Consider the following 57,132-nt stretch of genomic DNA (forward strand, 5'->3'; position numbering starts at 1 on the left):
GCCACCGTTTCATCGCGGTCGGTAAAACTGCGGATGTGCAGCGTGCCGTTCGGCGCCAGCGCCGCAAATTTCTTACTCAGCGCCGGCAGCGCGATATGCAGCGGATACTCCGTCAGCCCCAGGGTAAAGCTGAGCGTTTGCGCCGCCGGATCGAATGCCTCGGCGGGGTGCATAATACCGCGGATGCGCGCCAGCGCTTCGGCAACCGGCGGGGCGATGGCCTGCGCCTTGGCGGTCGGTTGCAGGCCTTCCGCACTGCGGATAAACAGCGGATCGTCGAACGCGCGCCGCAGACGCGCCAACGCCGCGCTCATCGCCGGCTGGCTGACGCCCGCCATCGCCGCCGCTTTGGTGACATTGCGTTCCGCCATCAGCGCGTCAAACGCCGCAAGGAGATTAAGATCGAACCCCTCAAAATTCATATTTTATATATTACTCTATACATGAAATTTGTTGGATTGATGATGGCACGGCGGTGAATACTGCGCAAGGCGGTGAGCTGCACCGCCGATAGCAAAAGGCTTCCAGGCATGACCGATACTGACGATCTGACCCAACGTTTACAAACCGAGCGCGCCGCCGTCGAGACGCTGTACCGCGCGTTTAATGATAAAGACCCGGAGCTGGTGCACCTGGCGGTTACCCGCGACTGGCAGGATATTCCGCTGGCGCCGGGACAGGGGCCGGGGCCTGACGGCTTCAAGCCGCTGCTGGCCGGATTTATCGCCGCGTTTCCCGATATCCGCATCACCATTCACGAGATGCTGCAGGAGCCGGGCAAAGCCGCCGTTCGCGCCGAAATTACCGGCACCCATCTGGGCGAATTTATGGGCATTGCGCCGAGCGGGCGCAGCATCAGCGTCAGGCTGCACGAGTTTCATACCCTGAACGGCGAGCGTGTAACCGCCACCTGGCACATGGAAGACTGGCTGGCGCTGTATCAGCAGCTCGGCCACGTGCCGCCGCTATAATTACTACTCGTGCCGGCGGCGCGGCCGTGCGCTGCTGATGACCAACCAACCCGGCGACCGTGCCGGACAGGAGAACACGTATGTCGGTGGAGAACAAAAGCGCCATTGTGACCGGCGCCAGTAAAGGCATAGGGCGCGATATCGCGCTCACGTTGGCCCGGGACGGTTTTGATATCGTGCTGGGTTTTGGCAGGGATCGCGCAGCGGCGCAGGCGGTGGCGGATAAGATCGCCGCGCTGGGCAGAAAAGCCGTCCTGGTGGCGGGAGACGTCGCCGAGCCGGACGTGGTAGCCAGCCTGTTCAGCGCCGCGCAGGCCACCTTTGGCCGGCTTGATACGGTGGTTATCAATGCCGGCATTATGCGCATGGCGCCGATTGCCAGCGCCAGTCTTGCGGACTTTGACGCCATGATGAACGTCAACGCCCGCAGCGCTTTTCTGATGATGGCGGCGGCCGGCGAGCAGTTGTCGGCGGGCGGCAGCATTATCGCGCTGTCTACCAGCGTGATTGCCAAATCGATGCCCGGCTATGGCCCTTATATCGCCTCGAAGCTTGCCGTGGAAGGGCTGGTCAGAGTGATGGCGAATGAGCTGCGCGGGCGGGATATTACCGTCAATGCGGTCGCGCCCGGGCCGACCGCCACCGAACTGTTTATGCACGGTAAGAGTCAGCAGCAAATTGACGCGCTGGCGCAGGCCGCGCCGCTGGAAAGACTGGGCGTGCCGCAGGACATCAGCGAGGTGGTGGCGTTTCTGGCCGGCGGACAGGGGCGCTGGATTAACGCGCAGGTGCTCAGGGTCAATGGCGGTTTCGCCTGATCGCCTGCGCGACAGGATCCGGGCGGGGCGTTAGTAGATCTGGGTCACCGCGCTGCGGGGGATATCGCCGTCCAGGTAGAACGCCTCGGACTCCCCATCACTTTGTAAATGCTCCAGCGCATTTCTGACCGTGCTCGGCGAGACTTTCTTCGCCGCCATCAGGCGGTCCGCATCGTCCAGCAGGATCTGCGCGGTGGTTTTAAAGCGACCGGAAAAGGCGCTGGCGTCGATTTGCACCACGGTGCGGCCGGTGGCAAAACGGCGCGCGGTCTGCAGCGAGCCGGACAGCGACAGCACGCCGCCGCTGCTGCCGCCGGTGCGCGAGGTGTGCTTGATAATATCCGCCAGATAGTCGTCGCCGCTCTTTTTATCCGATGCGTCGGAACGTTCCAGGCCGTAGGCGTCAATCTCGTCGCGATCGCCGAAGTGGGCGCGATACAGCGTGTTAGGCAGCGGGTTGTTGCGGGCAAAATCCCGCAGCTCATGAATCGAGTTAAAGCCGGTTGGCTCCACGCTTCTGTCGTTCTGGTTGGCGCCGCGTTGCAGTAAATCCGCCACGGTGACGGGACGGGCGGTTTCTTGTTGCGGCGGCGGATTGACCCGGTTGCTGCTGAAGACGTTTTTGATCTGTGGCATTTTCACCTTGATGACTCCTGACTGAATACATAGCCATTGAGTGGCGGCAAAGCGGCATGAGTTTCAATTTTTTTGTAACGCCCGGGGATGAACGTATGATAATTCTGACATCCATCCATACCGTTTCGGAGAACAGAATCCCATGGCGTCAACGCATAATGCGCCGCGCAGCGAAGACTGGCTTACCCTGCGGCGTGATGACGACACTGGTATCGAAAGCGTTCACGCTCATTTTCGCGGGCACGCTTACGATCCCCACGATCATGACGAGATGCTGGTCGGCGTTACCCAGCAGGGATTACAGCGCTTCAACTGTCACCGTTCGCTGCATACCAGCCGCCCCGGGCGCGCGATCCTGATAGAACCGGGTGCGGTGCACGATGGCCACGCGCCGCAGGATGAGGGCTTTACCTACGGCATGCTGTATCTGCCGCAGAGCTGGGTATCCGGCGTGATGCGGCGGCGCGGGCTGGGCGATGTGTCGACGTTGGAAGGGGCGTTCCGCCACACGCTGACCGACGATGCCCGGTTGAGTGCGGCGATCCAGCAGGCGTTCTGCGCCGTGCACCACAACGAAGGCCGGCTGGCGCGCGACCAGAGTCTGGACCGGCTGATCGATCTGCTGGCCCGCCATATCCAGGTGAGGCCCTCGTCGCTGAGAGATGAGTCGCAGGTGTTGATCCATCGCCTCAGGGAATACTTGCACGCACATATGGCCGACAATATCGGGCTGGACGAACTGGCCCGGCAGAGCGGCATCGATCGCTTTCGCCTGACTCGCCAGTTTAAAAAAGCTTTTGGCCTGTCGCCCCACGCCTATCTGGTGCGGCTGCGTCTGCGCGCCGCGCGTATGCGGCTGGCGCGGGGCGAGCCGCCGGCGCAGGTGGCGATGCAGGTGGGGTTTGCCGACCAGAGCCACCTGGGCCGCTGGTTCCAGCGCGCCTACCGGCTGTCGCCGCAGGCCTATCAGCGCCAGTGCACAAACGTTCTATACTGACGGACGGCCGATCTCCGATGATGCGTTTTTTAGCAACCAACGGAGTACCGGCAGTGATGTTTGATAGCAAAATCGCCTTTATCGTGCGTGACGATCTGGCCGCCTGGCAGCGGCTGAATGTGGTGGCTTTTCTGGCGACGGGGATTGCCGCAGCCGCACCGGAGATACTGGGCGAGCGCTACGTGGACGCGCACGGCCGCCATTACGGCGCGATTTCCGGCCAGCCGATGCTGATTTTTGAGGCGGACATTGCCGGGCTGCAGACCAGCCACCGAAAAGGGCTGGAGCGTGAACTCACCCTGATCCCCTACGTGCACGCCATGTTTACCACCGGGCACGATGAAGCCAACCGTCAGGCGTTTTTGGCGGAGGATGCTGATAATCTGAATCTGGTCGGTCTGGCGCTGCTCGGGCCGAAGAAGGCGGTGGATAAGGCGATCAAGGGGTTGGCGCTGCACGGTGCCTGATTTTCAATACGCCGTGGTTTTTCCCGGTGAAGATCCGGGCAGAGGGCAAAGACGGCGGTATGGCCGCCGTCTTTTAGCTGGCCGAGGATGTCAATTACCAGCCTTTAATCGCGTCGCCTTTATACACTTCCATCGCCTTGTCGGCGACGGCCTGGGACTGGAAGGCGTCTTTCAGTTCCTGAATCTTCTTGCTGTCCTTATTATCTTCGCGCGCCACAATCGCGTTGACGTACGGCGAGTCTTTCTCTTCCATGAACAAGCCGTCGCGCACCGCAGACAGCCCGGCCTGGGCGGAGAAGTTGGTGTTGATAATCGAGATCGCCACGTTCGGATCGTCCAGCGTGCGCGCCAGCTGCGGCGTATCCACCTCAACAATCTTCAGGTTTTTCGGGTTGGCGGTGATATCCATTTTGCTCGGCAGGTAACCCACGCCGTCTTTCAGCGTAATCAGCCCCTGCGCCTGCAGCAGCAGCAGGCTGCGGCCCAGCGTGGTGACCTCGTTGGAGATGGTGATGGTGGCGCCGTCTTTTAACTCGCTGATATTTTTTATCTTGTGCGAGTAGGCGGCGATCGGGAACACAAAGGTTTTGCCGACGATGGCAAACTTATAGCCGCGCTCCTTCGACTGATCCTCCAGGTAAGGCAGCGTCTGGAAGGCGTTGGCGTCGACATCTTTATTGTTTAACGCTTCGTTAGGCAGCACGTAATCGTTAAAGGAGATAACGTCGACATCCAGATTATATTTGTCTTTTGCCACCTGCTGGACGACTTTCCAGATGGCTTCATCCGGGCCGGTATTGATCGCCACTTTAACGTTATGATCGTTATCCGGTGAACAGGCGGATAACAACACGGCGGACGTGGCGATTAACGCCGAAAACAGCAGTTTTTTCATCAACAATACTCTCCGGTATCAATTAGTTAACCGATACTATGATATTCATTATCCGGTGTATAGTTGTTTGCTGAAATCATTCTTCCTCCCGGCGCTAACGCGCGGGGCCACGCCGCCGGTGGCTTATTGCGCGCGTTGCGGCGCGGCGTGACGGGCGGCAAACGCCGCCAGTTGACGGTTGAAGCGCGGCGCCTCCTCAATAAACGGCGCGTGGCCGGAGTCGTCATAGATCTGGCTCTCAATGCGCGGGTTGACGCTTCGCGCTCTGGCCAGTGATGCCTGCGGATTGACCAGCGCATCATGCCGGCCATAGATAAACAGCAGCGGCGCACGGACGTTTTTCAGCCCCTGCTCAAGCGGGATGGTCATCGTCGGTACCGCACGCTGCATCGGCCAGGCGGCAAGCGCCGCATTGGCCAGCAGCCGTTCGAACGTTACCCGATCCGGCTGCTGATAAAAGCACAGGCGCAGAAAGGCGCGCTCGCCGTCCAGGTGGGTGCCGAGCCGCTCGGCGGTCATCGCGCTATAAACCTGCGGATGGGCGGGGATCAGGTCAGGGGTTAATTCCACCACGCCGTCGACATAGACGGCGCCGCTGATGTTGCTGTCGCCGTAGGCCGCCAGGTAGTTGGTGATCACCGCGCCGCCCAGCGACCAGCCGACCAGCAGCGGTCGCCGGGCCTGCGCGTTGTTGATGACGGCAGCCAGATCGTCTGCCCAGCGTTTGCCGTCGCGGTACGCCGCTTCCTGCTGCGGTTTGCCGGACAGACCGTGGCCGCGCAGATCAAAGGTGATGAGCCGGTAGCGCTGCAGCTGCGGGGCCTGTTGCTGCTGCGTCCAGTTCAGATGGCTCCCCAGCAGGCCGTGGATAAAGATAATCGGCGGGCCGGCGGGGTTGCCCGATTCCTGCACGGCGATCTGCACACCGTCGGGCGCGCTGACGGTGTAGTGTTTCTCTGCGGCGGGCAGGGTGGCGGAAACCAGCGCCAGCATCAGCGCCAGAATAAGGTGACGAAGGGATAACGGCATAAAAAGCTCCTGTCTCAATAACGATTCCCGGCTATGCTAAACCCTGACATTAATGTCAGGGTCAAGCGGTGATTCAGGGGGGAGCGATGCAGTTATCAATCGGGGAGCTGGCGCAAAAAACCGGCGTCAGCGTACGGGCGATCCGCCATTACGACGCGCAGGGGCTGGTAACCTCAACGCGCGCCGAGAATGGTTACCGTTATTTTTCCCAACGGGCGGTCACTCAGGTACGCCAGATTCGGCGGCTGATTGGCATCGGGTTCAGCATTGCGGAGATCCGTGCGTTTCCGGACTGCATGCTGTTGGTAGAAGGCGCCGCGTTTTGTCCGGAAACGCAGGCGGTGCAGTATCAACGCCTGGCGGATATCGAACGGCAGATTGACGAACTGGAGCAGCGGCGGGCACGGCTGATGGCGACGCTGGCCAGCGCGCTGCCGGGGAATAACGCTTAATTCGCGCCGTTAGCCAGAGCGGCGAAAATTTTTGCGTAAATCTGCCGCACGGTCTCCTGCTTGTTGCGGTTGTAATCGGTCATGGTGTTTACGCCTTGCTTTGCGCGCCGTTTACTGGCGGCGTACAGCTGCCGATCTTCAGGATGCGCGATCAGCCAGTCGCGGAACAGCCGGTGACGCAAATGCTCGGGGCTGCCGGCGGCAAAAACGTGCAGATTGATCTGCGGCGCGTCCAGCCGCAGCATCCGGTGCTGATACCATGACGGCTCGCGCACGGTATGAGTATAGCCTAATGCGGTCAACGGCGGTATGTAGCCCGCTTCATACGCCGGGTCGGCCACCAGCAGATCGATATCGATAATCGGCTTGGCCGCCAGCGCCGGCACCGCGGTGGATCCCACATGCTCAATATGCAGCGCGTATGACCCCAACGTGCGCTCAAGCCGCACCTTTTCCTGTGCGAAGCGCTGCGGCCAAGACGGGTCATAGTCGACGACGTCGATCTCCTCCACCCGTGGTTTGCCGGCAACCCAGGGGTTTTCATCAGGATCGCCGTCGGCGAAGATCATCACGGCGGCGCGTTCGGCGGGAGTGAGGGGAAATGGCGCTGACATAATGACTCCGTTATCGAAAGAGACAAAAAAACACCGCCGTCGGCGGTGTCGTCAGTATAGCCTTGAACCTTGCGCAAAGGGACTTATAAGCCGCGTTTTTCCATCAGCAGCGCCAGATCGATCAGGCGGTTGGAGAAGCCCCATTCGTTATCATACCAGGCGAGAATTTTCACCATCTTGCCGCCAATCACCAGCGTCGACAGCCCGTCAATAATTGAAGAACGCGGATCGCCGCGGTAGTCGCTCGATACCAGCGGCTCATCGCTGTAGCCCAGAATGCCCTGCAGCGGGCCGGATGCGGCGGCGCTGCGGAACGCGGCATTAATTTCTTCAGCCGTCGCCTCGCGCTGCAGGTTGACCGTTAAATCGACGATGGACACTACCGGTACCGGAACACGCAGCGAATAGCCGGTCATCCGGCCGTCCAGTTCGGGGATCACTTTGCCGATCGCCTTGGCGGCGCCGCTGGAGTACGGCACGATGGAAACGGCGGCGGCCCGTGCGCCGCGCAGATCTTTTTCCGGCTGGTCGTGCAGCGCCTGGCTGTTGGTATAGGCGTGGGTGGTGTTCATCAGGCCATGTTCAATGCCGAATGCCTGATGCAGCACCTGGGCGGCAGGCGCCAGACCATTGGTGGTGCAACTGCCGTTGCTGACCACCTGATGCCGCGCCGGATCGTACTGCGCGTCATTGACGCCCATCACGATGGTGATGTCGTCATCCTTGCCCGGGGCGGAAATAATCACGCGTTTGGCGCCGCCGTGGGTGATATGCGCCATCGCTTTGGCTTTCTCGGTGAATAAGCCGGTGGCTTCGATAACCACGTCCACCCCGGCGCTGCGCCAGGGGATCGCCGCCGGATCCCGTTCTGAAAACACGCGGATCGTCCGGCCATCAACCTTCAGCTGGCCTTCACCGGCCTCGACCTCCGCCGCGAATGTGCCGGCCAGTGAATCATATTTCAGCAGATGGGCCAGGGTGCGGCTGTCGGTGAGATCGTTAACCGCCACGACCTGAAAATCTGTCCGTCCAAGCGCGGCGCGCAACACGTTACGTCCAATCCTGCCGAAGCCGTTGATGCCTACGTTGACCATGATGAACTCCTTCGTTATCGGTGTCTGTCGTCAATGTAGTGCGGTGCAGTTTTGTCGTAAATGACAATAAACAATCAATTCAGGACGGATGTCGTGCGCAAAAGCGCTGCCGGTACTCCGTCGGCGTCAGCTGCAGGTTTCTCTCGAACACCCGGCGCAGATTGAGGCCGCTGCCGAAACCGGTGTCCACGGCGATCTGCTCAATGCCCTGCGTCGTTTGCTCCAGCCGCTGTCTGGCGGCGTTCAGGCGTACTTCTTCCACGTATCTGGCCGGCGTGACGCCGGTGGCGCGGGTAAACACCCGGGTGAAATTGCGTGGGCTCATGGCGACGCGCTCCGCAAGCTGGGTGACGGAGAGCGGTTGCGTGAGGTTCTCCGCCAGCCAGGTCTGCAGCTGACAGATAGGGCCGTCACCGGCCTGATGCAGCAGGTAACTGCTGAACTGCGCCTGTCCGCCGGGACGCCGCAGGAACATCACCAAATCCTGCGCCACATCCCGCGCCAGGCTGAAACCGTGATCTTCTTCAACCAGCGCCAGGGTCAGGTCGAAGCCGGAACTGACGCCGGCCGAGGTCCAGATATTGCCGTCCTGCACATAGATCGGCCCTCTGTCGACCGTTACCTGCGGAAACTCCGCCTGCAGACGTTCCAACAGCCGCCAGTGGGTCGTGGCGTGACGGCCGTTCAGCAAGCCGGCCTGCGCCAGCAGCAGCGCACCGCCGCAGATTGAGGCGATCCGGCGGGCGTGGTGCACCGCCTGCTGCAGCCAGTGCACCACGCCCAGGTTCTCGGCGTCGGACTGGCCCTTATTGGCGACCATCACGGTGTCGTAAGGATGCGTAGGGTCAAGATCGCACAGCCGCCGATCGGCCAGCAGATTCAGGCCTGAGACGCCGTGCACCACCCGGTGCGACTGGGTGGTGGCCACCGTTACCCGATAGGGGGCGCCGGGGGCATTCTGCGGCAGCAGGCGGTTGGCCTGCGTCAGAATATCGGCGACGCCCGCCGCCTCAAACAGCATGCCCCCGTCGGGGACGATAATCAGAAAATCATGCATGGCGGATAAAGTCTCATTGATATGAATAGAGACAAGTTTAAGGCCTGCGCGGGGGGCGTGCCAGTCCTGATGTAACCGGCAGGGTCATCCCCGCTTGTGATGCTGAGCAGAGCTTCTGCCCGCCACACGGTATTGATTAAAAATGGCGCATTGATCAATCAAAACGATAGAAAATAGCGTCGTGATGAATGTCCGTACCACCACTATCCTTAAACAGAGCCGCTGCCGGCATAACCGTGCAATCGGCGAAGTGAGTTCACACCATAAACCTGAGGGAGAAATGCAATGGGATTTGTCACAACGAAAGACGGCGTCGAGATTTTCTACAAAGACTGGGGCCCGAAGGATGCACAGGTTATCTTTTTCCACCACGGCTGGCCGTTGAGTTCAGATGACTGGGATGCGCAGATGCTGTTTTTCCTGGCGCACGGCTACCGCGTCGTTGCTCACGATCGCCGTGGGCACGGGCGTTCCAGCCAGGTTTGGGACGGACACGATATGGACCACTATGCCGATGACGTGGCGGCGGTGGTTGATCACCTCGGTATTCAAAAAGCGGTGCACGTCGGCCACTCAACCGGCGGCGGCGAGGTGGCGCACTATATTGCCCGCCACGGTGACAGCCGCGTCGCCAAGGCGGTGCTGATCAGCGCGGTGCCGCCGCTGATGGTGAAAACTGACGCCAATCCCGGCGGCCTGCCCAAATCGGTGTTCGATGATATGCAGGCGCAGCTGGCCGCCAACCGGGCGCAATTTTATCATGACGTGCCGGCGGGGCCGTTCTACGGCTACAACCGTCCCGGCGCGCAGCCTTCCGAAGGCATCATCAGAAACTGGTGGCGTCAGGGCATGATGGGCAGCGCCAAGGCGCACTATGACGGCATTGTCGCCTTTTCACAGACCGACTTCAGCGACGATCTGCGTAGCATCACCATTCCGGTGCTGGTGATGCACGGCGACGACGATCAGATTGTGCCTTATGACAATTCCGGCCCGCTGTCGGCCAAGCTGTTGCCCAACGGCACGCTGAAAACCTATCACGGTTTCCCGCATGGCATGCCGACCACCGAGGCAGAGACGATCAACGCCGATCTGCTGGCATTTATCCAGAACGGTTAATCCGCTTGCCTGAGCCGGGGGAAACCCCGGCTTTTTATATTACCCTGCAGAATCGCGAAGCAATGCCTTTTGCTTACTGAAATCTCCCTACCGCCAGTTCCTACCTCAACGAGGCAATAAACCGCTCGTTGTCGTTCTCCGTGGCCGACCTCGCAATCCCCGGGTAAAGTCATGGCGCCATGGCTGTTTTTCGCGTAACGTCTTCTGATAATTTCTTATCATTTATCTCATGTTGGAAGAGCGATGGCGGCAAAAAAAGTGACGCTGGCGGAGATCGCCAGGCAGGCGCAGGTGGGGATCGCCACGGTTGACCGGGTGTTGAACAACCGGGCGCCGGTGAGGCCGGGTACGGAACGTAAGGTGCTGGAGACCGCCCGGCGGCTGGGCTTTAATCTGGAGCAATCCCATTACCGACTGGTGGCCGGCAAGTCAGCGGTCAGCCTGAAAATGGGTTTTATTCTGCTGCGCGAATCGCACTCTTTTTATCACCTGCTGAGCGAGGCGCTGCAGCAGCATGCGGCACCTTACCATCACTCACAACAGGCGCCGATATTTATCCATCACGATATTAACGCCATTGAACATACCGTGGCGGCCATTGAGCAGCTCAGCGAACAGGTGGATGTCATCGGCCTGGTCGCGTTGGATAACCCGCTGATTCGCCATGCCGTGGAGCAGGCGGTCGCCAGAGGGGTACAGGTTTTCACGCTGTTTTCGGATCTGTCCGCACCAGGGCGGACGGGCTATATCGGCATGGACAACCAAAAAATGGGGCGTACCGCCGCCTGGGCCATTGACCGTATGAGCCGGCCCGACGGCGACATCGGGATTATCATTGGCGATAACCGGTTTATGTGTCAGGAGACCTGTGAGATCAGCTTTCGCTCCTATCTGCGGGAGCAGGGTAAAGGGCGAAGGGTACTGGAGCCGGTGCTGGGCCATGAGCAACAGCAGCAGGCGTTTGCCGTCACGGAACGCCTGCTGCAGCAGTACCCCGCGCTGACGGCTCTCTATGCGCCGTGCGGCGGCGTGGAAGGCATCATCGACGCACTGCGCCAATACGGCAGGCAGCAGGAGGTGATGCTGGTCTGCCATGGCCCGGTTCAGGGCGGCGAACTGGCGCTGATCGACGGCAGCGTGGATGTGATGCTGTCGCAGCGGCTGGACGGGTTGGCGACGGCGGTGATACGCACCTTCGTCAATGCCGCGCTGCAGACGCCGGGCGGCTTTATCAGCGCTCTCCAGCCGTTTGATATCATCACCAAAGAAAACCTCTGATTCCGTAAAAAACCTTCACCTTGTCATCGCTCCACGCTTCATGCGTGGAGTGGCGCTGGTTTGTCGCTATTTTTGATAAAAAACCATCATCTAGACTATCAAAATAAATATGACTCTCGTCAAAAAATGAAAATTTCATCGTTGCTGACAATGAAATTTTCATTCAATACTGAGGGCATTTCCTCGACAGGGTGAACGGCATGAAGGCTTCAGGCACAAAACATAATATCCGCTACGTGATGGCCATTTGCTGTGTGGCGGCGCTGGGCGGGCTGCTGTTTGGCTATGATTCCTCGGTGATTTCCGGCGCGATTGAACCGCTGAGTCGTCATTATCAGCTTACGCCGGCGGAAACCGGCTGGGCGGTGGCTAATGTCATTATCGGCTGCGTGGTCGGCTGTCTGGTCGCGGGGGGCTTGGCCGATCGTTTTGGCAGAAAAACGATCCTGATTCTGACCGCCGTACTGTTTATCATTTCCGTGCTGGGCACCGCACTGGCGCAAAATTTCACGATGTTCGTGCTGTTCCGCATTCTCGGCGGGGTGGGTATCGGCATCGCCTCGGTGGTTTCTCCGGTTTATATTGCCGAAGTAGCGCCGAAGGATTACCGCGGCCGGGCCATGACCATGCATATGATCTGCTGCGTCGGCGGACAGGTATTGGTGTTGCTGAGCAACTATCTGATCGCCAGGGATGCGTCACCGGCGTGGCTGGCCGATAGCGGCTGGCGCTGGATGTTGGGCTCGGCGTTCCTGCCGTGCTTGCTGTTCTTTATCTTCGTCGGGTTTATCCCGGAATCCCCGCGCTGGAACATGATGGCGGGGCGTGAGCCGCAGGCGCTGCAGACGCTGACGCGCATTTCCAACGCCGAACACGCCGCGCGGGTGCTCGGTGAAATTCGGCAATCACTGCAGGGGCAACCTGCGCCTACGGAAAAACTCAACGTTAACCGCCGTAACCTGATCTTTCTGGTGCTCGGCATCGGGTTGGCGGTATTTAATCAGCTGACCGGCATTAACGTGATCCAGTACTTCGGCCCGTCGCTGCTGATGAATGTCACCGGTGATATGCAGCAGGCAATGTTTATGACCATCTGGCTGGCGGTGCTGCAATTTGCCGGTGTGCTGTGCGGCATGCTGTTGATCGACAAAATTGGCCGCAAGCTGCTGTTGCTGGTGGGATCGCTGGGTTCTGCCGTCTGTCTGTTGCTGACTTTTGCCACGTTCTATTACGACGTGAAAGGGTTTGCATCGGTGTTCGGTCTGTTCGGCTTTATGTTCCTGTTCGGCGCCACCTGGGCGCAGGTGGTATGGACGGTGATCGGCGAGATCTTTCCCAACCGTCTGCGCGCCGCCGGCATGGGCGTGTCCATCGGTGCCATGTGGGCCGCCAACTTTCTGGTCAGCCAGTCTTTCCCGATGATGAATATGAACCCGTACCTCCGCGAAACCTTCCACGGGGGCTTCCCGCTGCTGCTGTTCGCTGCTTGCTCACTGCTGTCGTGGTGGTTTGTGAAAGCGCTGTTGCCCGAAACCAAAGGCGTGGCGCTGGAAAAGATGGAGCAATTGGTGCTGGAACGCTTTGAGAAAACGCCGAAGGCAGCCAAAACGCTGGCCCGGTAACCCGTAGATAAGGACCCGATGATGACCATACATATTGCCAATGCGCCGTGCAGCTGGGGCGTAGACGATCCCGATAACCCGCACCTGCCGCCGTGGAGCCAGGTATTGCGTGAGGCCGCCGCCGCCGGTTACGCCAGCATCGAGCTGGGGCCGTGGCGCTATCTGCCCACGCAAGCCGATGAACTGTGCGCCGCGCTGCGGCAACATGGCCTGTCGCTGGTTGCCGGCACCATCTTTGATGACCTGGTCAGCGAAACCAACTTTGCCCGGATTGTCGAACTGACGCACAACATCTGCCGCAACCTGTCGCATGTGCCGAGCGCCCGGAAAATTGCCGGCAGTCGCTACCCGGCGCCGTATCTGGTGATTATCGACTTTGGCAATCCGCAGCGGGCGAAGTTTGCCGGACACTCCCAGCGCGCGCCGCGCCTGAGCGATGCCGACTGGCAACGGATGATAGGCCATATCAATACCATCAGCGATATCGCCTGGCGGCAATATGGCGTGCGTCCGGTGATCCATCCGCACGCCGGCGGCAGCATCGAGTTCGCCGATGAAATCGCCAGGCTGGCCGCGCAGATCCCACACCAGACCGCCGGGCTGTGTCTGGATACCGGCCATCTCTACTATTCCGGCATGGATCCGCTAACCTGGCTGGATAAATACTTCGACCGTATTGATTACCTGCACTTCAAAGACGTCGATGCGGCGGTATTCCGGCGCGTGCTGGCCAGCGGCGTGGACTTTTTTAGCGCCTGTGCCGAAGGCGTGATGTGCCCGCTGGGCCAGGGCGCTATCGACTATCCGGCGCTGCAGGCTTTTCTGCGCGAGCGCGGCTATCAGGGTTGGATCACCATTGAACAGGAGCGTGACCCGCGTAATGCGCAGGGCAGCCTGCGCGACGTTAGCGAAAGTTTGCGTTACTTACAGTCCGTCGGTTTTAAACAGGAGACAGCAGTATGATTAATGGCGTTAAACCACTGGAGAGATCGCTGCGCTGGGGCATGGTGGGCGGCGGCGGCACCAGTCAGATTGGCTATATTCACCGTTCCGCCGCGCTGCGCGACGGCACGTTTACGCTGCTGGCCGGCGCTTTCGATATTGATGCGCAGCGCGGACGCGCATTTGGCGTAAGCCTGGGGGTGCCGGTGGAGCGCTGCTATGCGGATTTTCAGACGATGTTTCAGGCGGAGGCGGCGCGGGAAGACGGCATTGAGGCAGTTTCCATCGCGACCCCCAATAACACGCACTATGCCATTTGCCGTGCGGCGCTGGAGGCCGGTCTGCATGTGGTCTGTGAGAAGCCGCTGTGCTTCAGCAGCCAGGAAGCTGAGGAACTGGCCGCGCTGAGCCGCCGGCAGAATAAAATTATCGGCGTGACCTACGGCTATGCCGGCCATCAGCTGATTTTGCAGGCGCGGCAGATGATTGCCGACGGACAGCTCGGCGAGATCCGCATCGTTAATATGCAATTCTGTCATGGTTTCCACGCCCAGCCGGTTGAGCAGGACAACCCCAGCACCCGCTGGCGCGTTGATCCGCGCTTTGTCGGCCCCAGCTATGTGTTGGGTGATTTGGCGACCCATACTTTATTCCTCGCGGAGACCATGGCGCCGATGCTGAAGATTCAGCGCCTGATGTGTTCGCGCCAGAGTTTTGTCAAAAGCCGAGCGCCGCTGGAAGATAATGCCCATGTCCTGATGGAATTTGATAACGGCGCCATCGGTTCACTGTGGTGTTCGGCGGTCAACAGCGGTTCGATGCACGGGCAGAAAATCCGCATCGTCGGTGAAAAGGCCAGCCTGGAGTGGTGGGATGAACAGCCCAACCAGCTGCGGTTTGAAGTGCAGGGCGAGCCGGTGCGCATTCTGGAGCGCGGCATGGGCTATCTGGACGCGCTGGCGCTGCAGGACGATCGCATCGGCGGCGGCCATGCGGAAGGGCTGTTCGAAGCCTGGTCGAATCTGTATCGCCGCTTTGCCGTCGCCATGGACGCCAGCGATCGTCACGATGAAGCGCTGCTGAAAGACTTCTGGTATCCCGATGTGAACGCCGGCGTAATGGGGGTGCGCTGGGTGGAAAACTGCGTCCGCTCGGCAGACAACGGCGCCAGCTGGGTGGCGTTTAGTTAGTCGGACAAACGCAGCCGGCGAGGTGGCGCTGCGCGAAACGGCCAGAGCGGCGATAGGGAAATTACCGTTCTGGTGCTGAGTAACGGATACTGCCTACTTAATCACAATGCCCTTAAAGAAACATTGCGTTAATGTCCCCGGTACGTGCAGGCCATGTGTCCATTGGGTTACCGTGCGTTTTTCTTTTGCTTCCACCATCCCGCCCCAGACATCAATAAATTTATTGTCGTTAAAGAAAAACACGCCGGGATCGGAGATCTCCGTGGATGCAAAAACGGCCAGCCATTTATCTTCGGCCAGCACCTCGGTGATGTCGATGGTTGCCAACTTTACTTTTTCGGTTAACGCGCTTTGGACCAATTCCTGATAAACATGCCTGTTGTCTGCATTAATCGTGGTTTTCAGCGGTGCGCAACCGTCAGCGGCGCTGGCCAGGTCGGTAAATAAGAAGAGCGGGAGGGTAAACGCCAGTGCTGTTGTTCTCATTTGCGGGTCTCGCGTTGTTTGGTGGCCTGGAGTATAAAAAATGGAGTCAGGCATAGCGAAAAACACCTCCGCCACCTGCTGAAAACGCGCTGCCCACAGGGTTGGCTGGCAGCGCCTGAAGGGCTATTTTTTCTTTCTCGCCTCCCGGTCCAAGGCGCGCTGTTCATCGGCATCTTCGAGTTCATCCTGCCGCATCAGGCAATTGGCGTACGCCTCGGTTCCCCGGGTAAAACCATAGCCGTCACAGACTTTTTGGTGATTTTCCAGCGTGATCGCATCAAGTTCGTCACTGAGCCCGCATCCGGATAAAAGTACTACTGCCGCCGTAAACAATACCGTTCGCATGTGATTCCCCGCGTTTAAAAGACAACCTGCCCTTGAGACGTTTGCGTTTAATCATAGGTAAGGCTTTACCGTTGCGCCAACCCTGGTCGCGATTGCGCATACGGGCGAGCGCTGCGCGGGGAATCAGAGCGCCGTGTCAACCGTCAGTCGAGCAACTGGCCGCTTCCCAGGTATCGATCTCGGTGATCATCCGCCGCAGCTTGTCCCTGACCAGCGTCACGGCATCACTCCCCAACAGCAGCGACGTCGGGGGCGCGGGGCTGTCAAGTAACTGCAGAATGGCACTGGCCGCTTTAACCGGGTCGCCGGGCTGATGGCCGCTGCGCTTCATGCGCGTCTCACGGATGGGATCGAAGCTGCGGTCGTAATCGCTGATGCTGCGTGCCGCACGCACCATGGAACGCCCGGCCCAATCGGTGCGGAAAGATCCCGGTTGAACGGCCGTCACGGCAATATTAAATGGCTTCAGCTCCTGCGTTAACGTTTCTGAAATGCCCTGCAGAGCGAACTTGCTGCCGCAGTAGTAACTGATGCCGGGCATGGTGATAAATCCGCCCATTGAGGTGATGTTAAGAATATGGCCCGCACGTCGTGCGCGGAAATAGGGCAGAAACGCTTTAATCAGCGCGACGGCGCCAAAGACGTTGACGTTAAACTGCTTGATCATATCATCCATGGGTGACTCTTCCATCACGCCTTCATGGCCGTAACCGGCGTTATTGACCAGCACATCGACGGCGCCAATGTCCTGCTCTACGGCGTCAACCAGCGGCGGAATGGCGCTGAAGTCCGTAACGTCCAGGATCCTGCCGAAACACCGGCCGGGCGACAGCGCCTCGAACGCTTCTTTAGCCTGTTCATTTCTTAACGTGCCGACGACCCGGTGCCCGGCCTGCAGCGCCTGTTCCGCCAGCGCGCGGCCAAACCCGCTGCTGACGCCGGTGATAAACAATAACTTTGCTGATGTCATCAGGTATTCCCTCCGTTATGTGGAGCCGCCAGCATACGGCGGGGGAAGCGTTGCGCGTAGCCCGGATCCTCTCGGTGTTTTGCCTATTCCTATGAGCGGGCTGGACGTGTCAGAACCGCAGTGGCACACTGGAAATCCCTCCCACGGTTAGCACAGGCGCTATGACACACACATCCCGACAGATCCGCCGCCAGATGGTTACGCTGCTGGATCGTCTGACGCCGCATGAAGGCTATAATCTCACCGCGTTGCCCGATGTCCGTTTTTTACGTTCCAACCGGCCGCTGCTGCGCACGCCGGTGCTGTATGAGCCGGGGATCGTGATTGTGGTGCAGGGAAGCAAGCGCGGTTTTCTGGGAAATGATGTCTATTTGTATGATGCGCAGCATTACCTGATGGTCTCGGTGCCGGTGCCGTTCACCATGGAAACGGACGCCAGCGCGGCGGAACCGATGCTGGCGATTTACATCCGGCTGGATTTTAACTTGGCCGCCGACCTGATGCTGGCGCTGGATGGCCGCGGTGTTGCCGATACCGACGCCCCGCGCAGTATGATGTCGAGCCGCATGGATGCGCCGCTCAGCCGTTCCGTACTGCGTTTTCTGCAGATTATGGCGTCGCCGCTGGATGCGGAGATGTTAGGGCCGTCGATGCTGCGGGAACTTTACTACCGGGTGCTGAGCGGCGAACAGGGGCCGGTGATGAGAAGCGCGCTCACGATGCAGGGCCAGTTTGGCAAGGTGGCGAAAGCCTTGCGCAAGCTGCACGCCGAGTACGCTTCACATCTGGATGTGACGGCGCTGGCGCAGGAAGCCGGCATGAGCGTGCCGACCTTCCACAGCCATTTCAAAACTGTGACCAATACTTCGCCGATACAATACCTGAAATCGACGCGGCTGCATCAGGCTCGCCTGCTGATGCTGCGCAATAACTTTACGGTGTCGGCCGCCGGCGTCCGGGTGGGTTATGAGAGCGTTTCGCAGTTCAGCCGTGAATTCAAGCGCCTGTTCGGGCTGACGCCGCTGCAAGAGGTTGAGCGAATGAAACGCACCTTCGCCATACCCGCGTCGATGACGCCTTCAGCGTTTGTCTCTTCGCATTGAGCGGGGGAATGGCGCATGGCCGTATTATCCCTGGCCGTGCCAGCGGTTCCAGGCCAGAATCAGCAGCCAGGCGGCGACCAGCCAGCACACCACCGCGGCAGTCAGCGCCGTCGGCAGTCTGACATAGCCCAGCAGCACATAGAGCGAAACCAGGTAGGCCATGTAGGGGAACACCGCCCACATGCCAAACAGGATGGTGGTGCGTAAATCTTCCAGAGAACGCTCAGTGCCGACAATATAGTGGGCGATCAGGGCGAAGGTAGGAAAAAGGGGAACCAGACCGGCAATATAGTAGTTGCGTGATTTGGATAATACGCCGATCAGAATGACCACCAGCGCACCGATTAACGCCTTGATTCCCAGCCCCATATCGTACCCTTGTAAGCTTTAAGCCACTGATTTGGCTATGTTGGCACGTCTGTTGTTTTTTTGCACGTGCAAAGTGGGGCGGGTTTGGCGATGTAGCGAAACAACACATTGAAAACCCCGTCATCATTGGTTATGTTGCGAGCATGCTGAGTTGAGGGAATAGGTATGGATACCGTTGAAGAGCAGTTAGGCGTTCAAGATGTTTTAGGCGTTGCGGCTTTAATTCTGGGTGATAATTCGATACCCGTCCCCGGTAAACCAAGCACCGCGACACCGGGCACGTCACACGCATCGTTATTCTTCCGTAAGCACCTAAACGTGCGCTTCAAACGCGCAATTTTGCCGACGGTAACAAAGGGATCAGTCCTAAAGTTCAAGGTCAGAATGGTTAACAACCTCGGGGTGTTTGTTGGCCGTGCCGTGCCTGTTCTTGGCTGGGTGATTTTGGCCAATGACATCGCCCAAATCACGGTAAAAGCTACCACGCGCTACAACAAAATTGCCCGTGGAGAGGATAAGTTATGGTAAGTGATGAGGAGGTGCTGGCGTTCTTTCGGGAGGAACTATCGGTTCTTGCGACGTTCACGTTTAAGACTATCCCGTTAGAACTGGATGACCCGCTGCAGGAATACGCCGAGGACGATGAGGTGAAATTTGCCATCGGAAAATACGATGAAGTGTTTGGTGTGGATGTCTCGGCGCTAGAGTGGGACAAATACTATCCGTGGCGGCATGAATGGTTCTTCAGGAAATGGTTCACCAATAAACCGTTGGTGCAAAACAAAGCGCCACTGACCGTACGCATGTTTGCAGAATCCGCCAGGGCAGGCCGATGGTTGTACTGACAATGTCATCACTTGAGCAAACCGTTTCTGTCCATTGTTGTTAACAAGGATTGGTAAATTCTTATCAAACTGTCTATTCAGGATCCTCTTTAATCCGGTTTAAATGGACGTTTAACGCCTATTTACGGTCTTCCATTTCCAGTCTGCTGGATGACTACCACCGGTAACGGTCTTTAACGTCAGCGCCCGTTTATCGCAGCAGCGCACGATCATCCATTGATATTATTTGCTGATGGCGGGAGAATTCGCTTACTTTATCTAGTGCACTAGAATATCAACCAACAGATTTTGGCGATGACGATGAATAAAAGAGAGCCGCGGGGGATTGGCACAGAGCTTTCTTTCGCGTTGTACGGCGCGGCAAACCGGATGCACCGGATGCACAAACCTTTTCTCGACCCGCTGGGGCTGACTTTCCCGCAGTATCTGGTGATGCTGGAACTGTTCAGCGGGACGCCGCGTTCTGTCGGGGAACTGGGTAACAGTCTGGGGATGGATACCGGGACGATAACGCCTTTACTAAAGCGGCTGGAGGCTTCGGGCAGGGTATTGCGCCGGCGCGATCCGAGCGATGAACGCCGGGTGCTGATCACGCTGACCGCCGGTGGCGAAGCGCTGCGTGAGGAACTCTGGTCCGTCACCGACAAAATCCGCTCGGCGTGCCAGCTGACGGAGGAAGGATTGGTTCAGCTGCGCGATACGCTCAACGACTTTGCGCATCCGGCAGCGGAATAAGTCATAAACGATTCAGGATACTGAGGAGACCTACAATGAATATCAGCATTATTGGCGCAGGCAGCATCGGCGCGACACTGGCGAGTAAACTTTCTGCCTGCGGCCATCACGTGAAGCTGGCAAACTCCAGGGGGCCGGCGACGATCGTTGATATCGCCCGCCAGGCCAACGCCGTGGCGGTGAGCCGGGAAGAGGCCGTCAGTGACGCCGAGGTGATTATCCTGGCCATCCCGTTTGCTAACCACACCGACGTCGCGACCTGGCTGAGTAACGCGCCAGCCGGCGTGACGATTATTGATACCTCAAATTATTATCCGTTCCGCGATGGCGCTATCGCCGAGATTGAGCAGGGCAAGCCGGAGGGCGTTTGGGCCAGCGAGCAGCTCGGACGGCCTCTGATCAAAGCGTGGAATGCGGTGCTTGCCGCCACGCTGGCGGATAAAGGCTTGCCGGACGGCGCCGCTGAACGCATCGCGATTCCCGTGGCCGGAGATGATGAAAACGCCAAATCCATTGCCATGGCATTGGTCAGTGACACGGGATTCGAGCCTGTCGATGCGGGCCAACTGGCAGAATCCTGGCGTCAGCAACCCGGCACGCCTGCCTATTGTACGGAATTGTCTCCTGCCGAGCTAAAGGCGGCTCTGCAGCATGCGGATAAAGCCCGCGCAGCGAAAAACAGGGATGTGCTGCTGGATGAGTTTATGTCTGCGGGCGAAACGCTGACCCACGATCGCATCGTGGCCCGCAACCGGGCGGTAACCGCTCCACGGTAGAGGGGCGTTTGGCGACGGACAATTCCCCCTGCCGGTCACAACGTAACAGCACGCCACAGGAATAATAGGGAAGCCCTGGGTCGAACACATTCGTGTAACCTTATCGCAAACTGGTCACTTGTTGTCGCTCAGGGCGCATTACGCTAAGCTGGATAAATGACTAAACATATCAATACAACCCCTGCGCGGGGCCCCGCGGACCACAGCGTCCGCGATCAGGTCGTGGACGCCGCCACCGAGCATTTCGGGCACTTTGGCTACGAAAAAACCACCGTGTCCGATCTCGCCAAAGCGATCGGTTTCTCCAAGGCGTATATCTATAAGTTTTTCGATTCCAAGCAGGCGATCGGCGAGGTGATCTGCAGTAACCGGCTGGCGATGATCATGGAGATTGTCCATGCGGCCATCGCCGATGCGCCGACGGCCGCCGAGAAGCTGAGACGCCTATTCAAAGCCCTGACGGAAGCCGGCAGCGACCTGTTTTTTCACGATCGCAAGCTTTATGACATCGCTGCGGTCGCTGCCCGTGACAGCTGGCCTTCAGCCGCGGCGCATGAGGAGCGTCTGCGGCAACTGATCGAGCAAATCATCCTTGAGGGCCGGCAGAACGGCGAGTTCGAGCGAAAAACGCCGTTGGATGAGGCGGCGCATGCGATATACCTGGTCATGCGGCCTTACATCAACCCGGTTCAGCTGCAGTACAACCTGGAAACGGCCTCATCGGCTGCCGTATTGTTGTCATCATTGATACTGAGAAGCCTGTCGCCTTGATTGGTGACTATTGACAATATTGGTCACTAGTCTGAGAATGCGGTTACTGTCCTGTTACCTCAATAAGGGAACCCATGCTCAGGCTCAAACCTGTCTCTATTGCCATTTGTTCGTTGTCCTTTGCCCTGGCGGCATGCGGCGACACGTCGGGGAGCGATGATCCGCGCAATCAGCCCCCTCTGGTAAGAACGGCGGCGGTGGCCGCTGCCGTCGATGCTTCCCGCGCGTTCACCGGCGTTGTCGTTGCCCGGACTCAAAGCGATCTTGGCTTCCGGGTGTCAGGTAAAATCCTTGAGCGTCTTGTTGATACCGGCCAGAGCGTTGAGCGCGGGCAACCGTTGATGCGTCTCGATCCTGCCGATCTGAACCTACAGGCCAAGGCTCAGCAACAGGCGGTTGCTGCCGTACGGGCGCGCGCCAGACAGACGGCGGGTGATGAGGCGCGCTATCGCGGTTTGGTTGCTACCGGCGCCGTATCCGCCTCCGCCTACGCCCAAATAAAAGCCGCCGCGGACACGGCCCGGGCAGAGCTCAGCGCCGCCCAGGCGCAGGCTGACGTAGCGAAAAATGCGTCGGCATATACCGTATTGCTGGCCGATGCCGACGGCGTGGTCATGGATACGCTGGCTGAACCGGGGCAGGTTGTCAGTGCCGGGCAGCCGGTGGTCAGGCTCGCCAGAGCAGGGCAACGTGAGGCCAGCGTGCAGTTGCCCGAGACGCTGCGGCCGGCTATCGGCAGCGAGGCGCGGGCCTCACTATACGGAAACCATACTCAGGCAGTGGCGGCGAAACTGCGCCTGCTGTCCAATGCGGCCGACCCGGTGACCCGCACCTTCGAGGCGAGGTATGTGCTGGAAGGTGCGCTGGCGGGTGCGCCGCTGGGTTCAACCGTTACGCTGCAAATAGCGAAAGATAAAATAGCCCGCGATGTTATGCAGGTGCCTTTGGCCGCCCTCTACGATCCGGGTAAAGGTCCGGGGGTCTGGAGTATTTCAGGCAAGCCTGCCAGGGTGACGTGGCGGGCGGTTCAGGTGCTGAGTCTGGGGGACGATGCGGCAAGCGTGAGCGGTAACCTCAAACCCGGCGATCGGGTGGTTGCTCTGGGCGCGCATCTGCTGCATGACGGCGAGACCGTCAGAATGGCTGAACAGGGCGATGCCCGCGTAGCCGGGAGCAAACCATGAGTGACGGGCGTTTTAATCTTTCGGCGCTTGCCGTTCGCGAGCGTTCCATCACCTTATTCCTGATTATTCTGATTACCGTGGCCGGGATCCTCGCGTTCTTTGGGCTGGGGCGTGCGGAGGATCCGCCGTTTACAGTCAAACAGATGACGATTATCTCCGCCTGGCCGGGAGCGACGGCGCAGGAAATGCAGGACCAGGTTGCCGAACCGCTGGAAAAGCGTCTGCAGGAGCTGAAGTGGTATGACCGCAGCGAAACCTACACCCGCCCCGGTATGGCCTTCACCATGCTGTCGCTGCAGGACAGCACGCCGCCTTCGCAGGTGCAGGAAGAGTTTTATCAGGCGCGCAAGAAAATTAATGATGAGGCAAAAAACCTGCCGGCCGGCGTCATCGGGCCGATGGTCAACGATGAATTTGCCGATGTCACCTTTGCGCTCTTCGCGCTGAAGGCGAAGGGGGGCCGCAGCGTTTGCTGGTGCGTGATGCTGAATCACTGCGCCAGCGGCTGTTGCACGTTCCGGGGGTTAAGAAGGTCAATATTATCGGCGAGCAGTCGGAGCGCATCTTTGTTTCCTTCTCCCATGACCGGTTGGCGACGCTGGGTATTTCTCCTCAGGATATTTTCTCGGCGCTGAACAGTCAGAACGTCCTGACGCCGGCAGGGTCGATTGATGCGCGCGGGCCGCAGGTCTTTATCCGTCTGGACGGCGCCTTCAACAAGCTGGATGCGATCCGCGCGACGCCCATCGTCGTACAGGGCAGAACCCTGCAGCTTTCAGACGTCGCAACCGTGGAACGGGGTTATGAAGATCCGGCGACTTTCCTGGTGCGCAATCAGGGGGAACCGGCGCTGCTGCTCGGCATCGTGATGCGCGAAGGCTGGAACGGACTGGAGCTGGGGAAGGCTCTGGATGCGGAAACGGCCAACATCAATGCGGATATGCCGCTGGGCATGGCGTTGACCAAGGTCACCGATCAGTCCGTCAACATTAGCTCAGCCGTCGATGAGTTCATGATCAAATTCTTTGTCGCACTGCTGGTGGTGATGGTGGTCTGCTTTATCAGTATGGGGTGGCGCGTGGGGGTTGTCGTCGCCGCGGCGGTACCGCTGACGTTGGCGATCGTCTTTGTGGTGATGGAGGCGTCCGGCAAAAACTTCGACCGTATCACGCTGGGCTCACTGATTCTGGCGCTGGGCCTGCTGGTCGATGACGCCATCATCGCCATCGAAATGATGGTGGTGAAAATGGAAGAGGGCTATGACCGCATCAAAGCCTCCGCCTATGCCTGGAGCCATACGGCGGCTCCGATGCTGGCGGGTACGCTGGTAACGGCCGTTGGCTTTATGCCCAACGGCTTTGCGCAGTCCACCGCCGGCGAGTATACCAGCAACATGTTCTGGATTGTGGGCATCGCCCTGATTGCATCCTGGGTGGTGGCGGTCGTATTTACGCCTTATCTGGGCGTGAAAATGCTGCCGAAAATCAAAACGGTGGCAGGGGGCCACGCGGCGATTTACGACACGCGTCATTACAACCGTTTTCGCCGGCTGCTGACCTGCGTCATCGCGCGCAAATGGCTGGTGGCAGGCGCCGTGCTTGGCATATTTACCGCGGCCATTCTCGGCATGGGGCTGGTTAAAAAACAATTTTTCCCCACCTCCGATCGCCCGGAAGTGTTGGTAGAGGTACAAATGCCTTATGGCACCTCAATAGCACAGACCCATGCCGCAACGGCGAAAATTGAAGACTGGTTGCATCAGCAGAAAGAAGCAAAAATTGTCACCGCTTACATTGGGCAGGGGTCGCCGCGTTTCTATCTGGCCATGGCGCCAGAATTGCCCGATCCATCATTTGCCAAAATTGTGGTGCTGACGGACAGCCAGGAAGCGCGTGAAGCGCTCAAGTTCCGGCTGCGTGAAGCGGCGGCCAACGGGCTGGCGTCTGAAGCCCGCGTGCGTGTGACGCAGCTGGTGTTTGGCCCGTATTCCCCGTATCCGGTGGCCTACCGCGTTATGGGGCCGGATCCCGCCAGGCTGCGCGAGATCGCAAAGCAGGTGAAAACCGTCATGCAGGCCAGCCCGATGATGAGGACCGTCAATACCGACTGGGGGCCGCGGGTGCCGACGCTGCATTTTACGCTCGTTCAGGACCGACTGCAGGCGGTCGGGCTGACATCAAATGCCGTTGCCCAGCAGCTTCAGTTTCTGCTTTCCGGCGTGCCGATCACCGAAGTGCGCGAAGACATTCGTTCCGTGCAGGTCATGGGGCGCGCGGCGGGGGATATCAGGCTCGATCCGGCCAAAATAGCCGGTTTTACCCTGGTGGGGTCTGCCGGCCAGCGGGTACCGCTGTCGCAGATTGGCGAGGTTGACGTGCGAATGGAAGATCCCGTACTGCGGCGCCGGGACCGTACTCCGACGATTACCGTGCGCGGGGATATTGCTGAAAACCTGCAGCCGCCGGATGTGTCTGCGGCGATAACCAAAGAGTTGCAGCCGATTGTGGATAAACTGCCGGCCGGATACCGCATTGAGCAGGCAGGGGCAATTGAAGAGTCCGGCAAAGCCACCAAAGCGATGGCGCCGCTGTTTCCGATCATGATTGCCATCACGCTGTTGATTATTATCCTGCAGGTACGCTCAATGTCGGCGATGGTGATGGTATTTCTTACCGCGCCGCTTGGGCTGATTGGGGTGGTGCCGACGCTGCTGCTGTTTAACCAGCCTTTCGGCATTAATGCACTGGTTGGCCTGATTGCGCTGTCGGGCATTTTGATGCGCAACACGTTGATTTTGATTGGCCAGATCCACCATAACGAACAGGAAGGGCTTGCGCCGTTCCATGCGGTGGTGGAGGCTACCATCCAGAGAGCCAGACCGGTGTTGCTGACCGCCCTGGCGGCAATTCTGGCGTTTATCCCACTGACGCACTCGGTGTTCTGGGGGACGCTGGCTTATACCCTCATCGGCGGCACGTTCGGCGGCACCATCATCACGCTGGTGTTCCTGCCGGCGATGTATGCCATCTGGTTCAAAATCCGCCCGGAGGGCGCAAAACAGGCAGGAACCCCGATAACGGATTAGCAGGATGTGAACGTGGCGGGGTATGCCCGCCCGTTCACGGGGTGAAGGCGGGATAATCTGACAGATAGCAGCAGACCCGCCGCTAACTGTCAGAACAAACGTGAACGTATCGTGATTAAGCGAGGATGCCGTGGGGATCCAGAACGTATTTCGCCGCCACGCCGGCATCAAAGCTGGCATAGCCCTCGGCGGCGCTTTCCAGCGGGATCACCTTGGCATTCACAATCTTGGCGATCGGAAGGCGGTCATGCAGAATCGCATTCATCAGCTGCCGGTTATAGCGTAGAACCGGCGTCTGCCCGGTATGGAAGGTTTGCGCCTTGGACCAGCCGAGACCAAACTTCAGGCTTAACGAGCCTTCGCGCGCCGCCTGCTCATGGGCGCCCGGGTCATCCGTTACATACAGCCCCGGAATACCGATATTGCCGGCCACGCGGGTAATGTCCATCATGCTGTTCAACACTACCGCCGGCTGTTCTTTACCGGAGTGGCCCTTGGCTTCAAAGCCCACCGCATCAATGGCCGAATCGACCTCCGGCACGCCGACCACTTCGGCTATCATCTCGCCAAGCCGATCGTGTTTGCCTAAATCGATTGGCACAAAGCCCATTCTTTCGGCGTGCGCCAGGCGTTCTTTATTGAAATCGCCGACCATCACCACCGCTGAACCCAGGATCTGCGCGGAGGCCGCAGCAGCCAGACCCACCGGGCCGGCGCCGGCGACATAGGTGACAGAACCGACGCCCACGCCGGCGGTGATCGCCCCGTGAAAGCCGGTCGGCAGGATATCTGACAGCATGGTCAGATCCAGAATTTTTGCCAGCGCCTGATCGCGGTCGGGGAATTTCAGCAGGTTGAAATCGGCATACGGCACCATGACGTATTTGGCCTGTCCGCCGACCCAGCCGCCCATATCCACATAGCCAAAGGCGCCGCCCGCGCGCGCCGGGTTAACGGTCAGGCACACGCCGGTATCAAGCTCGCGGCAGCAGCGGCAGCGGCCGCACGCCACATTGAAGGGGACGGAGACAATATCGCCGACGTTAAGCATTTCAACATCGGAACCTTTCTCAATGATTTCCCCGGTGATTTCATGCCCCAGAACCATGCCGGCCGGCGCGGTGGTGCGGCCGCGGACCATATGCTGGTCCGAACCGCAAATGTTGGTCGACAGAACTTTGAGAATTACCGCGTGGTCGATTTTCTTGCCTGACGGGCTGACGAACTTTGGTTCATCAATATCCATCACCTCAACGTTTCCCGGCCCCTGGTATACAACGCCTCTGTTTGATGAGTGTCCCATAGTTGCTCCATATCATGCTGTAAGATGTCTATCTCTGAAGCAGAGTGAGCACTAAGTACCGCGATAGCGCACTGGTTCTGCACGCCCAGTCTAGGTGAATGCCGTTCTCGCCACTGATCTGATAGCGACATAGGGAATTCTTATAACCTGCCTGATCGCGACATGCGGGGCGTTTATTGTCAGGATGCGGACGGCGACTCTGTCAGTTGCACGACAACTTTCCCTTTTGCATGGCCTGCGGCGAGATAAGACAGCGCGTTGATGCTGTCAGCAAATGAAAAAGTCTTATCGATTACCGGCTTCAGTTTTCCGGCATCAATCAGTGCGGCAATCTCTGATAGCTGGTCGCCGTTTGGCGAAACAAACAGGAAAGAGTAGCGGATCTGGCGGCGGGCGGCGCGGCTGATGATTTTCCGGCTTAACAGCCAGAACACCGCTTTCATCACGCTATTCATTCCCCGCTGACGGGCGAACGGAAGATCCGGCGGACCGACGAGAGAAACAACCTCGCCATGGGGTTTCAGGATCTCAAGCGTTTTTTCAAGACCGTCACCCCGGACGGTCGCCAGCGCCAGATCGTAATTGCTCAGGATTTTATCAAAGTCGGTTTTCTTGTAATCGATCGCCTCATCGGCCCCCAGAGCGCTGACCAATTCCATGTTGGCCGCACTGGTCGTGGTGCCGACGCTGGCGCCAAGATGTTTTGCCAGCTGAATGGCGAATGTCCCAACCCCGCCGGAACCGGCAGGGATAAAGACGCGCTGGCCGGCGCTTAACTTCGCCCGCGAAAAGGCCTGCCAGCAGGTCAGGGCAACCATCGGGAGGGACGCCGCCTCGATAAAATCAAGGCTGGCCGGCTTCAGGGCGGCGGCACGTTCAGGCACCGCGGCATATTCCGCCAGCGCCCCTTGGTCCATATCAAACAGGCTGGCGAATACCGCGTCGCCCGGCTTGAAGCGGGTGACGTTGTTACCGACTTCCTCAATCACTCCGGCCAGATCGCTGCCCATAACCGCGGGCAGCGTCAGCTTGAGAATGGGTTTAAAACTCCCTGTCGGGATCATACAGTCGATCGCATTCAGCCCTGCGGCATAAACCCTGACCAGCAACTCATCATCGTTGATCGCCGGTCGGGGGATATTTTCAAACTGTAACTGGGCTGATTTACCATAACTTTTCAGCTGTAGTGCTTTCATCATGTATGTCCGTCGCTCTTTAAAGGAGATAGATTGCCGGGTTACTCGGTATCACGGGTATAACGTGGCGCCGGCTGCGCCTGCTGGAAGTTTGGCAGCATCGCCTGACGCGCCTGGTCAAACTCCGTCCATAACCGTTCGTCGTGCAGTGGGGGAATGGTCAGCGGTTCGCGGCGGTCAAAACCGGCAAGGGCCGCATCCACCAGATCGCTAGCTTCCATCACGCCGCTCATCGTCGTAATGTCCGCCCCCGAACGCTGCCATATTTCGGTACGCGTCACGGCGGGCAGCACGGCCTGAACATATACCCCCTGCGGCGCAAGTTCGAGGCTCAATCCCTGGGAGAGGAACTGCACAAACGCTTTGGTGGCGCCGTAAGCCGTCAGGCCGAGTTCAGGAGCCAGCCCAACGACGGAACCGATATTGATGATGGCGCCGTTGCCGGCCGCAGCCAGACGTGGCGCCACAGCGTGCGCCAGGCGGACAACCGCAGACAGATTTACGGCTATCATCCGATCGATATCGGCAGCGGTTTGCGACGTAAAGCTGCCTGACAGACCCATCCCGGCGTTATTCACCAGCACGGTGATGTCCTCATCGTCACGCAGACGCTGCGCCACGTTTTCGACCTCTGAAGGCTGGCTGAGGTCAGCCGGCAGGATGTCGATGCTCACGTTATATTGCTCGCGCAGCCGTTCAGCCAGCGCCGCCATACGCGTGGTATCGCGGGCAACCAGGATAAGGTTGTGTCCACGGCGGGCAAAACGATCTGCATAAACAGCGCCGATTCCCGTTGAAGCGCCGGTGATTAATACCGAGGTGGTGTCTTTCATCGTAATCTCTCTTAGGTTGTGGTTGTGGCAAAAACGCATGCTTTTTTAAATGATGCTCGACATGTATAATAAATGTCAACCGTCATTTAAAATGAAAGGCGATCGATACCCAGCGTTCAGGCGTTTGTGAGTGGGGGGCTGGGTAGGGATTCAATGGCTGGTGGTATGTACGGTGAATCCACACTAGCCACACAGGGCGGCTGAAATGAGAAGCAATGGGCTTATATCCACCAGATTGCTGCTCTCTGCCGCGAGGCGGAGTATGTTAACATCATCCCGCCGCACGCCAGACAGGCTGGGGATGCGGCGGTTGGAGCGATTGATCCGCGCTGATATTACGGGCTACAGGAGGAAAAATGGGACGCGTATCTAAAGAACAGATGGAACATAACCGGAAAAATATCATTAAAGCGTCCTCAGAACTGTTTCGTCAGCGGGGGCTTGACGGTGTCAGCGTAAACGACATTATGTCGGCCGTCGGCCTGACCCATGGCGGCTTTTATGGGCACTTTAGTTCCAAGGATGAGTTAGAGGCGTTGGCCTGCCGCCAGGCATTTGATGATACGGATGCTTTCCTGGATCAAGGCGACATGGGCAGCTTTGCACAACTGGTTGAATACTATCTTTCAACGGAACACCGTGATAACACCCGTAGCGGATGTACGGTCTCGGCGCTGGCCAGCGATGTGTTGCGTAAAGATCGTGAAAAGCCGGTTCGCGAGACTTACAAAGCCGGCGTCAAAAAAATGGCAGAGCGCCTGGCCGCGATTGAAGAAGATAAACCGGATACGGCGCCTGCCGACAAGCATCTGACACAGCTAGCGCTGATGGCGGGGGCGTTGATGTTGGCAAGGGCAACGGAAGGGGATGAAATTTCCGAACGTTTCCTTTCGGCAGCAAAAATAGCGCTACTCGGGACAAAGTGAAAGTGGCGTTAAAAATAGTGAAAACTTAAATTTAGGGGGTATTTTAATTGCAATCGGATTAGCAGATGTTAATGGCCTATAATAGGCTTTAAATAAAATATAAAAACATGAAAAACGACGCTTCGATATCTAAAAGCGACAGGTGAATAAATAGTATTTAATATCTGGCGCGCCTCCCTAAAAAATCACGCCGTAATAAAAAATAAAATCAATAGGTTATCCTAAGCAAGCGACCAAACCGGCAGCGATTAATGTTATCCCTCCAGTATTTTTCTCTAAATGAAAATCATATGGTAGCCAATGATCTTATCTAACTAATTGATGTTTATTGTGTTTTATTAATGGGTTCATTCGTGAATATTGTTGTTATTTGGTGTGTGACGACGGTTTTGTTGAACACCCAAAAACTTTATGCGACTCTGCGGTTGAACTTGTCTGTCATTAATTTTCGAATTAGAAGTTAATCTGTTATCAATAATGGACTAATGACTTAACGACAGAATCAAAAAGACACTGAATATTCCACGCTATAACCGCGCAGGGGAAGCGCATTCCCCTGTAATTTCAACCTACATCTGGTTAGAACACCCAAACAGGGGAAGATGGCTATGGATAATATGACGCCCGTCTCGGCAGCCACGCTGCGTAAGGTGACAACCGCCGCAGCGATTGGTAATTTCGTCGAGTGGTTTGATTTCGCCGTCTATGGCTTTCTGGCGACGATCATCGCGCAACAATTTTTTTCGGCAGATCTGCCGCAGGCGGCATTGTTACAGACATTCGCCGTATTCGCCGTGGCTTTTGCACTGCGCCCGCTGGGCGGGGTGATATTCGGTATGCTGGGCGACAAACTGGGCCGCAAGCGTATTTTGTCTTTAACCGTGTTACTGATGGCGGGATCGACCACGATCATTGGTCTGCTGCCCACCTATGCCAGCATTGGCATGCTGGCGCCGCTGTTTCTGACGCTAACCCGCTGTGTTCAAGGGTTTTCTGCTGGTGGTGAATATGCCGGGGCCTGCGCCTATGTGATGGAGCATGCCCCTAACCACAAACGCGCCTGGTACGGCAGTTTTATCACGGTTTCTACCTTTTCCGCCTTTGCCGCAGCGGCGACGATTACCTATCTGCTGGATGCCAGCCTGAGCGCGGAGCAGATGAGCCGTTGGGGTTGGCGTATTCCTTTTCTGGTGGCGGCACCGCTCGGCCTGGTTGGCGTTTATCTGCGGCTGCGTATGGAAGAGACGCCGGCGTTTCGCGCGGCGCTTGCTGAATCCGCCACTGCCCACGCACCGTTAAGCGAGACGTTACGCCAGCAGGCGGGGAATATCTTGCGGCTGGGGGCGTTTATCTCTTTGACGGCGCTGTCGTTTTATATGTTCACCACTTATTTTTCCACCTTCCTGCAACTGGAAGGGCATTTTAGCCGTGCTGCCGCGCTGTTGGTTTCCACCGTTGCGCTGCTGTTTGCCGCTGGAATGTGTCCGCCGGTCGGTGCGCTGTGCGATCGGATAGGGCGCAGAAAAACCGTCGCCCTGACCGGAGTCTGGGTGATACTGAGCGTCTATCCTGCCTGGCAGTTGGCCAGCTCAGGCCATCTTTGGGCAGCGATTCTCGGCGATCTGCTGTTGGCGACCGGGGCGGTATTGTCCGGCGTGGTGACGGCGGCGCTGCTCTCGGAAGTTTTCCCCACCCGAGCGCGCTATACCGCCTCCGCGATTACTTATAATCTGGCCTACACAATTTTTGGCGGAACGGCGCCTTTAGTCGCGACCTGGCTGATCGGCTACACCGGCAGCAGCGTGTCACCGGCATTTTATCTGGCGCTGGTGGCATTACTGGCGCTGGCTGGTGGCCTGGCGCTGCCGGAAACCTCGCGCATTTCATTGCATGGAGAACAAGATAAACGGTCGGCGCAGGCAGGTTTCAAGGCATTGAAAGCAGGGGGAGAGAGTTAAACGTCTCGTCAAGTGTATAAGATCCCGGCAACGTCCGGGATCCACATGTTAAGGTGTATATATCCGACTGAACTATTGAATAATCTGCATATTTCGGTAGATTGAGAACCCTCTCAGTAAAACCTAGCGGATTAGGGTAAATGCTCAAAAGTGATAACGTAACGCCACGCGCCTACAAACAGATTGATGTATTTACCACCTCGCCACTGCAGGGAAACCCCCTGGCGGTGATCCTGGAAGCGGAAGGGTTGGATGAAGCGCAGATGCTTGCGTTAGCGCGCTGGACCAACCTTTCGGAAACCACCTTCGTTTTCAAGCCGACGCATCCGGCCGCAGATTACCGGGTGCGCATCTTTACCCCTGAAAAAGAGTTGCCCTTTGCCGGGCATCCGACATTGGGCACGGCCCATGCCTTACTGGAAGCTGGTTTGGTGACCAAACAACCGGGGGTGATGATGCAGGAATGCGGAGTCGGTCTGGTGGCGGTCAATATCCTGCCGGAAGGCACGCTGGCGTTTGCCGCGCCGGAGGTCACGCTGCGCACGCTGACACTTGAGGAACGGCAGCAGTTGGCGGCCGATTTTCAACCGGCGGTAATGGCTACAGAGATTCTGCCGGTGGTGGCCGACATGGGCATCCGTTGGCTGATGGTGCGTATGCCAGACGCGCAATCCTGTCTGGCGATGACGCCAAACCAGGCCATGATTAAGAAGATGCAAATTGATTATCAGGTTGACGGCGTGGTGATTTATGGCGCTTATCCATCCGGCGATCCCGCAGATTACGAGATACGGGCGTTTCTGGTGGAGTGGGACAAGCTGGTCGAGGATCCGGTGACCGGCAGCGCCAATGCGTGTCTGGCCCGTTTGCTGCAGACCAATAACTTCCCCGACGGTGGTGTAACGGCACAGGGATATCAGGTCCGGCAAGGCACTCAACTGCATCGCGAGGGCCGGGTCAGCGTAAGTTTTATTCGCGATGAGCCGTGGATTGGCGGTCAGAGCTGTACGCTGATTGACGGGGTGCTGAAGATTTAGGTGTATTTGGTGAGATTAAAAACGCTGAACGAGCTAATTGTTTATACGTAGCGGTTCAGCTGCATCTGCCGGCAACGCGTAATTTCTCAGTGTGATGCCGTTGATAAGGCAATCCGTCACGCTTTTCGATTACGCACGATATTTTCAATCTGCTCCGTATGCTGCCCTCCCGTTTATAAAATACTGGAAGACGAGGCTATCGCAGAGCAAGGTCTCCTATTGTTATAAATTATCAAGTCATCTCGATAGTTATCATATTTGTTTATGATTTATTAAGTTCAGATGTGAGCTTATATTGACGGACGTAGAAGTTTGCTTTTTTACACAAGGATGGTTGGTATGAAAAGTTTTTTTATGACGGCTGCATTAACTGGTTTATTAGCCAGCAATAATTTGTATGCAGGAGAAAGCTATCTGGTCTATAACCCTCAAAATATTGCTGTATTTCAAGTGCGTTTCTTTAATGTTGGCGACGGACCCTTTATGCCGAATTGGCCGATAGATTCTGAGTCAACCTGGGATCTGGGTCAGCAACAGAAAGAAAAAATACTCGATGCCATGCGTTACTGGGCTGAAGTTATCACCCCCAGACCGGGGCAATTGCCCGCCATTATCAATATCGGTACGTTTGACGTTAATAATGCTGCGGGATCCAGCGACTCAGTAAGCAATGGTGTTATCAGTCTGACGCAACTGCAGGGGGCTTTAAACGGCATTGATACCGGAGAGTTGACCTTCGGCTCCCATGCCCAGTTCATCATGGGCAAACTGGATTTTGACGACGTTCCCTATGTGCCTGCGCAATTGCCGCGCACAGGAAAGACTGATCTGGTCAGCGTCGCTGTTCATGAGCTGGCCCATGGCCTGGGAATATCCAATATGGTTACCGATCTGCAAGGAAGTGGCACATTCACGCCCACTTTCTATACTGAGCCTTTTGGCTCCTGGACCAGCCATCTGCGCGACGATCGTGGCAATCCTGCCCGACCAGGGCAAGTAATACTGTGTAATGGATGCAATAACCCATGGGATCAGCAAGGCTTTGATGTACGGCTCGATAAAGGCTATTTCACAGGCAGGCACGTAGATGAAGTGCTTGCAGGCGCCATGCCTGGCGTGCCGGTGAAAATGTTGGGAGACGACGGTTCGGTCGATGATAACTACATGAGCCATATCGAGCTGAAAAACAGCATGATGAGCCACCAGAACTACCGCAATTACACAACTTTTATGGAAGCAGAACTGGCGTTGCTGCAGGACATGGGGTATCAGATTGACCGACGTAACTTTTTCGGTTTTTCGCTATATGGCAATGGGCAAACTCTCATTAACCATAATGGCTATTTTCTGCGTAATCAGCAGGGGGATGGCTATCTGGCAGGGCAATATAACACCGCAACGTTGGGGGTTGGCCTGCACGTGTATGGCAGCAATAACCATATCTTTCAGCAAGCGGATCTGTTGACACAAGGAGCTGGCGGCGCGGGTGTCCGCGTTGATGGGCAAAATAACACCCTGAGCATCGAACCTGGAACACGGGTTTACGCCGATGGGGTGAATGGCCGTGGGGTGATGTTTGCCTACGGTAAACAGCATAACCTTATTCAACGTGGCGATATTCAGGCGTTAGGAGCTAATGGCGTCGCTATCAGCTTTGATTTTGGCAATAATCTCCTGGGGAACGAAGTGGACTATCGTGGATCCTGGCTCCATATCGTCGACGGGTATAACGAAGCATTATTACCCGAGTTGCAGGGATCCCTGGTAGATAATGCCGACATTAGCGGACGGGTTGCCGGTAAAGGCGCGGCGATTTATATTTCGCCAAATGCGCTGGTCGGTAATATAAATATATTAAATGGCGCCCGGCTGGAAGGTGATATTTACTCGGACTACGCCCAGCGGGATGCCTACGGCCAACCGCGGTTGACGCAGCTTACCTTCGGTCGGAAGGCCAATACGCATGGGCAGGCGACGGATGGTGCTGATTCTGATTTCAGCTTTACTTACCGTGGAAACATTGAAGGTATCAATAATCTAGCACTGAACGCGCACGGAGGGAAAACCTCGCTTAATGGCGACTTTCAGATTTACAGCATGACTATTTCACCGGGTGCCATACTATCCGGCAACGGCAGCTACACCCTGAACGAGGAAGGACGCTTTTTAAATAACGGGGTCCTCGCGCCGGGCAATTCACTTGGGCAAATCAATATAACAGGCGCTTATCAACAGGGGGATACCGGACAGTTGCTGTTGGAAGTCGACGGTCGCGGTAGGCATGATACGCTGCGAGTGGACGGTCACGCACAATTCAACGGTCAACTGACGTTTGCGCCGCAGCCGGACTGGTATGCGGCAAACTGGCGACTGGATTCGCAAGATTTGCTAAAAGCAGATTCGTACAGCGGCGAATTCAGTACGGTGAACAGCTTGCTCCGCTCACCCACGCTGGCGCTGCAGACAACGCCTCAGGGAGAGAATAGCTGGCAGCTCTCGATGCTGCGCGCTTCCAACGCGTACAGCCGGTATGCGCAGGACGATAATGCGCGGCAGGTGGGGCAGGCGCTGGATAAAATTGTGGCGGAAGCCAATTCGGATATACAACCGTTGTACCGTACTCTGGATTTCTCGGCCACTGATGGCGGGAGTATCAGCGATGCCTTGCAGCAACTTTCTGCGGAAGCTTATAGCGCCATGTTCGCGAGTTCCCTTCACCGTGAACAGCAGATAACGCGGATCATCGGCGGGCTTAATCCTGTCGTTACGCGGAAACAATTGGCGGAAGGCGAATGGCGCAGCTTTGCCATACCCTTTGGCGGCGGCTTCTGGCAGCAGCGTCAGGGTGGTAGTGTAGGGTACGACGCCAGCAGTTATGGCATGGTGTTTGGCGCCGAAAAACAAAACGATCGGGATCGCAACTGGATTTATGGCTTTCATGGTGCGGTCAGCGGCCAATCGGTGACGGTTAAATCACCAGAAACCGCGAATGGGAAAACCACTGCTTTCGATCTGGGTATTCATGCTCGTTACGGCGTTGAGAGGTCCGAAGGGATGTATTTATTCGGCAATGGCCGATTCGGCATTGAAGACAGCTGGCTGGATAGAAACATTCATGTAGAAACTTACAGAGCAAGCCACCATGCCACCTGGACTGGATGGTCAGGCTCTATTACGGCCGGCGGGGGCTATCGTTGGGCGCTGAATGATAATGTGAACGCCGGACCGGTAACTTCATTAAATTACACCACATTACATCGCCCTGGCGTGAAAGAAAGCGGTAATGACGGCAGCCGGCTGGTGCTAGGTTCGGAGACCTTCGATACTCTGCGATCGAGTATCGGGGTGAATGGTAACTGGAATTTGCCGCTCGCTTCAGGGGCGTCGATTGCAGCTGAGTTGCAGCTTACCTGGGATCATGAACTGCTGGATGGCAATATAGTGCAACAAGCCTCTTTCGCCAACTATCGCAGCACAGGGTTTAGTTCCAGGAATCAGGTGACTGGCCGTGACACACTGGGGGTTAAGGCTGGAATGAGCTATAAAATCAACACTGATGTCGAGTTGGGCATCGGGATTGAAAGCGAATTGTTTCGTTCTGGCTATGATTCGATCGCAGGTAATCTTTCAGCCACCTGGCGTTTCTGATATCTGAAGATGAGAAATAATACGGCTGGCCGTAATAAATCCACGGCGTCCCCGGCTTTGCCGGGGAATTCCATACGAACCTGGACAAGGTAACGTTCACGGAATTTAACTATTCAGGGTGGTCTCTTTTCAGAATAAAGTTTCTTTCTATTTTGTAGAATGTTTTCGACAGCGCTCAAGTAGCTGATGGGGGTAATTGCCGCAGGAGTGCGACAATCTGCGGGTCCAGCGGCAGGCAACAGAAATTTGTCATGATTTGCATTTCTGCTGCAGAGTTGATTGCTGTCAGGTAGCTTTTTCTAAATTCTGTTGGCGTCATGCGGCAATACTTGTTGAAAGCAAAAATCAGCTGTTTATGACCGCTGAAACCGCAGGTGTAGCTGATGTCGGTGATCGGGATATTGGTGTCTTTCAGCAACAGTTTGGCCTTATTAATCCTGACCATGGTCAGATATTCTTTAAAATTGTAGCCGCTGATCTTTTTGAACGTGCGTGAGAAATGGTGGTAACTGACACCGGCGTTATCGGCAACGGTGGACAAATTCAGCTCGTCGTCAAAATGCTGATTGATAAATTCGATGCCGTATTTAACTAGCTGTTGGTCTTTTTTTTTTGAACGTCATCTGTTGCCGATCGGCCTGTTTTTCTCTTGCCGCCGCCAGTGAGCTCAACAGTTGATACACCAGAGCAATACGGGTAAACGAAGATTGGGCGTGAACCAGATGTTCAAGCAAAGCGAGCACGCAGCTGCGAATCTGTTGGTCTTCGCCAGGCTCCTGCTGATGAAATAGGGCGTAATCCAGCTGAGGGGCCGGATGGAGTTCATCAAACAGATTTGGAGCGAACTGGATCGTCAGCAGTTGGCTATTTGGCGCGCGAGCCTCTAACGAGTGGATTTCATCCGGATTGATATAGAGCATGCTGCCTGCCGCTGCGAGCGAAGTGGCGTGACCCAGAGTCACGGAGAATTCTCCCGACAGAATGCAGATAAGCTCAGGCGCCGAGTGCCAGTGCGGTTCACAGTAGTAAACCTCCGCGGCGAACACGTTCAGCTTCTCGGCATCAAATGAGATCAGCTCATAACCGCTACCTTCATGGATTGCTGCGACCGCTTGCTGTTGCGATTTTAGCCTTGGCCGCTGTGTGACAGAAAAAGGAAACATCGGCTTAATCCCCGTGAGTTAACAACGTAAATGCGTAATGATTCCCTCTCCCCAAGGGAGAGGGAATGGGCGGGCTTTAACCCTCTGCCTTACTGCCCTGCAAGGCGGACGCCAACTCCTGCCGAGTAATATCAATGGCCAGGAACTCTGTCAGGGCAATAAACAGGCCGCAGAACAGATCGGGGGCAACCGCAATCAGTTTTTCCCTCACAAGCGATTCCGGCAGGTTGTTTTTGCTAACCAACAACTTGACCACCCGATCAAAAGCCGGCGGATTGTTGAGCAACTGCTGCAATGAGTTATCCGTTCTTAACGACAGATAAAAGGGTTGCGCCAGTACGTTGACCGTCGTACTAATCGCAATATCCCGTGAAGAACGAGCCGCGTGCAACTGATATTCACCCGCATTCACTACCCAGTCGGCCATACCAGGATGGAAACAGGCAAAATCTTGCCAGTTGAGCACCATGCTCACGGTCTTGGTTTCACCCGGTTCAAGATGAACTTTGGCAAAGGCTTTCAAGGCCCGCTCTTCACGCAACAGTTCCCCTGATGGTGCGGAAAGATAGAGTTGCACCACCTCTTTACCCGCTACTTTACCGCTATTGGTTACCTCTACGTTGACGGTCAGCGACTGACCTTCCTCAAGCTGTGCCGCCGAGGTTGTCAGATTGGCGTAGCTGAATGTGGTATAGCTTAGGCCGAAACCAAACGGGAATTGCGGCACCAGTTTACGACGATCGTAATAGCGATACCCCACAAACAGTCCTTCACTGTAATGATGGCGTAGGTCTTCACCTGGATAACTGAGCCAGGCTGGCGTCTCTTCCAGCGTATTGGGCACAGTCACGGTCAATTTGCCACAAGGGTTGGCCCGGCCAAATATAATATCGGCCACGGCCCGGCCCATACCTTGTCCGGCAAAGAAAGTTTCCAGCACGGCCTTGCAATCGGACAGCCAGGGCATTACCACGGCATCGCTGTTGGCAAGTACGACCACCAAATTGGGCTGTTGTCTGGCGACGGCTCGGATCAGCGCCTCATGGCTAGGCAGGATATTCAAATCCTTGCGATCCCCATTTTCACCGTCTTCACCAATGGCGGTACTGACGAAAACCACGGCAACATCGGCATTTTTCGCGGTATCAACGGCCAGCGCCAACGCTTGTTCATCAATAACGTTATCTTCAGGGGTACCGATGGCATAGTCGATATTGAAATCGCTGCCTGCCACGTCAAAAATCTCATCAAGAGGCCGATCGAGCATGTAAGGTACGGTAGTGGCACAGCCAGAGCCTTGGATCACCGGTTCTTGCGCCGGTTTACCCAACACGGCGACGGTGCGCTGTTTGTTTGGCTGTAACGGCAGGATGTTATCTTCATTTTTCAGCAGAACAAGGGATTCGGCGGCAAGCTGCTGCGCCAACTGATGATGCCGCTGATAGTCGGCCTGAGTCCCCGGTTTGCGGTGTTGTTGCACTTTGTCTATCAGCGTCAGCATGCGCAGGCAGGCAGTATCCAGAACTTCTGCTGGTATTTCTCCCTGTTCGATCGCTTGCAGCAGTTCCTGCTTATCGCGCTGTGTTTCCGGCATAGCTAGATCGTTACCCGCCAGTAAGGAGGTAGGGCGATCTTTGATGCCATACCAATCGGACATCACCAGTCCGTCATATTGCCACTCGTTACGTAACACTTCGGTCAGTAACCAGGGGTCCTGCGAGGTTTGCACGCCATTGAGTCGGTTATAGGATGACATCACCGTCCAGGGGTTGGATTTATCGATAGCGCGTTTAAAACCACTGAGATAAATCTCGCGTAGCGCCCGTTTCTCAATCACCGAATCCATTTCGGTGCGTCGAAACTCCGAGTTATTGGCGGCGAAATGCTTCAGGCTGGCCCCCACGCCGCCGTCTTGCAGGCCGTTGATTAATGCGGCAGCAATGTCTCCGCTGACCACAGGATCTTCCGAGTAGTATTCATAACCTCGGCCAGCCAATGGCGTGCGGCGGATGTTGATCCCTGGGCCGAGTAAAATACCTACTCCCATCTCCTGACACTCTTTTGCTAACGCTTCACCCATTTTGTACACCAGATCGCTATCCCAACTGCAGGCTAACGTAGAGCCGTTGGGGAAGCAGGTGGCGGGTTTGGATTTACTGAACAGCGCTTCAGATCCTCCTTTCTGTTCTTCCTGTTCAACGTCGCCTGCGCTTTGGCCAATCACAGCGAGGAAATCGGTGATATTCCAGTTTTCCCCTTGTTCAATCTGGCTGGTGCTGTAACGAACGCCATAGGTGCCATCCGTCATGACGATGTCTTCAATACCATGCTGCAGGAGGCGGGCGGTGCGCCACAAGCCGCTGCCGCTGAGTAGCGCCACTTTTTCTTCGGCGGTCATGGCCGCAATGATGGCCTGAAACTCTCTTTTCATGTTAATTACCTGCAATGTTACAGCGCGTTAAGCTTGCGCGATTCAATGTCTTTAATGAGATTCCGGTAGGTGTTCTCGTCCAGGGAATAGAAAAAGATAAACACCATCCCCAGGGCAAACATCAGGCCAGGGAACAGGGTCATCATTAAATTAATGCCGTTTAACGCATTGGCACTGATATGCTCGGAGGAGTAGTCAAAGTAGTCGAGCATCAGTCCGGCACAGCCCCCACCAATCGCCATGGCAATTTTGGTGATGAAGTTAAAGAAGCCGTAAATAGCCCCTTCGGTGCGTACGCCATGCTTCCATTCAGCAAATTCAACAGTGTCGGCAACCATCGACCACATCGCGACAAACCCCATCCCGAGCGTAACGCTGAACAGGCAAACGCCGGTCATAATCAGGTAGCTGTTATCACCTGCCAGGAAATACTGGAACATCACCCCGGCAATCCCGATCAGCAGCCCCAATTGCACCATTTTCTTTTTACCCATGATGTTGATGAGTTTTTCTGACACGATGGTGCCTGCCACGTAGGCAGCGGATTGAATGGCAAAGAACTTGGCGGTAAAGGTTTCATCGCCCAGGGTGTATTTGATGAAGTAAATCGCAATGGCCATCCACACCGTATAGGCGATATAGAAGAACACGGTGAACAGAGAAAGGTTGATTAACGGTAAGTTGCCAGAGACTGCGGTGACCATTTCTTTTAACGTGGGGGGCTTTTGATCCGGCAGGCCAATCACCCGTTCTTTGGTCATGCCAAAGCAGGCCAGGAAGAAGAAAGTCGCCAACAGGCTGAAACTGCTGACAGCAAACACATACCCCATCTTCTGGTCGGTAAACTGCGAAATCAGTAAATCTGCGCTGGTAGAGACAATCAGATAACCGACAATCGCTAACACAAAGCGATAGACCGACAATGATGCCCGCGAACCTTCATGCTGAGTCAACATATTGGTCATGGCGGAATAGGGGGTATTGACCGAGGTGTAGGCCAGACAGTAGATGGTGTAGGAAATCAGCGCGTAGTAAAACTTGAATTCGCTGTCGAAGGTGCTGAAACACAGCACCGTCAGAATGCCCAATGGCACGGCCCCAAACAGTAGGTAAGGCCGTAGCTTGCCATAGCGGGTATGGGTTTTATCAATCAAGTAACCGACGAAAATGTTAAATATCGCATCCAGGATACGAGCGATCACAAAGATCAAACTCGCCTGAACGGCGGTAATGCCATAAATATTTGTATAGAAAAACAGCAAGAATAGAGAGACAAATCCAAACGACAGGTTGGAGGCCAGATCGCCAAACCCGTATCCTATTTTTTCCCTAATGCTGACCTTTACGTAACTGTCAGAGGCAATTTCTGTGGTTTTCATTATTGTTCACTCATTCAGATTGGCTTCGTCCTGAGTATACCTAGCAGGCTAGAGCAGCGGCTTGCTCACCTTTGTTTATACGCTTCCTATTTTTTGCTCTCTTCCGGCGTTGTACCGGAGTTGTGAGTGAGGTCACAGGGTGAGGTAGCTGGTTACTGTTTCAGGGGGACTGGAATAACCTGGCGCCAGGATAGATGGCTGGAGAAACATGGAAAAGCAGAGACCAGTATAATTCTGTGTAACTCCAATCAATACCGTGCTGAAAAGATGAAAGAGATTAAAATTTCCGAAGACTCCGCATAAATTTCGCCGCAGTTATGTTATTAAGAGGTATTAAATAAATCGTGCGTTTTGGTGAAATCTGCAGAGGTAAGATAGCCATTCATTCTCAGATTTCACGTAGCGCGATCAAAATAGGCGGGCGTTTTGACCGATTATTGCGGGCTTTTGTCGGTACTCCAGTCATTGGAGGTTCAGCTGCATCTGCCGGCGATGCGTAACAACACAGAGATCGTTGGCGAGTTGCTGCATGATGATTGGCGAAGGCGTCGCATTGCTGAGGTATAAAAGTTTTCAGCGTGATACCGGTGGCAAGGTGGTGCGTCGTACGGAACGTTCGTCAATCTGGCTGTGGTCGTCATCAGAAAAAGGAGCTCGTTGGCAGATGCGTTTTCATCAGGGCACGGCGATCGATGATTGAGCCTGGAGAACCTTTAAACCAGAATGATGGCCAAGGGATATAAACCTTGGCAAATCTGGCAAAGGTTGAAGGTGAGGTGAGATAGAGAGCCAAGGGGTAGCCAGGTGCGCATCCATTAATTCAATTTGACTTATGTTGTGTGAGAATCCAGTTCATAAGAGGTATTCTCAATATGCCTCTGACTTAAATGAATATTTTTAATGAAAACATAAACTAATTTCCAGTTAACTTCATGAACTAACAGAGAATCCGCTTCTTATGGACATTCTCTGTCAGCTTACTTTACTCCAGTTCATGAACCATTCCCCGCCGTAACCGCATAACCAGCCCCATCAAGATTTAAGGGTTATCTGATTGTCTTCTTGAATAATCCATGAGGTTTGGTAACATTTGGATACATCGATACTTAAGTGGAAATGATACCTCTGATGGCGGTAGCGTTCTGACAGCTGGCTGGGAATACTTGAGGATATATCGGTAGGGAAGCTTAAGGTTCGCTCTGTTTCAGTTCATAAACCATTTCCAATCGCATACCCAAGCACGTAAAATTTTAGGAGGTATCTGACTACCTTCTTGAAAAATCTATAATTTTTGATAACATTTAGACACATTAATAGTTAGTGAGGAGTGTCATCCCTTCGGGGGGAAATAGTACAGGCTCTTGAAGAACTCTTGGTGACGGGCTTGAACGGAAGCACGGACTGGAACGGCCGATGGGAGGCAAAACTTCGCTTTGCCTTACATGACCAGAATAAATGGCCTGACTTTTTAAGCAAATTTAGATGAAATCTAAGGGGAACTCCGTTGGAAGTAGAAATGTGGGATGGTGGCTTACAAGAGCAGGAAGTGTTGGCTATCGAGAAAATAAAGGCTGCTTTTTCAGTCAACGTATCAAAGCCTAGCAATCCTGTTCGTGGCGGTTCAATTGGCGAGCAGCTACAAAGCTACGGTTTTACCGGCAATGGAATGTTCCCCTGGAAAGGTTATGCAGGTTTTCGTTTTGTTGAGGCAAAAAAAGAAGGTGAATTTGATTTAGTCATTGTTACGCATTGCAATGTGATCATAGTTGAGTTGAAGGACTGGAATCATCAGCCTGTAACTGCGCGTGGAGAGACTTGGTATAAGGGTGACAAAAACATGGGACGCTCGCCAGTAAGCGTGACCCGTGGCAAAAAGTTCACGTTGGACAACAAACTCAAGCGTCTGGCAGACCGTTTTACGAACAAAGGCTATGTTCCATTTGTACATTTCTTTGTTGTGATGACTGGCAATGCGGACTTCAGTGAGTTACCGGAAGAACAACGTCACCATACAATCTCGTTAACAGATTTTCTTAAATTTGCTGACCGAAATACATTCAACAACTACTTCAGACCCCATCCAGACTCCCAGGTTCTAAACAAAGATTTTCCCCTTTTTGATAACCTTTTCTTAGGGCCTCAGACAGCGCCAAAAGCCCTGAGGGTTAATGGCTTCGAAGCTATGGATATGATTTTCGAACATCCTAAAAAGGTGTATCGGGAATACTTGGCAAAATCAGAAATATCAGCAAATAGCGAAGCATTACTCAGAATATGGAATTTCCGGAACATGGTACCTTATCCTTTGATTTAGCCACATTTAGCTGCTTCAGCAACCAGACTTTCCAGGACCACTGGAGGGGAGGGTTAACATTAAAGGTTGATGACAACAACATTTCTCAAAGTGAGAAACTGGTTGAGAAGCACTTTCAGTACCAGTTTAATCAAATCCTGGATAAAGGTTACCTGTCTCACCTGCAGGTTCAGGGCGGAAAAGAACAACCTTCTATCTATACCGTTAATTCTGTTAATAAGCTGCGGCAAATACCGCTCCGTTTAACAACGGAATTTAAAATGGATAACGATGGTAAGGCTGTCGAGCGTGAAGACTATGAACAGTTAAACAGTTCGGAATGTGTTCATGAGTTAATGGCTGTTGAGATAGCTAGGTTATCACGACATAACAATACCATGAGTATTTTTAAGGCCATGGTATCCATTAACGATGACCTTACGCTTAAGCTGTTTGACTCTAAAACGAATCAGCTTAATCCATTATTTATCAAGGATATGCAGGCAATGGAAGAATACTCAGACTCAGGCAGGACGACTTTTTTAGGCCCGGTTTATTCTAAAAACAACTGGGAAAAGCTGCAGAAAGCTCTGGCACCGGTGCTTAATCAGCGTATCAGAGACAAAACCGATTATGGCGGTAGCCCGTTCGTCTGGGTAGCACCATCAGATCCCTACTGGTCAAAGAGTGTTCGATTTATCTCAAGCCTGAGCGATTTTCTTAACAGGTCAGCTACGAAGGATAAGCGGTTGTATAAACCGGTGCTGTACGTACCCGTCCAGGATGCAGGTGATGTCCGAGTTGCCAGACAGTGGAAGCATGAACTTGGGCAATTCCACGCGTGCGCTAAAGGGCTAGTTGAAGGACTGTTAGATGGTAATGTTGAGATCCTTCATCTTGAGGATGAGTTATCTGCTGTTATCTATCATATTTCTCAACCCGAAACGTTGCCTGTGACGATGCCACTGGGCTTCATCACAACGAACAAGGAGGCAGTTAAGATTATTGGTGCGCTGATTACTGAATATGTCAAAAGCATCACTGGTTTTGATAAGCCCCATGACTGTGGCGCAATTTCGGCAATGGTTTAAAAATCGTTGCAGACTGATTTGTGTGATTCATAGACATCGTTTCAATTTTCTCAGCTCAAGTTCAAGCTTATAATTCTGTTCCTGTATATGCTCTTCATTGGGCTGATAGTTTGCGTGAACGGTGTCGGAGTATGGCGTTTTCTCAGCAAGTTCAAAGTAGCGCTCCATCGGAGTTTTACCGTTGTGAGCGCTATGAGGACGTTCCCAGTTGTAGTAATGCTGCCATTCTGCAGCAGCTCCTTCAGGTCATCAGCAGAGAGATCTACGGTCGCGTAAAACTCAGCTTTGTCTGTTTTTTGGGAACGTTCAACTTTGCCGTTAAGATGAGGCGACGCTGGTTTATTTGGACGAAACTTGATGCCGTATTCTTTCAGTTTTGCCTGCACTTTAACGGCAAAAAACTCTCTTCCCCGGTTTGTCTGAAAGCGCTGTATCGGGAAAGGCATTTCTTCAATAACGCAATCAATAAAATCCAGTGTGTTTGTAGCCGAGCGACGAGAATAGAGCCTCAGTACTCTGTAGCGAGTGCAATCATCAACAGATGTGTACTGATATAAGCCGGGGCCAATTTTACAGGTATCCATCTGAACCCGGTCACCGGGAACAGGGCGTTCGTAGCGAATGAAGTCACCTTTACGCCGGAATTTAACAACAGGTTTCACCTGATTCTGGCAGAGGACTTTGTGGATTGTTGCTATTGCCAGTGAGATTGAATGAGGCCGTTTTAACTCGCTTTGAATCCGCCTTGCGCCCAGATTTCGCCGGGAGCGTAACTCCAGAATCAGAGCGACTTCGCCAGCGCCGGTTTTCGTTGATGGTGAGCGCTTAGGGCGTCGGCTATGACTTTCCAGACCAGTGATGCTCTGAGCCAGATATCTGCGCCACCATTTACGCAATGTGGGCCGAGAAATGCCACAGCGACGGCATACGAACCCCGCATCACCGGACGTTTCTGATCAGCGCAATAACGTAATGGATAGAGAAGGGGCAAACAGGTCGTCACATCCATTAATATCCACTGGCGTTGATGGCCAGGCACATCAAGTTGAGCGAGAGAGAACATGAACTATTAATCCTGAGAACATAATGTATATAAACCAAAAACTACTATAAACATAATGGGAAAAATGCGACATGTCTCAAAAAGCTAACTGACTGATCTGTAGTGGTGGTATAAGGCTTTGTGAAGTTATTGGTCGATGTAGGTTATTTAACATAATATACATTATGCGCACCTATGTGACGGTACACGGAGTCTGTGTCTTTGGGCTTTATCATGGGGTTTTCTACGTAATTCCACCTTTGTACATTCTATCCCGCAGGTACGTTCTTCCTGCCAGCGCATCGGTACTGCGCATAAACTAGTTGCTCATCTCATCCTGGCCGATAATTGATGGTCTACGCCATGATATACACGGCTTGATAGCAATTATGGTGACCGGGAATGTAGTGGGATGCGCTTTGGCATCCCACAGGCTTAACGAAATATTCAAGTTTCAGCCGACGATAAAGGTGAAAACATTTCCGCTTCCACCTTCAGTTTTAAGGGACAATCACAAAATCCGGGTTTGCTATGGCGAACAAGGCGTCGCGATCAGCTTTCGGTGGGTAAATCCACAGGGTATTAATTTCCTGTTTAATCTTTTTACCTTCAGCCCCGGTAACAAGCACCTTGCGTTCCCAGCCTTCAGTGAATAATGCTCCCCACGTTCCCAGATCGAGGCAGGTCACATATTTCGGCTGGCTGTAAGGATGTAGTGGTAACCCCGTCAGTTCTGCTGCTGCATTATACCCGGCAACACGACCCAGACTCATGGCATGCTGGCAGGACATCACATTGTAATTGCCCGCATTGTCCGTTGGCACCTTCACCGTGTCCCCGGTAACAAAAACGCCCGGTGCAGCAGGTGCATGCAGATATGCATCACCCAGAACACGCCCGCTGTTGTCCCGTTCGCCCGGAATTTGTTCCGTCAGCGGGCTTGCCCGCATCCCTGCCGCCAGTATCACCGTGTCGGCAGCAATCTGTTCTCCGTCTGACAAGGTGACACTACCCGCGTCAACCGCAGTTACACGCACACTAGCGCGAGGTTCTACGCCACATTCCTGTAATGCCTGCTGAATAACCGCAGATGCTTCTGCTCCCATACCGGCACCGACCTCTGCAGCGCTATCGACAATCACTACCCGTACATCTTCATTGCCAAGAATGGCACGCAATCGTTGCGGCATTTCCGTGGCGCTCTCCAATCCGGTAAGCCCTCCGCCAACTACTACCACGGTGTTGCGTGCGGCAGTATGCGGTTTGTGTTTCAGGTCCAGCAGATGAGTTTCCAGGCATTGCGCACCTTCCAGCGTGTCAACATTGAAAGAGTGTTCGGCAAAGCCAGATACCGGTGGAATGGCACCATAGCTGCCTGCTGCGAGAACAAAGCGATCATACGCGAGCGCCATTTCTTGCCCGTCATTCAGTCTTGCGGTCACCCTTTTATTGTCTGTATCAATCCCCTCAACACGCCCTGCCACATATTGCACTCCGGTAACAGCTAGCTGTGCGGATATATCCGGCGCCATATTTTCCAGTACCGCTTCGTACAGACGTGGCCGGATAGTTACGTTAGGCGCCGGTGATACCATAATGACACTGATTTCATCCGCTTTACCGGCAAGTGAAACAGCACGCATTGCGGCAATGGCGGCCCAGAATCCGGCGAAACCAGAGCCGGCAATTAAAATTGTTTTTTTCATAGCATCATTCCTCAAGGACAGAGTTAACCGAGCAGCCAGACTGCCCGGGACATATTCCGGATAAACAGTGCCGTTCTATCACCGTTATACGGGTACAGAAAGCCCATCCCGTCTCCGGAGAGACGGGATAAAAACGTAATGCTTAGAAACAGGGATGTTTAAGGCTTATTGCGTGGCGCTTTCCCGCTGCGTGAAGTTCGTTCCGTTATGCGCTCATCCATCCAGATATTAACCTCACTGAAAAAGTCCGCCGGGGCCGTTCGTCCGAATCTGGCCGCCACCGACCCAAGCGTTTGTTTGGCAAGAGCGTTTCGCATGGCCTTCTCTGCCTGAAGTATTACCCCATGCACGGCACACCTGTCGGATACCGCCCAGTCAGGCGGCGGATTATCAAAGATCGCACAGCGCTGACGGACTTCCTGGCACTCAAACAGAGGTTTGTGCCCTTCAATTGCGTCAATCATATCGAGGAAGGTTATTTCGTCTGCCGGGCGTGCCAGCCGGTACCCGCCGCGCACGCCTTCACTTGATGTAACTATTCCCGCTTTTTCTAGCCGCGGAAAAATCTTGGCAAGGAAACTTGGCGAGATCCCCTGCAACTCCGCCAGCTCACGGCTGCTGAGCGCGCGCTGAGGATTATCAACCAGCCACAGCAGGCAATGGATCCCATATTCAACACTGACGGTGATGTACGCCATCGTCCGGTACTCCGTATAAGGTGAGTCATCTAACGGGGATGATAATTGTCTTTGTTTATTTTGTCAACAAACGAAGACTAACTTAATCCTTGTTTGGATTTGTTCTTTATACGGAAAGAAAATCGGCTTCTAGTACGGGTTGGTATCATGCTGTCGACTTATCAAATCAATGTCCGGTTCCCCCTGATGTAATCAGGCCATTCCTCACCCATGATTTAACATAAACCTGAATATTCAATAAAACAAAGTGACATTGTCACATGCTGGTTTCTCTGAATTTACCCAATCAGATCAAATTTTTGTGTGATTTATCCGTTGGTTCGCCAGTTTTCATCTACGTTTAAGACGTCGCGTCAAAAAATGACTTACTTCGACGCCTGCCGGAGAGCCAACGCTGCGCGCCGCCAGGTGATGCGGCACAAGATTTCATTATCTATCACACTGTTGAAGATAACCTCTGAGGATACTATGAAACTGAAACCTCTTATCCTGTGTATGATATTGGCCGGTTCGTTTTCGCTATCTCCCGGCGTGTATGCGGCCGATGACGCCAGGAAGGATGCCACCTCGGCGACGCAGAAAACCAATGCGGAACTCTACGACCAGCTGCCCTTCTCCGATAAAACCGATTTCAGCGATGCGCATAAAGGGTTTATTGCTCCCTTGCCTGCTGAAGTGATTAAGGGCGAAGCCGGCAACGTGATCTGGGATCCGCAGCAGTACGCCTTTATCAAAGAAGATGAAAAAGCGCCGGCTACCGTCAACCCCAGCTTATGGCGTCAATCACAGCTGATTAATATCAGCGGGCTGTTTGAAGTGACCGATGGCGTATACCAGATCCGCAACCTCGATCTGTCAAATATGACCATTATCGAAGGTAAAGAAGGTATCACGGTGGTCGATCCGCTGGTCTCTGCAGAAACGGCGAAAGTGGGCATGGATCTCTATTATAAGAACCGTGGTAAAAAACCGGTGGTGGCGGTGATTTATACCCACAGCCACGTTGACCACTATGGCGGCGTACGCGGCGTGGTCGATGAGGCGGATGTCAAAAATGGCAAGGTGAAGATCTATGCGCCGGCCGGCTTTATGGAAGAAGCGGTATCGGAAAACATCATGGCCGGCAACGTAATGAGCCGCCGGGCGAGCTATATGTACGGCAACCTGCTGAAAGCCGATCCTAAAGGCCAGGTTGGCGCAGGTCTCGGCACCACCACCTCCGCGGGCACCGTGACGCTGATTGCGCCAACGGATTACATCACCAAAACCGGTGAAAAACGCACCATCGACGGGTTGACCTACGACTTTATGATGGCGCCCGGCTCTGAAGCACCGGCAGAAATGCTGTGGTATATCGAAGAGAAGAAACTGATTGAAACCGCAGAGGATGTCACCCACACCCTGCATAACACCTATTCACTGCGCGGCGCCAAGATCCGTCAGCCGCTGCCTTGGTCTAAATATATCAACGAGGCGCTGACCCTGTGGGGCGATAAGGCGGAGATTATCCTGGCACAGCACCATTGGCCAACCTGGGGCAATGAGAACGTGCAGAAGCTGCTGCGCAGCCAGCGAGACCTGTATCGTTATATCAACGACCAGACGTTACGTATGGCGAACCAAGGGCTGACGCGCGATGAGATCGCCGCCAACTTTAAACTGCCGCCCAGCCTGGCAAACACTTGGGCAAACCGGGGCTATTATGGCTCCGTCAGCCATGACGTGAAGGCAACCTACGTGCTCTATCTCGGCTGGTTTGACGGTAACCCGGCGACGCTGGATGAACTGCCGCCGGAAGAAGCGGCGAAGAAATTCGTCGAATATATGGGCGGCGCCGACAGCATCCTGCAGAAAGCAAAAGCGGACTTTGACAAAGGCAACTACCGCTGGGTGGCGCAGGTGGTCAGCAAAGTGGTGTTTGCCGATCCGCAAAACAAAGCGGCACGCGAGCTGGAGGCAGATGCGTTAGAACAGCTGGGCTATCAGGCGGAATCCGGGCCGTGGCGCAACTTCTACCTCACCGGCGCCCAGGAGCTGCGTAACGGCGTGATGAAGCTGCCTACGCCAAACACCGCCAGCCCGGATACGGTGAAAGCGATGACGCCGGAAATGTTCTTTGATTATCTGGCGGTGCACATTAACGGTGAGAAAGCGGCCGGCGCCAAAGCGGTGCTGAATGTCGATCTCGGCGACGACGGCGGCAAGTATAAGCTGGAGCTGGAAAACGGCGTATTAAACCATACCGCCAATGTCCAGGCGCAAGACGCCGATGCCACCCTCACCCTGTCGCGCGACACGCTGAATAAAATCATCCTGAAAGAGGAAACCCTGCAACAGGCTGAGAAAAACGGCGGGCTGAAAATCAAAGGCAGCGCTGATAAGGTCAATGAACTCCTGAGCTATATGGATAAGTTCGAGTTCTGGTTTAATATTGTTACTCCGTAAGGAATAGCCAGCGCCCTGCGGGGCGCTGGCAACGCATGTTTTCACCGGTTGAGGAAAGAGATCATGATAAAAACATGGGTGTTATCCGCCGCTCTGCTGCTGCCCGCCTTTGGTGCAACCGCCGGAGCCTACGACAGCCTGGCCTTTGCGCTGAATCAGCAAACGCTGATAAACGATCTGCGTGCGCACTGCCAGATCGCCAAAGAGGTGCCGGACGAGAAGATCAAATCGGTATTCATCAACAGTAAGGAAAACCACGACGCGCTCAGCGCCACCGCCCGTGCGTTGAAGAACCACCAGCAGGAACAGTATCAGCAACAGCTGAAACGCATTCACTGCCCGGACTTCACTCAGTAGTGATATCAGTATGACCAGCGATCGCGCCCTGCCTGCTTGGCGCGGTACAGCGCCTTATCGGCCTCGGCAATCATCTGCGGCGGCGTCTGCCGCCCGGCCGAGGCGGCAATCCCCAGACTGACGGTGACCAACCGGCTGACTGCCGATGCGGCATGGGGTAATGCCGCCTGCTCTATCCGGGCCCGAATCCGTTCGGCAACCTGCGCAGCCTGCTCCGCATTAGCGTGCGCCAATACCAGGGTGAATTCTTCCCCGCCGTAGCGGGCAACCAGATCTTCCGGCGTTCTGACCGCCGTTGCCAGCAGCGCGGCGACGTCCGCCAGGCACGCATCCCCCGCCTGATGGCCATAACGATCGTTGTAGTGCTTGAAGTAGTCGACGTCGACCATGATCAGGGCGAACGGTACCTGTACGGCGCACAGGCTGGCGAGATGGGATTCCAGCGCCCTTCTGTTGGCCAGCCCCGTCAGCGGGTCTTGCAACGCCAGCGTCTCCAGGCGAGAGATCAGCAGTTGGTTTTCCTGATAGCGTGACCAGGCTTCATCAAACCAGCGCAGCAAGGTCTGGCGACCGTAAATCACAATAACGGTGAAGATCAGCCATATCACCGCAAAATGGCCGTTGACGCCATGATTAAGCTGAATGCTGGCCAGCGGCGTGATAAGCCACAGCGGGGTAAGAAACAGCGCGAACCCCGGAGGATAAAAATAGAGTGAGGTCATGCCGGTCAGCATCAGTATGCATACCAACGGCCAGCCGAACGGCAACTGCCAATAAGCGACGAAGCCAAAACAGCTGATAGCCCAGAGCACGCCCAGCAACGGCAGCAACAGTAAGGCGCACAAACGGATCCGGCGACCGTCACCACCTTTTCCGCAGCGGGAAACACCCCACAGAATAAGTGACAGCGTCACCACTACCGCCATTATGCCATCCATAATAAAGGGGATGACGGCGCCGATATGCAGCGTGGCATCAAAAGCGGGGAACAGCAGATTGCGCAAGATCACCAGCAGCGCGAAAGCGATATTGACGGACGCCAGCCAGGGAAGACTGCTGCATATCGCCTGGTTGACCATATCGCAACGGCGTGTCCATTGTGGCGATGCGGTCATGGTACGCCGACATTGATCATTTTTACTCATAGACGCAGGTGGTTCCTGTGTTGTGGCCTGCTGTCATAGTAGTGCAAAATGCGTCGTACTGTCAGATCCGGTTACGTCCTAGCAGAGCGTTGCTCTAGCCATTGGTAAATCAGCATACCGGCCACCATCGCCAGCATGAAAATCAGCCCTTTTACTGTCCCCGCGCCCAGCAGCACCAGCCCCGGTCCCGGGCAGATCCCCGCCAGCCCCCAACCGATGCCGAACAGCGCCGCTCCGCCGATCAGCCGTTTGTCAATCTGTGTCGCGTCGGGCAGAAGCATCTTATCGGCATATCGCGGTCGGCGTCGTTTTTTCGCCATGCGAAAGGCAAAAAAACTGACGCTGATAGCTCCGCCCATCACCAAGGCTAGCGACGGATCCCAGGCGCGGGTAATATCCAGAAAAGCGAGGACTTTTTGCGGGTTGGCCAATCCGCTGACGAGAAGACCCAGGCCGAACAGCAGGCCGGCAAGCAATGAGAAGACAATGTGCATATCAGGCTCCCATGACCCAGACGGTGATCATCGCCGTAATGATAAAAGTCGCGGTTGCCGCCAGCGATCGTTGCGATAATCGCGCCAGGCCGCAGACGCCGTGCCCGCTGGTACAGCCGGAGGCGTAGCGCGTACCGATCCCTACCAGCAGCCCGGCAATCAGCAGCAGCGGCCATGAAGCCGCAATCTCAATCTCCGGCAGCGGTGCGGCCAGCCGATAAAGCAGCGGCGCCAGCACCATACCGATCAAAAATGCCAGCTGCCAGACTTTATCCTTGGTCGCCGGTGCTAAGATACGACCAAGTATGCCACTGATACCGGCGACGCGACCGCAAAATAGCAGCAGTACCCAGACGGCAGCGCCGATCAGCAGACCGCCTAAAAAGCTCTGCAATGGCGTAAAGTGCGCGATATCAATCGTCATGACGGTCTCCCTCTTTATCAGTCGTCGGACAATAAAGTTGATACAGCGTCGTCAGCAGCACCAGCACGTCCGCCGAGGCAATACGATAGAAAATCTGTTTGCCGGCACGCCGGGTAGCCAGCAGCTGTTTACGCCGCAGTATGCCCAGCTGTTGCGACAGCGTAGGTTGAGTGATGCCCAGCGCGGTTTCAATATCCCCCACCGCCGCCTCGCCCTGACTGAGATGACAAAGAAGCAGCAGACGATCTTCATTGGCGATGGATTTGAGAATATCTGTCGCTTTGGCGGCGGCAATGCGCATTTGTTGTTGATTAATCGGAGTCATCTTCCTGTGCACCGGTAATGTGATCATTATATTTTTTAATATAATATGAAAATATATAATAATGTCAATCAGATTGCCCTGTGCCGTGTGCGGATAATGGCGGGAATACGCTGAACGACATGCCGGGTTATCAAACCCGGCATCGGAGATGCGACATTAACCGTTATGGATCAGTTTCGCTTTAGTTGGCGTGGCGGTAAAGCTGACGTCGCTACAGCTGAAGAAGGTTTCCCGCGCCGGATCGATACGCTCCCACTGCACATAGAGCAAGGTGTGTTGACCGTTCACCCGATCCTGCGGAATGTCTACCTCGATCTGATAGACCCCGGCATTTTCACCCGGCGGAACAATTACCTCGGTCACCGTCAGCGGTTCCAGTACGCCCCAGCTCAGTGTTTGCGTGGTTGGATCGAACTCTTTTTTGGCGATATAGATATTCCACTTGCTGGGTTCATGGATCTTGGTGGCGTCATAGTACAGCGTTGCTTTGCCGTCTTTGACCGTTACGCTGGAAACCTGCCAATCCTTATGCGGCTGGTCGATACCTTCAAACTTGGCCACCCCGGCGGAGCACAAATGGCCATCGGGCACTTTATCCGCCGGCGAGCTGGTGCCCTCCAGGTTTTGCGAATAGGCAGGCCATTCGACAAACATCTGCCGGCGTTCCCATACCGGGATGCTGTCCTGTTTAAACAGAAAAGCGGCGCGGCAGGCGCCGTTGGGTATGTTGGAACCGTCATCGGGGTAGTTATAGCCGCCGTCGTTCTCGCAAATCACCTGACGCGCCTTGGGGATCTGCGTGGCGCCATGCTTGGGGCCAATACTTTGTTGGACTTCACTTCTCTTACTGGCCTCCTCAGCCTGAGCGGACAACGAACAGGCAAACGCCAGCAATGCGCATAATGACAAGGTCTTGGTGCGGTTACTCATCGGGTACTTTCCTTATGCGAACGTTCCCGCCTTCAGGGAATGAAGGCGGAGCTTGATACGACAGGGGTAATAACTGCCCTGCCACCTACAAAAATCCGCATGGTGTTGAAGTCATGAATAACAAGCAAAGTCGGACAAGGAATATGACAGTTTCGTGACGCCAGCTTACTGTAGGCCAGGAGTCAGGAACGCGCAAACTTGCTTCTGTGCGCAAATTATTCGCTAAGTAACGGTTGTCGGTTGACGCCGATGAAAACTCAGAGCTTTCTGTTTGTCGCTCTCCCGGCGTTATGCATATGCCCTTTCCTTGTTTATCCGAGGCTCAATCAATAACTTTTTGCTCTATGCCGGCGCACTTTATATCGTCGAATAAAGCCTTATTATTTATCCCAGAAAAGGTTATGCGAGAAATAAATGTGGTTTATAAATAATCGCTTAGCCTTTGCCGCAGCCGCCCACCGGCGCGCCCTTTCTCACCAAATTATAAAAAATTCGTTACAAGACAATATGTTGCAAAAAAGTAACATATCGCCCTCTTGTTAAATCCGGCGCGATTCTGTTATGGCGCATACTTTCGACCACAAAATCAACAACGTGTTGATTCATATAGGGAAAATCTAAACAAAATTAAACAAAATAAATGATTGAGCCGCAGGTTAAAAAACAATATATTGGGCGCGCTTTTATGTAGAGCAAATCATTTGTTAATTCAATTATTCAATCAGGCGTTGTCAATAACCCTGGTTGTAGGAGTGATATGATGACGGATAAAGTCCGTATTGATACTTTAGGTGCCGATTCATTTAATGGAAACAACGAAACCTATTTGGCCAGACAGGCTGAATTTGAATCAAACGTTAGGAGTTATCCTCGTAAATTGCCATTAGCGATTGCGAAGGCTCAGGGTGTCTGGCTGACCGATGTTGAAAACAAACAATATCTTGATTGCCTGGCCGGCGCAGGTACGCTGGCGCTGGGCCATAATCATCCTGATGTCCTGCAGAGCATCCAAAATGTCATTACCAGCGGCTTGCCGTTACATACGCTCGATCTGACTACGCCGTTAAAAGACGGCTTCTCTGCCCACCTGCTCTCTCTGCTGCCGGGCCAGGGGAAAGAGTACTGCCTGCAGTTCTGCGGCCCTTCCGGCGCCGACGCGGTGGAAGCCGCGCTGAAACTGGCGAAGAAGCACACCGGCCGCAGCGGCGTGATCAGCTTCTCCGGCGGCTATCACGGCATGACCCACGGCGCGCTGTCGGTCACCGGCAACCTGTCGCCGAAAGAAGCCATCAACGGCATGATGCCGGAAGTGCAGTTCATGCCTTACCCGCATGAATACCGTTGCCCGCTGGGTATCGGCGGCGAAGCCGGCGTCAAGGCGCTGAGCTACTACTTCGAAAACCTGATTAACGACGTTGAAAGCGGCGTGCGTAAGCCAGCGGCAGTGATCCTGGAAGCGGTTCAGGGCGAAGGCGGCGTGAACCCGGCGCCGGTCGAGTGGCTGCAGCGTATCCGTAAGGTGACGCAGGAGCACGGTATTCTGCTGATTATCGACGAAGTGCAGGCCGGCTTTGCCCGTACCGGTAAATTCTTCGCCTTCGAACACGCCGGCATTGAGCCGGATATCATCGTGATGTCGAAAGCGGTCGGCGGCGGCCTGCCGTTGGCGGTGCTGGGCATCAAGAAGCAGTTCGACGCCTGGGAGCCTGGCCACCACACCGGCACCTTCCGCGGCAACCAGCTGGCGATGGCGACCGGCCTGACCACGCTGAAGTACCTGCAAGAACACAACATTGCCGACAAAGTAGCCGCTCAGGGCGAATGGCTGAAAGGCAAGCTGGCCGAACTGCAGCAGCGTTACCCGGTGATTGGCCACGTACGCGGCCTGGGTCTGATGCTCGGCATCGAGATCGTCAAACCGCACGAAGCGCCGGATCATATGGGCAGCTACCCTGCCGATGGCGAGCTGTCCGCGCTGCTGCAGAAAAAATGCTTTGAAGGCGGCCTGATTCTGGAACGTGGCGGCCGTCACGGCAGCGTGCTGCGTCTGTTGCCTTCCCTGCTGATCAGCAATGAAGAGCTGGGCGTATTCCTGGATAAATTTGAAAACGCTCTGTTGAGCGCGGGCGTTAAGCCTGTCTGAGTGGAGTTGAACGCAATGTCCAAGTCAAACCCGATCCTGGCCGGCTCAGCGCAAAGCATTGAAGCCTACCAGCAGGCGATCGCCCAGAGCAGCGAGGCGGTGGCGCAGTGGCTGCAGCAGCCTGAGATGTATCAGGGTAAAACCGTGGCCGAACTGCGCGAGCGCATTCAGCTGGACTTCAATCCGCAGGGCCTGGGCAACCAGGCGGCGATTGAACGTGCGGTTGAATACTTCCTGCAGGACAGCCTGGCGGTACACCATCCGCAGTGCGTGGCGCACCTGCACTGCCCGAGCCTGGTGGTCAGCCAGGCCGCC

General features: G+C 55.2%; 51 protein-coding genes and 4 pseudogenes (2 of these 55 only partly in view). 29 read left to right on the plus strand and 26 right to left on the minus strand.

Features of this window, described 5'->3' with window-relative positions; translation table 11 throughout:
• Positions 1–422 carry the beginning of a LysR family transcriptional regulator gene (locus FO014_RS21560; protein WP_160031011.1) on the minus strand. It extends 493 nt beyond the left edge of the window, so 422 of the gene's 915 nt are visible here — the first part of the coding sequence; the start codon lies at positions 420–422; its stop codon lies off the left edge, out of view.
• Between the two features lie 108 nt (positions 423–530).
• Between FO014_RS21560 and FO014_RS21565 the strand changes: the two genes are divergently transcribed.
• Together FO014_RS21565 and FO014_RS21570 are read left to right on the plus strand one after the other, a co-directional pair.
• Entirely contained in the window at positions 531–971 is a 441-nt protein-coding gene (locus FO014_RS21565) for an ester cyclase (RefSeq protein ID WP_105231227.1), read from the plus strand.
• A gap of 80 nt (positions 972–1,051) precedes the next feature.
• Positions 1,052–1,789: an SDR family oxidoreductase gene (locus tag FO014_RS21570; RefSeq protein ID WP_160031012.1), complete on the plus strand. Its 738-nt coding sequence runs from the start codon at positions 1,052–1,054 to the stop codon at positions 1,787–1,789.
• A 30-nt stretch (positions 1,790–1,819) separates the two neighbouring features.
• Here the strand turns inward: FO014_RS21570 and FO014_RS21575 are convergent, their stop codons facing one another.
• Entirely contained in the window at positions 1,820–2,431 is a 612-nt protein-coding gene (locus tag FO014_RS21575) for a hypothetical protein (protein WP_105231225.1), read from the minus strand.
• A 136-nt stretch (positions 2,432–2,567) separates the two neighbouring features.
• Between FO014_RS21575 and FO014_RS21580 the strand changes: the two genes are divergently transcribed.
• On the plus strand, positions 2,568–3,422 hold the full coding sequence (locus FO014_RS21580) for an AraC family transcriptional regulator (RefSeq protein WP_160031013.1): 855 nt from the start codon (positions 2,568–2,570) through the stop codon (positions 3,420–3,422).
• Between the two features lie 56 nt (positions 3,423–3,478).
• The gene (locus tag FO014_RS21585; RefSeq protein ID WP_111737046.1) at positions 3,479–3,889 is read left to right on the plus strand and encodes a DUF2000 domain-containing protein; all 411 of its coding nucleotides are present in this window, start codon (positions 3,479–3,481) and stop codon (positions 3,887–3,889) included.
• Between the two features lie 94 nt (positions 3,890–3,983).
• Here the strand turns inward: FO014_RS21585 and FO014_RS21590 are convergent, their stop codons facing one another.
• Both FO014_RS21590 and FO014_RS21595 read right to left on the minus strand, forming a co-directional pair.
• On the minus strand, positions 3,984–4,784 hold the full coding sequence (locus tag FO014_RS21590) for a MetQ/NlpA family ABC transporter substrate-binding protein (RefSeq protein WP_105231222.1): 801 nt from the start codon (positions 4,782–4,784) through the stop codon (positions 3,984–3,986).
• A 123-nt stretch (positions 4,785–4,907) separates the two neighbouring features.
• Positions 4,908–5,813 carry an alpha/beta fold hydrolase gene (locus FO014_RS21595; RefSeq protein ID WP_160031014.1) on the minus strand — a complete coding sequence of 302 codons (906 nt, stop codon included), beginning with the start codon at positions 5,811–5,813 and terminating at the stop codon, positions 4,908–4,910.
• Positions 5,814–5,899: 86 nt separating this feature from the next.
• Here FO014_RS21595 and FO014_RS21600 point away from each other — a divergent pair, with 86 nt between their 5' ends.
• On the plus strand, positions 5,900–6,265 hold the full coding sequence (locus FO014_RS21600) for a MerR family transcriptional regulator (protein ID WP_160031015.1): 366 nt from the start codon (positions 5,900–5,902) through the stop codon (positions 6,263–6,265).
• Here FO014_RS21600 and FO014_RS21605 read toward each other — a convergent pair.
• The 3 genes from FO014_RS21605 to FO014_RS21615 form a co-directional block, all read right to left on the minus strand.
• The gene (locus tag FO014_RS21605) at positions 6,262–6,879 is read right to left on the minus strand and encodes a GrpB family protein (protein ID WP_160031016.1); all 618 of its coding nucleotides are present in this window, start codon (positions 6,877–6,879) and stop codon (positions 6,262–6,264) included. The genes FO014_RS21600 and FO014_RS21605 overlap by 4 nt on opposite strands.
• A gap of 83 nt (positions 6,880–6,962) precedes the next feature.
• Positions 6,963–7,973 (minus strand): type I glyceraldehyde-3-phosphate dehydrogenase, encoded by a 1,011-nt coding sequence (gene gap, locus FO014_RS21610; RefSeq protein ID WP_111737049.1) that lies wholly within the window; start codon positions 7,971–7,973, stop codon positions 6,963–6,965.
• A gap of 79 nt (positions 7,974–8,052) precedes the next feature.
• Positions 8,053–9,030: a GlxA family transcriptional regulator gene (locus FO014_RS21615; protein ID WP_160031017.1), complete on the minus strand. Its 978-nt coding sequence runs from the start codon at positions 9,028–9,030 to the stop codon at positions 8,053–8,055.
• A gap of 285 nt (positions 9,031–9,315) precedes the next feature.
• On the opposite strand from FO014_RS21615, the gene FO014_RS21620 reads away from it, so the two are divergent.
• The 5 genes from FO014_RS21620 to FO014_RS21640 all read left to right on the plus strand — a co-directional run bounded on the left by FO014_RS21620 (position 9,316) and on the right by FO014_RS21640 (position 15,181).
• On the plus strand, positions 9,316–10,149 hold the full coding sequence (locus tag FO014_RS21620) for an alpha/beta fold hydrolase (protein WP_105231216.1): 834 nt from the start codon (positions 9,316–9,318) through the stop codon (positions 10,147–10,149).
• 243 nt (positions 10,150–10,392) lie between these two features.
• On the plus strand, positions 10,393–11,427 hold the full coding sequence (locus tag FO014_RS21625) for a LacI family DNA-binding transcriptional regulator (RefSeq protein WP_160031018.1): 1,035 nt from the start codon (positions 10,393–10,395) through the stop codon (positions 11,425–11,427).
• A gap of 200 nt (positions 11,428–11,627) precedes the next feature.
• Positions 11,628–13,049, plus strand: a complete 1,422-nt coding sequence (locus FO014_RS21630; RefSeq protein WP_160031019.1) for a sugar porter family MFS transporter — start codon at positions 11,628–11,630, stop codon at positions 13,047–13,049.
• Between the two features lie 21 nt (positions 13,050–13,070).
• Positions 13,071–14,012: a TIM barrel protein gene (locus FO014_RS21635; protein ID WP_160031458.1), complete on the plus strand. Its 942-nt coding sequence runs from the start codon at positions 13,071–13,073 to the stop codon at positions 14,010–14,012.
• A complete protein-coding gene (locus tag FO014_RS21640; RefSeq protein WP_160031020.1) occupies positions 14,009–15,181 on the plus strand; it encodes a Gfo/Idh/MocA family protein in 1,173 nt (390 codons plus the stop codon). The genes FO014_RS21635 and FO014_RS21640 overlap by 4 nt, the downstream gene beginning before the upstream one ends.
• Before the next feature lie 93 nt (positions 15,182–15,274).
• Here FO014_RS21640 and FO014_RS21645 read toward each other — a convergent pair whose 3' ends face one another.
• From FO014_RS21645 to FO014_RS21655, 3 genes are all read right to left on the minus strand, one after another.
• The gene (locus tag FO014_RS21645; protein WP_246168021.1) at positions 15,275–15,721 is read right to left on the minus strand and encodes a hypothetical protein; all 447 of its coding nucleotides are present in this window, start codon (positions 15,719–15,721) and stop codon (positions 15,275–15,277) included.
• Positions 15,722–15,790: 69 nt separating this feature from the next.
• On the minus strand, positions 15,791–16,012 hold the full coding sequence (locus FO014_RS21650; protein ID WP_105231212.1) for a hypothetical protein: 222 nt from the start codon (positions 16,010–16,012) through the stop codon (positions 15,791–15,793).
• 136 nt (positions 16,013–16,148) lie between these two features.
• Positions 16,149–16,982 (minus strand): oxidoreductase, encoded by an 834-nt coding sequence (locus FO014_RS21655; RefSeq protein WP_160031021.1) that lies wholly within the window; start codon positions 16,980–16,982, stop codon positions 16,149–16,151.
• Between the two features lie 161 nt (positions 16,983–17,143).
• Between FO014_RS21655 and FO014_RS21660 the strand changes: the two genes are divergently transcribed.
• The gene (locus FO014_RS21660; protein WP_160031022.1) at positions 17,144–18,085 is read left to right on the plus strand and encodes an AraC family transcriptional regulator; all 942 of its coding nucleotides are present in this window, start codon (positions 17,144–17,146) and stop codon (positions 18,083–18,085) included.
• Between the two features lie 24 nt (positions 18,086–18,109).
• Here FO014_RS21660 and FO014_RS21665 read toward each other — a convergent pair whose 3' ends face one another.
• On the minus strand, positions 18,110–18,454 hold the full coding sequence (locus tag FO014_RS21665; protein ID WP_160031023.1) for a GlpM family protein: 345 nt from the start codon (positions 18,452–18,454) through the stop codon (positions 18,110–18,112).
• Between the two features lie 165 nt (positions 18,455–18,619).
• On the opposite strand from FO014_RS21665, the pseudogene FO014_RS21670 reads away from it, so the two are divergent.
• The 7 genes and pseudogenes from FO014_RS21670 to FO014_RS21700 form a co-directional block, all read left to right on the plus strand.
• A pseudogene (locus FO014_RS21670) lies at positions 18,620–18,982 on the plus strand (STM2901 family protein); the annotation flags it as partial.
• Positions 18,976–19,299 (plus strand): DUF1493 family protein, encoded by a 324-nt coding sequence (locus FO014_RS21675; protein WP_160031025.1) that lies wholly within the window; start codon positions 18,976–18,978, stop codon positions 19,297–19,299. The pseudogene FO014_RS21670 and the gene FO014_RS21675, both read left to right, overlap by 7 nt.
• Positions 19,300–19,677: 378 nt before the next feature.
• A complete protein-coding gene (locus tag FO014_RS21680) occupies positions 19,678–20,034 on the plus strand; it encodes a MarR family winged helix-turn-helix transcriptional regulator (RefSeq protein WP_234008571.1) in 357 nt (118 codons plus the stop codon).
• Between the two features lie 35 nt (positions 20,035–20,069).
• A complete protein-coding gene (locus tag FO014_RS21685) occupies positions 20,070–20,810 on the plus strand; it encodes an NADPH-dependent F420 reductase (protein WP_232251550.1) in 741 nt (246 codons plus the stop codon).
• Between the two features lie 156 nt (positions 20,811–20,966).
• On the plus strand, positions 20,967–21,581 hold the full coding sequence (locus FO014_RS21690; RefSeq protein ID WP_105231206.1) for a TetR/AcrR family transcriptional regulator: 615 nt from the start codon (positions 20,967–20,969) through the stop codon (positions 21,579–21,581).
• A 74-nt stretch (positions 21,582–21,655) separates the two neighbouring features.
• Positions 21,656–22,765, plus strand: coding sequence for an efflux RND transporter periplasmic adaptor subunit (locus FO014_RS21695; RefSeq protein ID WP_160031026.1), 1,110 nt, complete (start codon positions 21,656–21,658; stop codon positions 22,763–22,765).
• Positions 22,762–25,850 (plus strand): annotated as a pseudogene (locus FO014_RS21700) (efflux RND transporter permease subunit). The gene FO014_RS21695 and the pseudogene FO014_RS21700 overlap by 4 nt, the downstream one beginning before the upstream one ends.
• 115 nt (positions 25,851–25,965) lie before the next feature.
• Here FO014_RS21700 and fdhA read toward each other — a convergent pair.
• The 3 genes from fdhA to FO014_RS21715 form a co-directional block, all read right to left on the minus strand.
• A complete protein-coding gene (fdhA, locus tag FO014_RS21705; protein WP_232251682.1) occupies positions 25,966–27,096 on the minus strand; it encodes a formaldehyde dehydrogenase, glutathione-independent in 1,131 nt (376 codons plus the stop codon).
• Between the two features lie 236 nt (positions 27,097–27,332).
• Positions 27,333–28,349 (minus strand): NADP-dependent oxidoreductase, encoded by a 1,017-nt coding sequence (locus tag FO014_RS21710; protein WP_160031460.1) that lies wholly within the window; start codon positions 28,347–28,349, stop codon positions 27,333–27,335.
• 41 nt (positions 28,350–28,390) lie between these two features.
• Positions 28,391–29,182, minus strand: coding sequence for an SDR family NAD(P)-dependent oxidoreductase (locus FO014_RS21715; protein WP_160031027.1), 792 nt, complete (start codon positions 29,180–29,182; stop codon positions 28,391–28,393).
• A gap of 356 nt (positions 29,183–29,538) precedes the next feature.
• Here FO014_RS21715 and FO014_RS21720 point away from each other — a divergent pair, with 356 nt between their 5' ends.
• The 4 genes from FO014_RS21720 to FO014_RS21735 all read left to right on the plus strand — a co-directional run bounded on the left by FO014_RS21720 (position 29,539) and on the right by FO014_RS21735 (position 36,751).
• Entirely contained in the window at positions 29,539–30,108 is a 570-nt protein-coding gene (locus FO014_RS21720) for a TetR/AcrR family transcriptional regulator (protein ID WP_160031028.1), read from the plus strand.
• Between the two features lie 608 nt (positions 30,109–30,716).
• Positions 30,717–32,066: an MFS transporter gene (locus tag FO014_RS21725; RefSeq protein WP_160031029.1), complete on the plus strand. Its 1,350-nt coding sequence runs from the start codon at positions 30,717–30,719 to the stop codon at positions 32,064–32,066.
• Positions 32,067–32,206: 140 nt separating this feature from the next.
• Complete coding sequence (locus tag FO014_RS21730) at positions 32,207–33,103, plus strand: PhzF family phenazine biosynthesis protein (RefSeq protein WP_160031030.1); 897 nt, start codon at positions 32,207–32,209, stop codon at positions 33,101–33,103.
• 339 nt (positions 33,104–33,442) lie between these two features.
• On the plus strand, positions 33,443–36,751 hold the full coding sequence (locus FO014_RS21735) for an autotransporter outer membrane beta-barrel domain-containing protein (protein ID WP_160031031.1): 3,309 nt from the start codon (positions 33,443–33,445) through the stop codon (positions 36,749–36,751).
• Positions 36,752–36,926: 175 nt separating this feature from the next.
• Here FO014_RS21735 and FO014_RS24085 read toward each other — a convergent pair whose 3' ends face one another.
• The 4 genes from FO014_RS24085 to FO014_RS21750 all read right to left on the minus strand — a co-directional run bounded on the left by FO014_RS24085 (position 36,927) and on the right by FO014_RS21750 (position 41,724).
• A complete protein-coding gene (locus tag FO014_RS24085) occupies positions 36,927–37,292 on the minus strand; it encodes a helix-turn-helix transcriptional regulator (protein ID WP_246168022.1) in 366 nt (121 codons plus the stop codon).
• A gap of 46 nt (positions 37,293–37,338) precedes the next feature.
• Positions 37,339–37,914 (minus strand): AraC family ligand binding domain-containing protein, encoded by a 576-nt coding sequence (locus FO014_RS24090; protein WP_246168024.1) that lies wholly within the window; start codon positions 37,912–37,914, stop codon positions 37,339–37,341.
• A 76-nt stretch (positions 37,915–37,990) separates the two neighbouring features.
• Positions 37,991–40,345 (minus strand): beta-glucosidase family protein, encoded by a 2,355-nt coding sequence (locus tag FO014_RS21745; RefSeq protein ID WP_160031032.1) that lies wholly within the window; start codon positions 40,343–40,345, stop codon positions 37,991–37,993.
• 17 nt (positions 40,346–40,362) lie between these two features.
• The gene (locus FO014_RS21750) at positions 40,363–41,724 is read right to left on the minus strand and encodes an MFS transporter (protein ID WP_160031033.1); all 1,362 of its coding nucleotides are present in this window, start codon (positions 41,722–41,724) and stop codon (positions 40,363–40,365) included.
• A gap of 529 nt (positions 41,725–42,253) precedes the next feature.
• On the opposite strand from FO014_RS21750, the gene FO014_RS21755 reads away from it, so the two are divergent.
• The 3 genes and pseudogenes from FO014_RS21755 (at position 42,254) to FO014_RS21765 (ending at position 45,108) form a co-directional block, all read left to right on the plus strand.
• Positions 42,254–42,424, plus strand: coding sequence for a hypothetical protein (locus tag FO014_RS21755; RefSeq protein WP_325964099.1), 171 nt, complete (start codon positions 42,254–42,256; stop codon positions 42,422–42,424).
• An 816-nt stretch (positions 42,425–43,240) separates the two neighbouring features.
• Positions 43,241–44,017 (plus strand): annotated as a pseudogene (locus FO014_RS21760) (nuclease-related domain-containing protein); the annotation flags it as partial.
• Positions 43,999–45,108, plus strand: a complete 1,110-nt coding sequence (locus tag FO014_RS21765; RefSeq protein WP_246168026.1) for a hypothetical protein — start codon at positions 43,999–44,001, stop codon at positions 45,106–45,108. The pseudogene FO014_RS21760 and the gene FO014_RS21765, both read left to right, overlap by 19 nt.
• A gap of 27 nt (positions 45,109–45,135) precedes the next feature.
• Here the strand turns inward: FO014_RS21765 and FO014_RS21770 are convergent.
• From FO014_RS21770 to FO014_RS21780, 3 genes and pseudogenes are all read right to left on the minus strand, one after another.
• Positions 45,136–46,061, minus strand: a pseudogene (locus tag FO014_RS21770) (IS481 family transposase); the annotation flags it as partial.
• A gap of 589 nt (positions 46,062–46,650) precedes the next feature.
• Positions 46,651–47,856 carry an NAD(P)/FAD-dependent oxidoreductase gene (locus tag FO014_RS21775; protein ID WP_160031034.1) on the minus strand — a complete coding sequence of 402 codons (1,206 nt, stop codon included), beginning with the start codon at positions 47,854–47,856 and terminating at the stop codon, positions 46,651–46,653.
• Between the two features lie 158 nt (positions 47,857–48,014).
• The gene (locus tag FO014_RS21780) at positions 48,015–48,554 is read right to left on the minus strand and encodes an RrF2 family transcriptional regulator (RefSeq protein WP_160031035.1); all 540 of its coding nucleotides are present in this window, start codon (positions 48,552–48,554) and stop codon (positions 48,015–48,017) included.
• 468 nt (positions 48,555–49,022) lie between these two features.
• Here FO014_RS21780 and FO014_RS21785 point away from each other — a divergent pair, with 468 nt between their 5' ends.
• Complete coding sequence (locus tag FO014_RS21785; protein ID WP_160031036.1) at positions 49,023–50,999, plus strand: alkyl/aryl-sulfatase; 1,977 nt, start codon at positions 49,023–49,025, stop codon at positions 50,997–50,999.
• 63 nt (positions 51,000–51,062) lie between these two features.
• A complete protein-coding gene (locus FO014_RS21790) occupies positions 51,063–51,356 on the plus strand; it encodes a YicS family protein (RefSeq protein WP_160031037.1) in 294 nt (97 codons plus the stop codon).
• Between the two features lie 5 nt (positions 51,357–51,361).
• On the opposite strand, the gene FO014_RS21795 is transcribed toward FO014_RS21790, so the two are convergent.
• From FO014_RS21795 to FO014_RS21815, 5 genes are all read right to left on the minus strand, one after another.
• Positions 51,362–52,501 (minus strand): GGDEF domain-containing protein, encoded by a 1,140-nt coding sequence (locus tag FO014_RS21795; RefSeq protein ID WP_160031038.1) that lies wholly within the window; start codon positions 52,499–52,501, stop codon positions 51,362–51,364.
• Positions 52,502–52,572: 71 nt separating this feature from the next.
• Positions 52,573–52,995 (minus strand): DUF6691 family protein, encoded by a 423-nt coding sequence (locus FO014_RS21800; protein ID WP_160031039.1) that lies wholly within the window; start codon positions 52,993–52,995, stop codon positions 52,573–52,575.
• A 1-nt stretch (position 52,996) separates the two neighbouring features.
• Positions 52,997–53,419, minus strand: coding sequence for a YeeE/YedE family protein (locus FO014_RS21805; protein WP_160031040.1), 423 nt, complete (start codon positions 53,417–53,419; stop codon positions 52,997–52,999).
• Complete coding sequence (locus FO014_RS21810; RefSeq protein ID WP_246168028.1) at positions 53,409–53,744, minus strand: ArsR/SmtB family transcription factor; 336 nt, start codon at positions 53,742–53,744, stop codon at positions 53,409–53,411. The genes FO014_RS21805 and FO014_RS21810 overlap by 11 nt, the downstream gene beginning before the upstream one ends.
• Before the next feature lie 156 nt (positions 53,745–53,900).
• Positions 53,901–54,674, minus strand: coding sequence for a lytic polysaccharide monooxygenase auxiliary activity family 9 protein (locus FO014_RS21815; RefSeq protein ID WP_160031041.1), 774 nt, complete (start codon positions 54,672–54,674; stop codon positions 53,901–53,903).
• A gap of 757 nt (positions 54,675–55,431) precedes the next feature.
• Here FO014_RS21815 and FO014_RS21820 point away from each other — a divergent pair.
• Together FO014_RS21820 and FO014_RS21825 are read left to right on the plus strand one after the other, a co-directional pair.
• Entirely contained in the window at positions 55,432–56,817 is a 1,386-nt protein-coding gene (locus FO014_RS21820; protein ID WP_172606278.1) for a diaminobutyrate--2-oxoglutarate transaminase, read from the plus strand.
• A 15-nt stretch (positions 56,818–56,832) separates the two neighbouring features.
• On the plus strand, positions 56,833–57,132 hold the 5' end (the start) of the coding sequence (locus FO014_RS21825; RefSeq protein ID WP_105231190.1) for a pyridoxal phosphate-dependent decarboxylase family protein. 1,167 nt of this gene lie beyond the right edge of the window; 300 of the gene's 1,467 nt are visible here — the first part of the coding sequence; the start codon lies at positions 56,833–56,835; its stop codon lies beyond the right edge, outside the window.

Origin of the sequence: Serratia rhizosphaerae, assembly GCF_009817885.1 — a bacterium.
Lineage (GTDB): Bacteria > Pseudomonadota > Gammaproteobacteria > Enterobacterales > Enterobacteriaceae > Serratia_B > Serratia_B rhizosphaerae.

Bases quoted from the DNA above. Each gene is read 5' to 3' on its own strand.
- FO014_RS21565 (WP_105231227.1), top strand. From the start codon at position 531: ATGACCGATACTGACGATCTGACCCAACGTTTACAAACCGAGCGCGCC.
- FO014_RS21570 (WP_160031012.1), top strand. From the start codon at position 1,052: ATGTCGGTGGAGAACAAAAGCGCCATTGTGACCGGCGCCAGTAAAGGC.
- FO014_RS21580 (WP_160031013.1), top strand. From the start codon at position 2,568: ATGGCGTCAACGCATAATGCGCCGCGCAGCGAAGACTGGCTTACCCTG.
- FO014_RS21585 (WP_111737046.1), top strand. From the start codon at position 3,479: ATGTTTGATAGCAAAATCGCCTTTATCGTGCGTGACGATCTGGCCGCC.
- FO014_RS21590 (WP_105231222.1), bottom strand. From the start codon at position 4,784: ATGAAAAAACTGCTGTTTTCGGCGTTAATCGCCACGTCCGCCGTGTTG.
- FO014_RS21595 (WP_160031014.1), bottom strand. From the start codon at position 5,813: ATGCCGTTATCCCTTCGTCACCTTATTCTGGCGCTGATGCTGGCGCTG.
- FO014_RS21600 (WP_160031015.1), top strand. From the start codon at position 5,900: ATGCAGTTATCAATCGGGGAGCTGGCGCAAAAAACCGGCGTCAGCGTA.
- FO014_RS21605 (WP_160031016.1), bottom strand. From the start codon at position 6,879: ATGTCAGCGCCATTTCCCCTCACTCCCGCCGAACGCGCCGCCGTGATG.
- gap (WP_111737049.1), bottom strand. From the start codon at position 7,973: ATGGTCAACGTAGGCATCAACGGCTTCGGCAGGATTGGACGTAACGTG.
- FO014_RS21615 (WP_160031017.1), bottom strand. From the start codon at position 9,030: ATGCATGATTTTCTGATTATCGTCCCCGACGGGGGCATGCTGTTTGAG.
- FO014_RS21620 (WP_105231216.1), top strand. From the start codon at position 9,316: ATGGGATTTGTCACAACGAAAGACGGCGTCGAGATTTTCTACAAAGAC.
- FO014_RS21625 (WP_160031018.1), top strand. From the start codon at position 10,393: ATGGCGGCAAAAAAAGTGACGCTGGCGGAGATCGCCAGGCAGGCGCAG.
- FO014_RS21630 (WP_160031019.1), top strand. From the start codon at position 11,628: ATGAAGGCTTCAGGCACAAAACATAATATCCGCTACGTGATGGCCATT.
- FO014_RS21635 (WP_160031458.1), top strand. From the start codon at position 13,071: ATGACCATACATATTGCCAATGCGCCGTGCAGCTGGGGCGTAGACGAT.
- FO014_RS21640 (WP_160031020.1), top strand. From the start codon at position 14,009: ATGATTAATGGCGTTAAACCACTGGAGAGATCGCTGCGCTGGGGCATG.
- FO014_RS21645 (WP_246168021.1), bottom strand. From the start codon at position 15,721: ATGCCTGACTCCATTTTTTATACTCCAGGCCACCAAACAACGCGAGAC.
- FO014_RS21650 (WP_105231212.1), bottom strand. From the start codon at position 16,012: ATGCGAACGGTATTGTTTACGGCGGCAGTAGTACTTTTATCCGGATGC.
- FO014_RS21655 (WP_160031021.1), bottom strand. From the start codon at position 16,982: ATGACATCAGCAAAGTTATTGTTTATCACCGGCGTCAGCAGCGGGTTT.
- FO014_RS21660 (WP_160031022.1), top strand. From the start codon at position 17,144: ATGACACACACATCCCGACAGATCCGCCGCCAGATGGTTACGCTGCTG.
- FO014_RS21665 (WP_160031023.1), bottom strand. From the start codon at position 18,454: ATGGGGCTGGGAATCAAGGCGTTAATCGGTGCGCTGGTGGTCATTCTG.
- FO014_RS21675 (WP_160031025.1), top strand. From the start codon at position 18,976: ATGGTAAGTGATGAGGAGGTGCTGGCGTTCTTTCGGGAGGAACTATCG.
- FO014_RS21680 (WP_234008571.1), top strand. From the start codon at position 19,678: ATGCACAAACCTTTTCTCGACCCGCTGGGGCTGACTTTCCCGCAGTAT.
- FO014_RS21685 (WP_232251550.1), top strand. From the start codon at position 20,070: ATGAATATCAGCATTATTGGCGCAGGCAGCATCGGCGCGACACTGGCG.
- FO014_RS21690 (WP_105231206.1), top strand. From the start codon at position 20,967: ATGACTAAACATATCAATACAACCCCTGCGCGGGGCCCCGCGGACCAC.
- FO014_RS21695 (WP_160031026.1), top strand. From the start codon at position 21,656: ATGCTCAGGCTCAAACCTGTCTCTATTGCCATTTGTTCGTTGTCCTTT.
- fdhA (WP_232251682.1), bottom strand. From the start codon at position 27,096: ATGGATATTGATGAACCAAAGTTCGTCAGCCCGTCAGGCAAGAAAATC.
- FO014_RS21710 (WP_160031460.1), bottom strand. From the start codon at position 28,349: ATGAAAGCACTACAGCTGAAAAGTTATGGTAAATCAGCCCAGTTACAG.
- FO014_RS21715 (WP_160031027.1), bottom strand. From the start codon at position 29,182: ATGAAAGACACCACCTCGGTATTAATCACCGGCGCTTCAACGGGAATC.
- FO014_RS21720 (WP_160031028.1), top strand. From the start codon at position 29,539: ATGGGACGCGTATCTAAAGAACAGATGGAACATAACCGGAAAAATATC.
- FO014_RS21725 (WP_160031029.1), top strand. From the start codon at position 30,717: ATGGATAATATGACGCCCGTCTCGGCAGCCACGCTGCGTAAGGTGACA.
- FO014_RS21730 (WP_160031030.1), top strand. From the start codon at position 32,207: ATGCTCAAAAGTGATAACGTAACGCCACGCGCCTACAAACAGATTGAT.
- FO014_RS21735 (WP_160031031.1), top strand. From the start codon at position 33,443: ATGAAAAGTTTTTTTATGACGGCTGCATTAACTGGTTTATTAGCCAGC.
- FO014_RS24090 (WP_246168024.1), bottom strand. From the start codon at position 37,914: ATGTTTCCTTTTTCTGTCACACAGCGGCCAAGGCTAAAATCGCAACAG.
- FO014_RS21745 (WP_160031032.1), bottom strand. From the start codon at position 40,345: ATGAAAAGAGAGTTTCAGGCCATCATTGCGGCCATGACCGCCGAAGAA.
- FO014_RS21750 (WP_160031033.1), bottom strand. From the start codon at position 41,724: ATGAAAACCACAGAAATTGCCTCTGACAGTTACGTAAAGGTCAGCATT.
- FO014_RS21755 (WP_325964099.1), top strand. From the start codon at position 42,254: ATGATGATTGGCGAAGGCGTCGCATTGCTGAGGTATAAAAGTTTTCAG.
- FO014_RS21765 (WP_246168026.1), top strand. From the start codon at position 43,999: ATGGAATTTCCGGAACATGGTACCTTATCCTTTGATTTAGCCACATTT.
- FO014_RS21775 (WP_160031034.1), bottom strand. From the start codon at position 47,856: ATGAAAAAAACAATTTTAATTGCCGGCTCTGGTTTCGCCGGATTCTGG.
- FO014_RS21780 (WP_160031035.1), bottom strand. From the start codon at position 48,554: ATGGCGTACATCACCGTCAGTGTTGAATATGGGATCCATTGCCTGCTG.
- FO014_RS21785 (WP_160031036.1), top strand. From the start codon at position 49,023: ATGAAACTGAAACCTCTTATCCTGTGTATGATATTGGCCGGTTCGTTT.
- FO014_RS21790 (WP_160031037.1), top strand. From the start codon at position 51,063: ATGATAAAAACATGGGTGTTATCCGCCGCTCTGCTGCTGCCCGCCTTT.
- FO014_RS21795 (WP_160031038.1), bottom strand. From the start codon at position 52,501: ATGAGTAAAAATGATCAATGTCGGCGTACCATGACCGCATCGCCACAA.
- FO014_RS21800 (WP_160031039.1), bottom strand. From the start codon at position 52,995: ATGCACATTGTCTTCTCATTGCTTGCCGGCCTGCTGTTCGGCCTGGGT.
- FO014_RS21805 (WP_160031040.1), bottom strand. From the start codon at position 53,419: ATGACGATTGATATCGCGCACTTTACGCCATTGCAGAGCTTTTTAGGC.
- FO014_RS21810 (WP_246168028.1), bottom strand. From the start codon at position 53,744: ATGACTCCGATTAATCAACAACAAATGCGCATTGCCGCCGCCAAAGCG.
- FO014_RS21815 (WP_160031041.1), bottom strand. From the start codon at position 54,674: ATGAGTAACCGCACCAAGACCTTGTCATTATGCGCATTGCTGGCGTTT.
- FO014_RS21820 (WP_172606278.1), top strand. From the start codon at position 55,432: ATGATGACGGATAAAGTCCGTATTGATACTTTAGGTGCCGATTCATTT.